The organism is Ignavibacteria bacterium (genome assembly GCA_025612375.1).
Classification (GTDB): domain Bacteria; phylum Bacteroidota; class Ignavibacteria; order Ignavibacteriales; family SURF-24; genus JAAXKN01.
The window spans coordinates 1-47,167 of record JAAXKN010000034.1 but is presented as its reverse complement, the minus strand read 5'-3'; the positions used below and the strand labels follow the sequence as shown (position 1 = coordinate 47,167).

The 47,167-nt window shown below is 44.0% G+C and carries 48 protein-coding genes; 36 read left to right on the top strand and 12 right to left on the bottom strand.

Annotated elements, in window-relative coordinates; genetic code table 11:
* Positions 1–95: 95 nt before the first annotated feature.
* The 3 genes from HF312_16840 to HF312_16830 are packed head-to-tail and all read left to right on the top strand — an operon-like array spanning position 96 to position 3,087.
* Positions 96–776, top strand: a complete 681-nt coding sequence (locus tag HF312_16840) for a uracil-DNA glycosylase (protein MCU7521884.1) — start codon at positions 96–98, stop codon at positions 774–776.
* Between the two features lie 8 nt (positions 777–784).
* Positions 785–2,233: a replicative DNA helicase gene (dnaB, locus tag HF312_16835; GenBank protein ID MCU7521883.1), complete on the top strand. Its 1,449-nt coding sequence runs from the start codon at positions 785–787 to the stop codon at positions 2,231–2,233.
* Complete coding sequence (locus tag HF312_16830) at positions 2,230–3,087, top strand: DUF1460 domain-containing protein (protein MCU7521882.1); 858 nt, start codon at positions 2,230–2,232, stop codon at positions 3,085–3,087. The genes dnaB and HF312_16830 overlap by 4 nt, the downstream gene beginning before the upstream one ends.
* 72 nt (positions 3,088–3,159) lie before the next feature.
* Here HF312_16830 and nfo read toward each other — a convergent pair whose 3' ends face one another.
* Complete coding sequence (nfo, locus tag HF312_16825) at positions 3,160–4,020, bottom strand: deoxyribonuclease IV (protein ID MCU7521881.1); 861 nt, start codon at positions 4,018–4,020, stop codon at positions 3,160–3,162.
* A gap of 86 nt (positions 4,021–4,106) precedes the next feature.
* Here nfo and HF312_16820 point away from each other — a divergent pair, with 86 nt between their 5' ends.
* The 4 genes from HF312_16820 (at position 4,107) to HF312_16805 (ending at position 7,858) form a co-directional block, all read left to right on the top strand.
* Positions 4,107–5,294, top strand: coding sequence for an anhydro-N-acetylmuramic acid kinase (locus HF312_16820; protein ID MCU7521880.1), 1,188 nt, complete (start codon positions 4,107–4,109; stop codon positions 5,292–5,294).
* The gene (locus HF312_16815) at positions 5,282–6,166 is read left to right on the top strand and encodes an NAD(P)-dependent oxidoreductase (GenBank protein MCU7521879.1); all 885 of its coding nucleotides are present in this window, start codon (positions 5,282–5,284) and stop codon (positions 6,164–6,166) included. The genes HF312_16820 and HF312_16815 overlap by 13 nt, the downstream gene beginning before the upstream one ends.
* 297 nt (positions 6,167–6,463) lie before the next feature.
* Positions 6,464–7,060 (top strand): superoxide dismutase, encoded by a 597-nt coding sequence (locus tag HF312_16810; protein ID MCU7521878.1) that lies wholly within the window; start codon positions 6,464–6,466, stop codon positions 7,058–7,060.
* A gap of 132 nt (positions 7,061–7,192) precedes the next feature.
* A complete protein-coding gene (locus tag HF312_16805) occupies positions 7,193–7,858 on the top strand; it encodes a PorT family protein (GenBank protein ID MCU7521877.1) in 666 nt (221 codons plus the stop codon).
* A 40-nt stretch (positions 7,859–7,898) separates the two neighbouring features.
* Here the strand turns inward: HF312_16805 and gatB are convergent, their stop codons facing one another.
* The 4 genes from gatB to HF312_16785 form a co-directional block, all read right to left on the bottom strand.
* Positions 7,899–9,341 (bottom strand): Asp-tRNA(Asn)/Glu-tRNA(Gln) amidotransferase subunit GatB, encoded by a 1,443-nt coding sequence (gene gatB, locus HF312_16800; protein ID MCU7521876.1) that lies wholly within the window; start codon positions 9,339–9,341, stop codon positions 7,899–7,901.
* Between the two features lie 163 nt (positions 9,342–9,504).
* Positions 9,505–10,194 (bottom strand): SGNH/GDSL hydrolase family protein, encoded by a 690-nt coding sequence (locus HF312_16795; protein MCU7521875.1) that lies wholly within the window; start codon positions 10,192–10,194, stop codon positions 9,505–9,507.
* A gap of 123 nt (positions 10,195–10,317) precedes the next feature.
* On the bottom strand, positions 10,318–11,739 hold the full coding sequence (gltA, locus tag HF312_16790) for an NADPH-dependent glutamate synthase (GenBank protein MCU7521874.1): 1,422 nt from the start codon (positions 11,737–11,739) through the stop codon (positions 10,318–10,320).
* Positions 11,740–11,759: 20 nt separating this feature from the next.
* Positions 11,760–12,668, bottom strand: coding sequence for a sulfide/dihydroorotate dehydrogenase-like FAD/NAD-binding protein (locus HF312_16785; GenBank protein MCU7521873.1), 909 nt, complete (start codon positions 12,666–12,668; stop codon positions 11,760–11,762).
* Positions 12,669–12,897: 229 nt separating this feature from the next.
* Here HF312_16785 and bshB1 point away from each other — a divergent pair, with 229 nt between their 5' ends.
* The 29 genes from bshB1 to lptB all read left to right on the top strand — a co-directional run bounded on the left by bshB1 (position 12,898) and on the right by lptB (position 38,399).
* Complete coding sequence (gene bshB1 / locus HF312_16780; GenBank protein MCU7521872.1) at positions 12,898–13,650, top strand: bacillithiol biosynthesis deacetylase BshB1; 753 nt, start codon at positions 12,898–12,900, stop codon at positions 13,648–13,650.
* A 213-nt stretch (positions 13,651–13,863) separates the two neighbouring features.
* Entirely contained in the window at positions 13,864–14,730 is an 867-nt protein-coding gene (locus HF312_16775; GenBank protein ID MCU7521871.1) for an NAD(P)-dependent oxidoreductase, read from the top strand.
* Positions 14,731–14,805: 75 nt separating this feature from the next.
* A complete protein-coding gene (locus HF312_16770; GenBank protein MCU7521870.1) occupies positions 14,806–15,192 on the top strand; it encodes a DUF302 domain-containing protein in 387 nt (128 codons plus the stop codon).
* A gap of 160 nt (positions 15,193–15,352) precedes the next feature.
* A complete protein-coding gene (locus tag HF312_16765; protein MCU7521869.1) occupies positions 15,353–16,525 on the top strand; it encodes a class I SAM-dependent rRNA methyltransferase in 1,173 nt (390 codons plus the stop codon).
* Between the two features lie 25 nt (positions 16,526–16,550).
* Positions 16,551–16,958: a hypothetical protein gene (locus HF312_16760; GenBank protein ID MCU7521868.1), complete on the top strand. Its 408-nt coding sequence runs from the start codon at positions 16,551–16,553 to the stop codon at positions 16,956–16,958.
* A gap of 54 nt (positions 16,959–17,012) precedes the next feature.
* On the top strand, positions 17,013–18,023 hold the full coding sequence (locus HF312_16755) for an AAA domain-containing protein (GenBank protein MCU7521867.1): 1,011 nt from the start codon (positions 17,013–17,015) through the stop codon (positions 18,021–18,023).
* Positions 18,024–18,067: 44 nt separating this feature from the next.
* Complete coding sequence (locus tag HF312_16750; protein MCU7521866.1) at positions 18,068–18,943, top strand: DUF58 domain-containing protein; 876 nt, start codon at positions 18,068–18,070, stop codon at positions 18,941–18,943.
* Entirely contained in the window at positions 18,937–19,890 is a 954-nt protein-coding gene (locus HF312_16745; protein ID MCU7521865.1) for a protein BatD, read from the top strand. The genes HF312_16750 and HF312_16745 overlap by 7 nt, the downstream gene beginning before the upstream one ends.
* The gene (locus HF312_16740; GenBank protein MCU7521864.1) at positions 19,880–20,875 is read left to right on the top strand and encodes a VWA domain-containing protein; all 996 of its coding nucleotides are present in this window, start codon (positions 19,880–19,882) and stop codon (positions 20,873–20,875) included. Before HF312_16745 ends, HF312_16740 begins: the two co-directional genes overlap by 11 nt.
* Before the next feature lie 22 nt (positions 20,876–20,897).
* Positions 20,898–21,938, top strand: coding sequence for a VWA domain-containing protein (locus HF312_16735; GenBank protein MCU7521863.1), 1,041 nt, complete (start codon positions 20,898–20,900; stop codon positions 21,936–21,938).
* Between the two features lie 9 nt (positions 21,939–21,947).
* Positions 21,948–22,778 carry a tetratricopeptide repeat protein gene (locus HF312_16730; GenBank protein ID MCU7521862.1) on the top strand — a complete coding sequence of 277 codons (831 nt, stop codon included), beginning with the start codon at positions 21,948–21,950 and terminating at the stop codon, positions 22,776–22,778.
* Between the two features lie 28 nt (positions 22,779–22,806).
* Positions 22,807–24,636: a protein BatD gene (locus HF312_16725; GenBank protein MCU7521861.1), complete on the top strand. Its 1,830-nt coding sequence runs from the start codon at positions 22,807–22,809 to the stop codon at positions 24,634–24,636.
* Between the two features lie 39 nt (positions 24,637–24,675).
* On the top strand, positions 24,676–25,422 hold the full coding sequence (locus tag HF312_16720) for a hypothetical protein (GenBank protein MCU7521860.1): 747 nt from the start codon (positions 24,676–24,678) through the stop codon (positions 25,420–25,422).
* 109 nt (positions 25,423–25,531) lie between these two features.
* Entirely contained in the window at positions 25,532–25,867 is a 336-nt protein-coding gene (locus HF312_16715; protein MCU7521859.1) for a YHS domain-containing protein, read from the top strand.
* 111 nt (positions 25,868–25,978) lie between these two features.
* Positions 25,979–27,085 carry a M48 family metallopeptidase gene (locus HF312_16710; GenBank protein MCU7521858.1) on the top strand — a complete coding sequence of 369 codons (1,107 nt, stop codon included), beginning with the start codon at positions 25,979–25,981 and terminating at the stop codon, positions 27,083–27,085.
* A 74-nt stretch (positions 27,086–27,159) separates the two neighbouring features.
* Entirely contained in the window at positions 27,160–27,453 is a 294-nt protein-coding gene (gene gatC, locus HF312_16705; protein ID MCU7521857.1) for an Asp-tRNA(Asn)/Glu-tRNA(Gln) amidotransferase subunit GatC, read from the top strand.
* Positions 27,454–27,474: 21 nt separating this feature from the next.
* Complete coding sequence (gene kdsB / locus HF312_16700) at positions 27,475–28,236, top strand: 3-deoxy-manno-octulosonate cytidylyltransferase (protein ID MCU7521856.1); 762 nt, start codon at positions 27,475–27,477, stop codon at positions 28,234–28,236.
* Positions 28,237–28,248: 12 nt separating this feature from the next.
* Positions 28,249–29,208, top strand: coding sequence for a pyridoxal-phosphate dependent enzyme (locus HF312_16695; protein MCU7521855.1), 960 nt, complete (start codon positions 28,249–28,251; stop codon positions 29,206–29,208).
* 100 nt (positions 29,209–29,308) lie between these two features.
* Positions 29,309–29,719, top strand: coding sequence for an HIT family protein (locus HF312_16690; protein MCU7521854.1), 411 nt, complete (start codon positions 29,309–29,311; stop codon positions 29,717–29,719).
* Between the two features lie 12 nt (positions 29,720–29,731).
* A complete protein-coding gene (locus HF312_16685) occupies positions 29,732–30,139 on the top strand; it encodes a cobalamin B12-binding domain-containing protein (GenBank protein MCU7521853.1) in 408 nt (135 codons plus the stop codon).
* Between the two features lie 258 nt (positions 30,140–30,397).
* On the top strand, positions 30,398–31,519 hold the full coding sequence (locus HF312_16680) for a DUF1624 domain-containing protein (GenBank protein ID MCU7521852.1): 1,122 nt from the start codon (positions 30,398–30,400) through the stop codon (positions 31,517–31,519).
* Between the two features lie 12 nt (positions 31,520–31,531).
* The gene (ruvB, locus tag HF312_16675; GenBank protein ID MCU7521851.1) at positions 31,532–32,563 is read left to right on the top strand and encodes a Holliday junction branch migration DNA helicase RuvB; all 1,032 of its coding nucleotides are present in this window, start codon (positions 31,532–31,534) and stop codon (positions 32,561–32,563) included.
* 77 nt (positions 32,564–32,640) lie between these two features.
* Positions 32,641–33,462: a 3-deoxy-8-phosphooctulonate synthase gene (gene kdsA / locus HF312_16670; GenBank protein MCU7521850.1), complete on the top strand. Its 822-nt coding sequence runs from the start codon at positions 32,641–32,643 to the stop codon at positions 33,460–33,462.
* On the top strand, positions 33,449–33,943 hold the full coding sequence (locus HF312_16665) for an HAD hydrolase family protein (GenBank protein MCU7521849.1): 495 nt from the start codon (positions 33,449–33,451) through the stop codon (positions 33,941–33,943). Before kdsA ends, HF312_16665 begins: the two co-directional genes overlap by 14 nt.
* Positions 33,930–34,697: a hypothetical protein gene (locus HF312_16660; GenBank protein MCU7521848.1), complete on the top strand. Its 768-nt coding sequence runs from the start codon at positions 33,930–33,932 to the stop codon at positions 34,695–34,697. Before HF312_16665 ends, HF312_16660 begins: the two co-directional genes overlap by 14 nt.
* A gap of 73 nt (positions 34,698–34,770) precedes the next feature.
* Positions 34,771–35,676: a KpsF/GutQ family sugar-phosphate isomerase gene (locus HF312_16655; GenBank protein ID MCU7521847.1), complete on the top strand. Its 906-nt coding sequence runs from the start codon at positions 34,771–34,773 to the stop codon at positions 35,674–35,676.
* On the top strand, positions 35,673–36,269 hold the full coding sequence (gene lptC, locus HF312_16650) for an LPS export ABC transporter periplasmic protein LptC (protein ID MCU7521846.1): 597 nt from the start codon (positions 35,673–35,675) through the stop codon (positions 36,267–36,269). The genes HF312_16655 and lptC overlap by 4 nt, the downstream gene beginning before the upstream one ends.
* The gene (locus HF312_16645) at positions 36,266–37,621 is read left to right on the top strand and encodes an LPS export ABC transporter periplasmic protein LptC (GenBank protein MCU7521845.1); all 1,356 of its coding nucleotides are present in this window, start codon (positions 36,266–36,268) and stop codon (positions 37,619–37,621) included. Before lptC ends, HF312_16645 begins: the two co-directional genes overlap by 4 nt.
* Before the next feature lie 37 nt (positions 37,622–37,658).
* On the top strand, positions 37,659–38,399 hold the full coding sequence (gene lptB, locus HF312_16640; GenBank protein ID MCU7521844.1) for an LPS export ABC transporter ATP-binding protein: 741 nt from the start codon (positions 37,659–37,661) through the stop codon (positions 38,397–38,399).
* Between the two features lie 65 nt (positions 38,400–38,464).
* On the opposite strand, the gene HF312_16635 is transcribed toward lptB, so the two are convergent.
* From HF312_16635 to HF312_16605, 7 genes are all read right to left on the bottom strand, one after another.
* On the bottom strand, positions 38,465–40,042 hold the full coding sequence (locus HF312_16635) for an acetaldehyde dehydrogenase (acetylating) (protein MCU7521843.1): 1,578 nt from the start codon (positions 40,040–40,042) through the stop codon (positions 38,465–38,467).
* Between the two features lie 235 nt (positions 40,043–40,277).
* Complete coding sequence (locus HF312_16630; GenBank protein ID MCU7521842.1) at positions 40,278–40,532, bottom strand: hypothetical protein; 255 nt, start codon at positions 40,530–40,532, stop codon at positions 40,278–40,280.
* Positions 40,533–40,671: 139 nt separating this feature from the next.
* Complete coding sequence (locus HF312_16625; GenBank protein MCU7521841.1) at positions 40,672–41,421, bottom strand: response regulator; 750 nt, start codon at positions 41,419–41,421, stop codon at positions 40,672–40,674.
* Between the two features lie 5 nt (positions 41,422–41,426).
* Positions 41,427–42,479 carry a histidine kinase gene (locus tag HF312_16620; protein MCU7521840.1) on the bottom strand — a complete coding sequence of 351 codons (1,053 nt, stop codon included), beginning with the start codon at positions 42,477–42,479 and terminating at the stop codon, positions 41,427–41,429.
* A gap of 2 nt (positions 42,480–42,481) precedes the next feature.
* A complete protein-coding gene (locus HF312_16615) occupies positions 42,482–43,240 on the bottom strand; it encodes a cell wall-active antibiotics response protein (protein ID MCU7521839.1) in 759 nt (252 codons plus the stop codon).
* 118 nt (positions 43,241–43,358) lie between these two features.
* A complete protein-coding gene (locus HF312_16610; protein ID MCU7521838.1) occupies positions 43,359–45,449 on the bottom strand; it encodes a PAS domain S-box protein in 2,091 nt (696 codons plus the stop codon).
* Positions 45,450–45,703: 254 nt separating this feature from the next.
* Positions 45,704–47,062, bottom strand: a complete 1,359-nt coding sequence (locus HF312_16605; GenBank protein MCU7521837.1) for a DNA recombination protein RmuC — start codon at positions 47,060–47,062, stop codon at positions 45,704–45,706.
* Between the last annotated feature and the right edge of the window lie 105 nt (positions 47,063–47,167).

Here is a 47,167-nt window from a genome sequence, read left to right as displayed (position 1 = left end):
TTCAGAAATAAGCGAACTTTAGTAAATTGGTTGAACAAAGCATTCAGAAATTAATCGAAGCCTTAAAGGATCAGGAAGCTATCTTCGGCCCGCTTATGTTTGAAAACAGGCGGTTTGAGAAGATTGACCTGGATCTGTTGGCCGATGTAGCACGATACCAGAACGAGCGGGAGGATAACATGGAAAATGAACTGAGCAAAGAGGGATTCATTCATGCTAAGAATTTAGCTGAACTGCAGGCGTTTATGGAAGAGTGCCATAAATGTCCCCTGGAGAAGACCCGGAACAACCTCGTATTTGGTTCAGGCAATCCGAAGGCGAAGGTTATGGTAGTCGGCGAGGCTCCGGGAGCTGAAGAGGACCTGCAGGGAAAGCCCTTTGTCGGGCGTGCCGGCAAGCTCTTAACAGACATACTTGCCGCAATAAAGTTTTCAAGAGAAGAAGTTTATATAACAAACATTCTTAAATGCCGCCCCCCGGGAAACCGGAATCCTCTTCCAAGTGAAATGGAGGTCTGTATTCCTTACCTTCACAGGCAGATTGAAATGATTAGGCCGAAACTGATACTGTGCCTGGGGCTTATATCTGCTTCAGGACTGCTTAATCTGAAGCTTTCCCTGGGGAAGATGAGGGGGAACGTTTATGAACTCGGCAAAGCAAAAGTAATGGTAACCTACCATCCTGCAGCACTCCTGAGAAATCCTCAGTGGAAAAGAGCTGCCTGGGAGGATGTACAGCAATTCAGAAAATTATATGACGATATGATGGCGGGGTAAAATAGTAAATGAGTAAGTTTAAGAAAGAAGCTCCAAAAGAAGAGGTTAATCTCAGTATGCTTCAGAGCGCATCGGTAAAGCCCCCTCAGGCTCCGGAGGTGGAAATGGCGGTACTGGGTGCAATGATGATAGAAAAAGAGGCCGTTCCAAAAGGAATTGAGCTCCTTACGCCTGAGGCTTTTTACATTAAGCAGCACAGGCTGATCTTTGAGGCCATGCAGTCGCTCTTTGAGGCAAATGAGCCTATTGATACCGTAACGCTCTACGAAGAGCTGAAGAAGAAGGGGCAGGTTGAGGATGTCGGCGGGGCAGTTTATTTAAGCAGGCTTTCACAGAATATCTCTTCGGCAGCAAATATAGAATACCACGCCAAGATCGTGCTCGAAAAGCACATCTTAAGGGGCCTGATTTCGGCCTCCATGGAAATTGCCCAGAGTGCCTATGAAGGCGCCGAGGACGCTTTTGACCTTCTGGACCGTGCCGAACGCCAGATATTTGAAATTACAGAAGCGCACATGAAAAAGTCTTATTCGCAGATGAATAAGGCCGTTATTCAGGCTATGGAGTATATTGAGCTTATACATTCGAAAAAACATCAGCAGTTTGCAGTGCCGACAGGCTTTTATCAGATGGACGATATGCTTGGAGGCTTCCAGAAGTCGGATCTTATTATCATTGCAGCCCGCCCTTCCATGGGTAAAACGGCTTTTGCGCTTTCACTTGCGCGCAATGCTGCGGTTGACCATAAGGTACCTGTTGCCATCTTCAGCCTTGAAATGGCCACAATACAGATGGTAATCCGTATGATATGCTCGGAGGCAAGGCTTAATGCCCACCTTGTAAGAACAGGAAAACTACCTAACGAGGAAGGCCCGAAGCTCAGCCGGAACATACACAAGCTCAGCGAGGCCCCGATATTTATTGACGACTCACCAAGCCAGACAATCCTTGAGATAAGAGCCAAGTGCAGAAGGCTTAAAGCCGAGAAAAACCTGGGTCTTATTATGATCGATTACCTTCAGCTTATGAATGCATCCACAAAGATGGAAAGCCGTGAAAGGGAAATTTCACATATATCGCGCTCCCTGAAGGCATTGGCCAAGGAGCTGAATATACCTGTAATTGCTCTTGCACAGCTCAACCGTGCCGTTGAGTCCAGAACCGATAAAAGGCCTATGCTTTCGGATCTTCGTGAATCGGGTTCTATTGAACAGGATGCAGACGTTGTAATGTTCATTCACCGCCCGGAATACTACGGCATGAAGCAGGATGCCGACGGAAACAGCCTCGAGGGTGTTGCCGAAATCATAATAGGAAAACAGAGAAACGGCCCTACCGGGGACGTGCGCCTGAAGTTCTTTAAGGATTACGCCCGGTTTGAAAATCTTGAACTGGTCAGACATATTGAAGAAGCAAATCAAACAACAACTATTACTGAGGAAGATTACCCGATATGATAAGAGCATTTACATTTTTAATGGTTACACTGGTACTGACGACAATGTCATTTGCACAGACAATCTATACACCAAAGGACAAGGAAATCTGCAGTGAGAAATTTACTCTTGCAGTTGAAAAAAACTTAAATAAAAAGCCGGTTAACGACGTTATTGCAGAAATTGGCAAGAGCTTTCTGGGGCTCAACTATGAAGCCCATACACTTGAAACCGAAGGAAAAGAGCAGCTCGTAGTTCATCTTACCGGGCTTGACTGCACAACTTTTCTTGAAAATGCGCTCGTATTTTCAAGGTGCATTAAAAGTGGCAAGACTTCATTTGAAGACTATCAGGCGGAGCTTACAAAAGTAAGATACCGCGAAGGCAAGCTCCAGGGCTACCCTTCAAGGCTTCACTACTTCTCCGACTGGATCTTTGACAACAATTCAAAAGGCGTTGTTAAGGACGTGACAAAGGAAATAGGCGGAAAGCCGTACGCCAAGAAAGTTAACTTTATGACGAAGAACCGCAAGGAATACGCGCAGATAAGCCGGAATGAGGAAGATTTTAACGCCATTAAAAACATAGAATCCAAAATCAACTCAAGGCAGTATTACTATATTCCTAAGGAAGAAATTAAAAGTGTTGAAGGCAAGATTAAGAACGGATACCTTATTGCAATTACAAGCGGGCTGGACGGCATGGATATAGCTCACGTCGGAATTGCAGTTAAGGCAGACGACGGCAGGATTCATTTCATGCACGCTCCGATTGTCGGAAGCAAGGTTCAGATTACGGATAAACCACTTGCAGACTACCTGATGAAGAACAAAAAGCAGACAGGCATAATGGTCTTAGAGCCTCTGGAACCATAAAATAAAATTATTTTTTTAAGCGAAGCCCGGTTTTAATGATTAAAGCCGGGCTTTTTCATTATTGTCTTCTACTTACTTGCAGAGGCTGAGGAGAGTGGCTATATTTTTCAGGTCTTCAAGCTGCTCTTTTGAATCCTTGGGGGTTTCAAGGATTTTAGGCACGTTCTCAAGACGTTTGTCGTTCATTATGTTGCTGAAGCCTTCTAGCCCGATGAAACCTTCCCCTATATGAGCATGGCGGTCGACACGGCTTCCAAGTTCTTTCTTTGAGTCATTCATGTGTATGCAGTTTAAGAGGTCAAGGCCGATGATTGCATCAAACTCATTCATGGTCTTTTCATATGCTTCTTCACTTCTCAGGTCGTATCCGGCGGCAAAAATATGCGCCGTATCGATGCAGACGCTCATCCTTTCTTTATCCTCAACGCCGTCTATGATTTCTCTTATCTCTTCAAAACGGCTCCCAAGTGTCGTCCCTTGTCCTGCGGTAAGTTCAAGCATGCTTTTTACATTAAAATCCTTAGTCCTTTGGTGTGCGATGTTCAGGGATTCAATTATTGTTTTTATGCCGTCTTTAACTCCACGGCCCGTATGAGCCCCCGGGTGGAAGTTGAGATACGGAATTCCCAGTGCTTCACAGCGCTGAAGCTCATCTGCAAAAGCATCAATTGACTTATTTAACAGCTCCTCATTATTTGCCGAAAGGTTAATGAGGTACGAATCATGAGCAACGACGGGGGATATTTTTGTTTTACTTAGTTTATTTTTATAATTTTCAATTGTTTGTTCATTGATTCGTCCGTCGGCCCAGCGGTTGCCGTTTTTGGTGAAGATCTGCATTGTCTGGAAATTGAGTTTTCCGGCCAGGTCAACGGCTTTATCTACTCCGCCGGCAATTGATGTATGTGCGCCAAGAATATGATTGATTTTCATGTGATAATTTTAACTTTTAATAATTAACAACAATTCTGTCTTTAACGTTCACCTTTATTAAGAGAAAACGGAAAAATAAAAGGAATATGCAAAACTTAATTCAACTATCCAAAAAAGAAAAAAAATACGTTGTCGGACTCATGTCAGGCACCTCGCTTGACGGTGTGGATGCCGTTCTTCTGGAAGTTACGGGTAATGGCACCACAACAAAGCTAAGGCAGATAGATTTTCTTGCCTACCCCTTTCCCGAGGGCTTGAAGGACCTGGTGCTTAAGAATTCCGCAAAGGAGACGAGCAATGTCGAGGACATTTGCCGCCTGAACTTTCTTATTCCGATGATATATGCCGATGCAATTAAGGCCCTGTGCAATAAAAACAGTTTTCCTTTAGAAAATCTGGATCTTATCGGAAGCCACGGGCAGACTATACATCACCTTCCGGAAAAACATGAAATGTTCGGCTATGAGGTGCGATCCACACTCCAGATAGCTGACCCGGCAGTAATTGCAAAGTTGACCGGAGTTATTACAGTAGGGGACTTCCGCACGGGCGACGTAGCCTTTGACGGGCAGGGGGCGCCCCTTGTACCATACTTCGATTACCTGCTCATGTATTCCGATGAACATAACCGCGCGCTGCTGAATGTTGGTGGGATATCGAACTTTACCATCCTTAAGAGAGGAGCTAAACCGGTTGAAATAAGGGCTTTTGATACAGGCCCGGGAAACATGATGATTGACATTCTTTCCAGGCGCTTTTTAGGAAAGGAGTATGACGAGGACGGAAAGACGGCCTTAAAGGGAAAAGTAAATGCCGGGCTTTTAGAGGCGCTTAAAAAGAAGGATACATATATTGAAAAGGCTCCTCCAAAGTCCACCGGGCGCGAGCTTTATGGCGAGGCTTTCTTGAAGGATCTTTTGGAAAAGTATACGGATGTTCCGCCTGAGGACTGGATCTCGACAATTACAAACTTTACCGCTTATGCCATTTACCGGAATTATGAGAAGTTCATACGCGGGAAAATAGAGATAGACGAGCTCATTATATCGGGAGGCGGAGCAAGGAACCTTGCCCTGGTGAAATTCCTGAAGGACTATTTTACAGAGAAGGTCAGGGTAATGAACATTGAAGAGCTGGGGATCTCCTCTGATGCCAAGGAGGCGATCTGTTTTGCCGTTCTGGCAAATGAAACCATTTCGGGAAATCCGTCAAACCTCCCGAGCGTAACAGGCGCCAGGAAAGAAACTGTGCTGGGGAAGATATGTCTGCCTTAAAAGTACTCATTACAGGAGGAAGCGGGCTTTTAGGCCAGTACCTGAATATTGAGCTCAGCCGGAGGGCTGAAATACTTACTCTTTACAATGAGAACAAGGGTAACTGCAAGGATTTTAATTCCGCCGGAATTGACATACTGGATGGTAAATGCCTGGAGGAGGTATTTCAGGTATTTCGCCCCGGTGTGGTAATACATACGGCGGCTGTTTCCAATTCGGAAAAAGCCGGCAGGATGCCTGAAGACAAGGTCGTGGCAATTAATGTGGGTTCAACAGGAATTATTGCCCTGCTTTGTGAAAAGTACAAGGCGAAAATGGTCTATACTTCCACGGACCTGGTTTATGACGGAGCACTCGGAATGATGCTTAAGGAAGATGCCTCGCTTAACCCGGCAACTCTTTATGCCGAAACCAAGCTCCTGGGCGAAGAGGCTGTAAAAAGCGCAACGGGCAATTACATTATACTCAGGACCTCACTTCTTTTCGGCTTGGGCCTATATCACTCAAGGTGCCACTTTCACACAATGTATGAAAGCCTGAAAGAGGGAAAACCGGTCAGGCTTTTCTACGACCAGTTCCGCAGCCCCCTTTCATTAAGCGATGCCGCAGAAGTTATTTCTTCGCTTATTGAGAAGGATATAAAAGGAGAAGTGATAAATTTCGGAGGCAAGGAAAGAATCTCGCGCTACGGCCTTGGGAGCATGCTTTGTGATGCTGCGGGCCTGGATAAATCGCTCCTTAGGGCAGTGTCGATGTTTGAAATTCCGGGCCTCAACGGGGTAAAAGACGTGTCCATGGACACCTCCAAACTCCGCTCTTTCGGCATTGGGCAGAAAACCCTCAGGCAGTCCATTCTGGAAGTCGTTAAATAAGATAAAAAGAAAATCCGCCCTTCATAAATTATTTTGTTGCGAAATTTAAAAAATCTTTTACTTTAAACATGAATTTAGTATTTAAGAAAATACTCTGTTTAGGTTGAAAGATTAAATACTCTATTTATTTCTTTTCAGCCTCCTTTATAAAGTCAAACCGTATTTTATTTTTGTTTTAATATACATTCTGAACAATAATTCAGCCCTCTCTCGCTGCGCTTTTCGAAGGGGAGACCGCTTCTCTTCCAGGGCGAAAAATAAAGTGCAGAAGAGCTGAAACAAAAAAGGAGGAAAAAAATGGCTCTTACATTACCTGATTTACCATATGCTAAAAACGCACTTGAACCGCACATCAGTGCAAAAACACTCGAATTCCATCACGACAAGCACCACAATGCTTATGTTCAAAACGCCAATAAAATGCTGGAAGGAACGGATCTGGCAAATGCCGACGTGGAAACAATTGTTAAGAAAACTTACGGCGACCAATCCAAAACCGGATTATTTAACAATGCAGCCCAGGTGTGGAATCATACATTCCTGTGGAATTCAATGAAGCCGAACGGGGGAGGGATGCCCACAGGCGAGATTGCCGGTATGATTGAAAAGGATTTCGGCAACTACCAGAAGTTTGTTGAAGAGTTCAAAAATGCGGGTGCAACACAGTTCGGTTCGGGCTGGGCCTGGCTGGTCTTAAAAGGCGGGAAGCTTCAGATTACAAAGACCCCGAATGCCGATACACCGATTGCTCGCGGGGAAAAACCGCTTCTGACAGTTGACGTATGGGAGCATGCCTACTATCTGGATTACCAGAACAGGAGGCCTGATTACCTGACTACGTTTATTGAGCACCTCATAAACTGGGATTTTGTAAATGAGAATCTTAAAAAATAATTTTAAGAATTTTGACTTGTGATAATTGAAATTAAAACTTTTTGTTTTTATTTTGGGACGCATGGGGACAGGATTTCCCCCCCAATATGCGTCCCATTTGTTTTTAAAAATATAATCAGAAAGGGAGTTACTATGAAAAAAGTGTTGACCGTTCTTGCTTTATCGGTTTTACTGATATCGCTATCTTCAAACAGCAGTCAGGCACAGTTCAGGTTAAGAGTAGGACCGCAGGTAGGTCTGAACTTTAACATTCAATCAGGATCCGACGTTACGGAAACCACAAACGGTTTTGGCGCCCTTATCGGCGCTCAAGTAGACATGAATTTTACCCCGGTCATAGGCTTAATGGCCAACATGCAGTTCTATGACAACAGGTATGCTTCATATTCGGTAGATGGTACAGCAGGTGCAACCCCGTATACTGAAACCGTTGGCTTTAGCATGGCCTATTTTATGATCGAGCCGTTATTTAAGGTAACTGTACCTAACAGCAACTTTTTCTTCTTTATAGGTCCTTCTTTGGGTTTCCCTGTTCAGTCTTCCTGGGAAGATAAACTTTCTTCATCTGGTAATAGCGTAACATTCCAGTCGGACGGAGCTACAAAACATACGGGAACAATCAGGAACACAAATGCACGTTTTGAAATGAAGTTAGGGTCAGGTGTTGATATTAACCTGGGTGGTGTTATCTTGGCTCCGCAGTTTTCTTTCGGATATGGTCTTTCAAATATTGAAGAGAACGATGAAGCAAAAATTCTTACCTTTCAGCTCCTTTCAACTGTAAAGTTCCCACTATAATTTGAGATATTGAAAAAAAACCGCCATAAGGCGGTTTTTTTTATTTAAGAGCGTTAAGTTTTTCCCGCAGAATATCGTTTACAGCCTTTGGGTTGGCTTTACCCTTTGTTTCCTTCATAATCTGGCCTACAAAAAATCCTATTACCTTCTCTTTACCCGAAAGGAACTCTTTTACGTCTTTGGGATTGCTTTCAATTACCCTGTCTATTACGCCTTCCAGTTCCGAGGTGTCGGTTATCTGAACAAGGTTTCTTTCCTTTATAATTGTCCCGGGCTCTTTGTCCTCACCAAGCATTATCTGGAAAACATCCTTTGCTATTTTTCCGCTTACGGTGTTGTCGTTAATGAGGTTTATCAGTCTTCCCAGGTTTTCCGGATGTATCGGGAAATTCTCTACGGGGGTCTTTGTCTCGTTTAGTATTTTAAGTACGTCACCCATAATCCAGTTGCTGGCAGCTTTATAATCCTTTGTAACGGAAATAGTTTTCTCGTAGTAGTCAGCCAGTTCACGCGAAGCAGTCAGAACCCCGGCATCATAGGAAGGGAGGCTGTAATCTGAGATAAACCTCATATTTCTTTCTTTAGGGAGCTCGGGCAGTCTTCTTTTAATTTCCTCAAACCACTCCTGGCTTATTGCAACAGGCATCAGGTCCGGCTCGGGGAAGTAGCGGTAGTCGTGTGCCTCTTCTTTACTGCGCATCGGGAGGGCTACGTTGGCATCGGCATCCCAGAGGAGGGTTTCCTGTATAATCCTGCCGCCGTCCTCAATAATTTCTATCTGCCGGTCTATTTCATAGATGAGAGCCTTTTCCACATTCCTGAAGGAGTTCATATTTTTGACTTCGGTTTTTGTCCCCAGTCTTGTTTCCCCTTTCAGCCTGACTGACACGTTGGCGTCGCACCTGAGTGAGCCTTCTTCCATATTGCCGTCGCATATGCCAAGGTACTGCACCGTCTGGCGTATCTGTGAGAGGTACTGATAGGCCTCCTCAGGAGTGTGCATATCGGGTTCGCTTACAATTTCAATTAAAGGCACCCCGCAGCGGTTGACATCAACCAGTGTCTCATATGCCTGGTCGTGTATCGATTTGCCGGCATCTTCCTCCATATGAATGCGCGTGAGTCCGATATTTCTTTTTGTACCGTCTTTAAGCTCAATTTCAACGAAGCCATCCTCACAAATAGGAGCTTCAAACTGCGAGATCTGGTATCCTTTGGGAAGATCGGGATAGAAATAATTTTTCCTTGCAAAAACTGAATTCATATTGATTCTGCAGTTAGTGGCAAGTCCCATCAGGACGGCAAATTCCACCACTTTCTTATTAAGTACAGGCAGAACGCCCGGGTGCCCAAGGCATATCGGGCATACGTTTGTGTTAGGCGGATTTCCGAATTTTGTGGAGCATCCGCAGAAAATTTTTGTATCTGTCAGGAGCTGGGCATGGACCTCAAGTCCGATGACGGCTTCGTATTCTTGCTTCATAAGCTTACTATATGGCTAATAATAAAAAAGGCAATATAAAGAATTCTGAAAAAAGTTTATAGCCCTTTTAAGGGCCTGAAGGAAATATTATGGCAGTTTTTAAGAGGCTTTAAGTCCGGGAGCCGCAGTAGACTTATGTGCGGCTCCTTAAAAAATATCAGCTTTACTCCTCAAGGGCCTTCAGCATCAGTCCGGCCAAGAATTTGTTGCCCGTTGCATTTAAGTGTACGGCATCGCGCGTAAGAATGCCTTCGTGGAGCTGCTTCGGGTTGTTCTCACGTTCATACTGCAGGAACGCCTCTCTCAGGTCCAGAAGCTGGCTGTTAGTTCCCTTTGCCACCCTGCGGCTGATGTCAGCATACTCGTTCAGCATTGGATCCAGTTTATTGAGGCTGTCGGATCTTTCTCCAACTACGCTGGGGGTACATAGAATTACGCGTGCGCCGTTTGCAGTGCATTTCCCTATGATTAACTTTAATCCCTCTTCGAACTTATCTTTGGGTGTGCCGCCGATGCCGAGCGCATAGTGCCAGACGTCGTTAATTCCTATATAAATTACTACTGTAGTGGGGCCCTCAGAAAGAACGTCTTTATCGAGCCTTGAAACAAGATCCGGCACCTTGTTGCCGCTTATGCCGGCGCCTATTACTTCAATGCCGTAGCCCGGATATTTTGAGGCTATTGTATCGCGCACCAAAGTTACATACCCTCCGGGATCGTTTCCCAGCTGTGTAATTGAATCGCCGAAGAAAACTATTTTTTCTCCCTTCTTAAGAGACATCATATAAGAAGCAGAAATGGTAGAAAACAGGACTGCAGAAAATAAAATGGTAAGTAGAGTGGTCTTTGTCATTTTGTTTGCCTGATTAGTTTTAGTCATCAATATTTATTGAAAATATCTTATGTGCTGATGGAAAAGTAAAAAAAAAGCGGGCAATTGTCTACTGCCCGCTTTAATAAATTAAGATATGAGCTTTCAGCTTTCGGTGTTTGTGAGGTATTCGTTAATGGCTGCCGCGGCTTTTCTTCCTGCACCCATTGCAAGAATGACCGTAGCGCCGCCTGAAACGATATCGCCTCCTGCAAAGACGCCTTTCTTGGAAGTTTTCATTGTTGCTTCATCAACCACAATGTTTCCTCTTTTATTGAACTCGAGGTCCGGTGTCGTCTTCTGTATGATCGGGTTGGAACCGTTGCCTATAGCAATGATAGCCATATCGATGTCCATTATGTGTTCTGAACCTTCTACAGGAACAGGCCTTCTTCTTCCAGACTGGTCCGGCTCACCTAACTCCATCTTCTGAAGTTTCACGTGTTTGAGCCAGCCGTTTTCGCCGATAAACTCAACCGGGTTTTCAAGGAACATGAACCCGATGCCTTCTTCCTGTGCGTGGTGAACTTCCTCTTTTCTTGCGGGCAGTTCCACGTCACTTCTTCTGTAGATGATATGAGCACTTTTTGCTCCAAGCCTCTTAGCCGTTCTTACGGCATCCATGGCGGTATTGCCGCCGCCGAAGACTGCAACGTTTTTATCCTTACAGTTAAAGACGGGGGTATCGTATTCAGGGAAGCGGTAAGCTTTCATCAGGTTGACTCTTGTTAAGAACTCATTTGATGAATAGACCCCGTTAAGGTTTTCGCCCGGTATATTAAGGAAGTAGGGAAGTCCGGCTCCTACGGCAATAAAAATTGCGTCGTAGCCGTTTTCCAGGAGCTCATCGATTGTATCTGTAAAGCCTACAACAGCGTTTGTCTGGAAATCGACGCCAAGCTTTTTGAGTGACTCCACTTCGGCCTTAACAATTTCCTTTGGAAGCCTGAACTGAGGGATACCATAGACAAGCACGCCGCCAAGTTCATGCAGGGCTTCAAAAACCGTTACATCGTGCCCCATCTGTATTAGGTCGCCCGCGCAGCTGAGGCCTGCGGGGCCGCTCCCGATGATGCCGATTTTCTTGCCTGTCTTGGGTTTTATCTGGGGAGGACGTATGCCAACGTGCTCGCGTTCATAGTCGGCAACAAATCTCTCAAGGCGTCCTATTCCAACCGGCTCGTTTTTCTTTCCTACTATGCATTTGGATTCGCACTGTTCTTCCTGCGGGCAAACGCGGCCGCAGACTGCCGGAAGGGCGTTATCTTCCTTGATCTTTGCCGCTGCGCCAAGATAGTCTCCCTGGGCAACAAGAGCAATAAAGTCGCGTATCTGCACGCCGACAGGGCAGCCCTGAATGCACGTGGGTTTCGGGCACTGTATGCACCTCAAAGCTTCCATTCTAGCCAATTCTTCGGTAAAACCTAAATTGACTTCCTCAAAATTCGTGACCCTTTGTTCTCCTGACTGTTCAGGCATCTTCTGACGTGGAATTTTCATTCTGTCTTTTTTCGAAATTTCTTCCATTTATCTACTCCGCTCGCTTTTTATACTTTTAGGTTTTCACCGGATGTTCTGGCAAAAAACATCTTGTCGTAATTACATTCATGGTCCTTTTTTTCCTTTGCCTGCTCACTCTGTGCCAGTATTTCAAGGGCCGTTTTTTCATCACCCAGATAAGACTTATTCCTCTGCATAAGAAGATCAAAATCGACCTTGTGGGCGTCGAATTCGGGGCCGTCGACGCAGACAAAGACAGTCTTGTTGTCTACCGTAGCCCTGCAGCCGCCGCACATTCCTGTGCCGTCAACCATAATGGGGTTGAGGCTGACCATGGTCTTAATTCCATAGGGCCTGGTGGTTTCGGCAATAGCCCTCATCATAGGTATCGGGCCAATAGCGAGCACAAAATCTATTTTTCTGCCTGAATCGATCAGCTCTTTTAATTTCTGTGTTACAAAACCGTGATAGCCGTAGCTTCCGTCATCGGTTGTTGGATAGACCTCATCGCAGACTTTGCGCATCTCGTCTTCGAGAATTACAAATTCTCTCGAACGGCCGCCAATAATCGAGATCGTATGATTTCCTGCCTGTTTTAAGGCAACAGCGGTCGGATAGGCAATTGCTGTGCCGACGCCTCCGCCAATACTGACAGCAGTGCCAAAGTTTTCTATATGTGAAGGTTTGCCCAGCGGGCCGACAACATCCTGAATGCTGCCGCCGGAATTGAATGTGTTTAATTCCTTTGTGGTTTTTCCGATTCCCTGGACAATTATTGTAATCGTTCCTTCTGAGGGGTCTGAATCGGCAATAGTAAGAGGAACTCTTTCACCGCCTTCTTTGATCCTGATAATAACAAATTGTCCGGCTTTCCTCTTCTGGGCGATCTTAGGTGCTTCTATTACGAATTTCTTAATATTCGGGGCAAGAAATTCAGCTGATCTGATCTTATACATAGGCGCTCAAAAATTGTTTAGTTGTTTTAAAAATTGTTCCAAATATAGCTAAAATAAATGAAATGAATAGAGAAGAAATTTAGCTATTATGGAAAAAGGATAAAAGGTTTGGTATAAACTTACGAAAAATTATTACGGCTATAAATATTTTTAATAATCTATTGATGACTTAATTAAATATTTTTCTTATGTTGTTCTAACCAAAAACAACCATGAAAAACCCATGCATATGAACTTAGATGTACTCGTCTTTGCTGCTCATCCGGACGACGCCGAGCTCTCGATGGGCGGCACAATTGCCAAATTTACCAAAAGTGACTTGAAAGTGGGCGTAATAGACTTCACTAAGGGTGAATTGGGCACTCGCGGGTCTGCCGAAACAAGGCAGAAAGAGGCTTTTCAGTCGGCAATCAGTCTAAAACTTGCAATCCGTGAGAACCTGCATATACCTGACGGAGGTGTTGAGGTCTCAAAGGAAAATATTACAAAAGTTGTTATGTGCCTGCGCAAGTACAGGCCGAAGATCATTTTTGCCCCTTATTTCAACGACCGCCATCCTGACCATATCGATACAAGCGCTGTTGTCAAAAGGGCAATGTTCAGCTCCGGCCTTGAAAAGATCAAGACTTTCGACAAGGAGAAAAAACAGGATGCCTACAGGCCCGGTAAGCTGTATTACTATATGCAGACATACGCCTTTACACCGTCATTTATCGTAGACGTCAGCGACACCTTCGAAGATAAAATGAACGCTGTAAAAGCCTATGCCACACAGTTCTTTAATCCTAAAAGCGTTGAGCCTGAAACATTTATAAGCCAGCCTAATTTTATGAAGTTCGTTGAATCCAGGGCTAAGCTCTACGGCTTTAAGATCGGCAAGGACTATGGTGAACCGTTCTACTGTGAAGAGGATATTGAAATGGACATGGTGCACCTGGTAAAAGCCAGTAACTCCTCTGTGAACCATTCTACAGGGAAATAATTTTGAGAAGAGTAAAGTTTTGCAACTGAGTTTGAAAGCCCCCGGATTATCTTCTGAGGGGCTTTTTTATTTGTGGATACACCTCTCCCGGCATGGAAAGAACCTCAAAAGTGCACAGTACAACAAAGCATTCGTTGAATAATTGCCAAAAGATAATTATGATATTACATACAAACTAATTCCGAACAATTGCAAAGAAAAGGAGTTCAGGAGATGCAGATCTCATTTATTGGGACCGGACTGATGGGAAGCCCGATGGCAGAAAGGCTGCTTAAGGCCGGGTATGAGCTTTATATTTTTAACAGGACGCTGGAGAAAACAGTGCCTCTGAAGCAGAAAGGGGCAAGGGTCGCTTTAACGGCACACGAGGCCAGGCACCTGGGGGAAGCGGTCTTTCTTATGCTCAGCGATGCCGCTGCAGTTAATGAAATGCTGTTTTCATCTGATGAAGAGGAAAAGTTCTCGGGGCAGACCATAATTCAGATGAGCACAATTTCCCCTTCGGAAAGCAGGGCCATTGCCGAAAAAGTCGCTGCCGCAGGAGGTGACTACATTGAGGCTCCGGTCCTGGGCAGCATTCCGCAGGCAGCCGAAGGCAAACTGGTTATAATGGTTGGAGGAGAAAAAGAGCTTTATGACAAATGGCGCCCGGTTTTAGAAGCCCTCGGGCCTGCACCGCTTTATGTCGGGGAAACAGGAAAGGCTGCAGCCATGAAGCTTGCGCTCAACCAGATGATTGCATCACTAACCTCTGCCTTTTCCTTAAGCCTTGGTATAATTATGAATGAAGGGATTGACGTAGAGCAGTTCATGAACGTCCTTAGGAACAGTGCCCTTTATGCCAAAACTTTTGACGTAAAGCTTAACAATATGCTGAAGAATGATTTCTCAAACGTGAATTTCCCGGCAAAGCATCTTCTTAAAGACGTGAGACTTGCTGCCGATGAGGCCAGGAGCCTGGGACTTGAAACAGTTGTTTTGGATGCCGTGCAGGAAATCTTGAACAAGACTATAAACGCAGGCTTTGCAGATATGGATTATTCGGTCCTCTTTAATGCTGTAAGTAACAGGAGAGCCTGATAAGCCTTAAAAACGTCTGGAACCTGCATGGATTTCCTGCATCAAACATTAAACAAACAAGATGGAGGAAAACAAATGGAATACTATAATACCAGGGTTGTAAATCTCTCCTTCGACGAAGCTATCAGCAAGGTTACTGAGGAGCTGAAAAAAGAGGGATTCGGGGTTCTGACAGAAATTGACGTAAAAGAGACTCTGAAGAAAAAGCTGGACGTGGACTTCAGGAAATACAAGATACTCGGGGCCTGCAACCCGCCTTTTGCCTATAAAGCCCTGCAGGCAGAGGATAAAATTGGAACAATGCTGCCGTGCAATATTATTGTGCAGGAAACCCGTGAGGGAAAAACAGAGGTATCGTCCATAAATCCGAGAGTTTCAATGCAGACTGTAAAGAATGAGGAGCTTGAGTCGGTTGCCTCAGAAATTGCCGATAAGCTCAAAAGAGTACTGGAAAACGTATAGACTGAATCTGCAAATTTTTCATTCATGCGGGCAAGCCGAGGCTTGCCCGCAGCCTCTTTTTGAAATAGATATCCTCTGGTATAAATATCCCGTCTTTTACTTTTTGTCTTAATTCTTAACGCGATTTATGTTAAATTTCCATGTTAAAACAGAGGATTAAATGTTGGCACAGGTATACCTTCGGAAAAACGAGGAACACCGCATAAAGCATGGGCACCTTTGGGTATTCAGCAATGAAGTTGCAAAACTCGAGGGCGAGGCACAAAATGGTGACGTGGTGGAACTTTACGATTATAAAAATAACTTCCTGGGAACAGGGTTTTACAATAAAAACTCTCTTATTGCCTTAAGGCTTTTAAGCCGGGGGAAAATAGAGGACCTTCACGGCTTTTTTAAGGAAAGGCTTCTGAGGGCGTATGACTTAAGAAAAAGCCTTTATCCAAGGCGCGAATCCTTCAGGCTCATGTTCAGCGAAAGTGATTTTATGCCGGGGCTTATTATCGATAAATACAACAACACTTTTGTCATGCAGGTTTATTCTTTCGGCATGCAGAAGAATATTGATAAGATTGTAAGCGTCCTGAAAACTGAGCTTAAGGCAGAGAACGTTTTCAGCAAAAATGAGGCTTATTTCAGGCGCCTTGAAGGCCTGACAGAAGAGGATACGGTTTACCTTGGAAGCAGCAGGTCTGAAGTAATCAGCGACGGGGAGGTAAGCTACAGGATCGATTTTGAAGGGGGGCACAAGACCGGGTTTTACTTTGACCAGGCCGATAACAGAAAGTTTATTGAAAGGATCACGGAAGGCAGGACTGTAATTGACGCCTTCTGCAACTCCGGGGGCTTCGGGCTTCATGCCTCAAGAGCCGGGGCAGGGGCTGTTACTTTTCTTGACAGTTCGCAGGCCGAGGTTGAAAACGCAAGGGGGAACTTCCAGCTTAATAATATAACCTGTAAGGCGGATTTCATTACAGGAGATGTTTTTGACGTCTTTACGGCTATGCTGAATGAAAAAAAGAAGTTTGACGTTGTAATGATTGATCCCCCGGCCTTTGCAAAGAATAAAAAAAGCCTTCCCATGGCGCAGAAAGGCTATGAAAAGCTTAACCGCATGGCTCTCGGGCTGGTTGAGGAAGGGGGATTTTTAGTCACCTCATCGTGCTCATATCACCTCAGCCGGGATAGTTTTATTCAGATCATTAACAGCGCAGCCCAGAAAGCAGGGCGCCAGGTGCAGCTCATACATTTCAACGGTGCATCACTTGACCACCCGAGGCTGCCTGCAATGGAGGAAACTTCTTACCTGAAGTTTGCCGTGCTTAAGGTAATATAGAAAAATATTCGTATTGGAGGAAAAGATGAAAAAGGCAGCTTTGTTTTTGATGTGTGCTATTATTTTCAGCTCCTGCTACGATGTTACAGGTCCCGATGAAGAAAAACTGCTCTATGGGAGCTGGGTCCTGGTAAGAATATCCGGGGGATTTAGCGGGACTACTACAGACGTCAGCCCCGAAGAGGGGAGTAAAGTGGTCTTTACGGAGGCTGGAAGCGTACACTACTATTCAAAAGGCGCTCTTGAAAGGAGTACTACTTTTGTAGTTAAAAAAGGCAAAAGCATATATTCCACTGAGGAGAAAAGTATAATTCATTTTGCAGACAGGCCGGAACTCCCGATGGTTATAATGAAGGCGGATAAGGATACTTTGATTCTGGCCGATAATGCATATGACGGCTTTTCATTCACTTACATGAAAGAAAAATATTAAAGCCGGAAACCTATTCAGCCTTAATAATGTAAAAAATGTAATTTTAATATAAATATTGAGAAAAAACAGAGGAAAACTTTGGAAATAACAGAGCTTAATGAGAAAATAAAAAATGAAAGCGCTTTTGTTGACCTGCTTTTCAGCGAAATAGGCAAGGTGATAGTGGGGCAGAAACCGATGGTTGAACGCCTTGTTGTAGGGCTTCTTGCAAACGGGCACATACTCTTAGAAGGTGTCCCGGGCCTTGCAAAAACACTCGCCATAAAGTCCCTGGCCTCAGCAATGAAGGCAAAATTTCAGAGAATTCAGTTTACCCCGGATCTGCTTCCTGCAGATCTTATAGGTACAATGATCTATAACCAGAAAGACGGCAACTTTTTTATAAAAAAAGGCCCTATTTTTTCAAACTTCATCCTGGCCGATGAAATTAACCGTGCCCCTGCCAAGGTACAGAGCGCACTTCTGGAAGCCATGCAGGAGCGCCAGGTTACAATAAGTGAAGAAACATTTAAGCTGGATGATCCTTTCCTGGTACTTGCAACACAGAACCCGATTGAGCAGGAAGGAACTTACCCGCTTCCTGAGGCACAGGTGGACAGGTTTATGCTTAAAGTTAAAATCACCTATCCTTCACGCGAGGAAGAACTTAAGATCATGAAGCAGAATGTGGAAAACCAGCAGGATGGCAAAATTAAACCTGTTATTACCCCGCAGGACATATTAAGGGCAAGAGGCCTCATTCAGGAAATTTATGTTGATGAGAAGATTGACCGCTACATTCTGGACATTGTTTTTGCTACACGTAATCCTAAAGAATACGGCCTTGAGGGCCTGGCAGATCTTATCAGCTACGGAGCCTCCCCGAGAGCTACAATTAATCTTGCCCTGGGCGCAAGAGCTATGGCTTTCATCAGAAGACGCGGCTATGTTATTCCTGAAGACGTAAGGGCAATTTGCATGGATGTACTGCGCCACCGCATCGCCGTAACGTATGAGGCAGAGGCAGAGGAAATTACAACTGAACACGTTATTCAGGAGATCCTGAATAAAATTGAAGTGCCATGATAAGTAAATGGTTGTATTAAGCTGTTACATCAAGAAAAAAGGTTATGCTGACAAAAGAATTATTAAAACAGGTACGCCAGATTGAAATAAAGACCAGGGGAGTTGTTAACCAGGTCTTCTCGGGAGAATACCATTCGGTCTTCAAGGGGCGCGGAATGGAATTCTCTGAAGTCCGGGAGTACCAGTATGGTGACGACGTAAGAAATCTCGACTGGAACGTTACAGCCCGCTTCGGGCATCCTTTTATAAAGGTTTTTGAGGAGGAGCGTGAGCTTACCGTAATGCTTCTGGTTGACTTAAGCGGAAGTCTCTTGTTCGGAAGCGTGGAGAAAACAAAACAGCAAATTGCTGCCGAGCTGAGTGCAATACTTGCCTTTTCGGCCATGAAGAATAATGATAAAGTGGGACTCATACTTTTCAGCGACAGGATTGAAAGGTTTGTGCCCCCGAGAAAAGGGCGCAAGCACGTCCTCAGGATCATCCGCGAGCTCCTGTCCTTTGAGCCTGAAGGACGGGAAACGGACTTAAAGAAGGCTCTGGAATTTATGAACAGTACAATCAAGAAAAGAAGCATTGCTTTCCTGATCTCGGACTTCTTTGATTCGGGATATGAAAAGATCCTTAGAATCGTGGGACGCAGGCACGACCTGGTTGGAATTGTACTGAGTGATGAAAGAGAAAAGACACTTCCCGGAATAGGCCTCGTGAAGTTCAGGGATGCTGAAACCGGCGAGGAAAGATTTGTTGATACAAGTTCAAAAGATCTGCAGAAGTGGTTCAGTCTGTCAAGACGTAAGGCAATGGAGGAAAGAAAGTCGCTCTTCCTTAAAAACCGCCTGGATGCAATTGAAGTCCAGACAGATAAATCCTATATGAAACCTTTGGTTGAATTTTTCAGATTGCGCGAGAGAAGATGGTAAGAAATAAAATAACAATTGCGGCCCTGCTGCTTATACTTCTTGGCACATGCATGCATGCACAGGATGTAACCGTAAGGGCAGGTGTGGACAGGCAGTCGTATGAAGTTGGGGACTATATAAATTATTCGATAAGCGTTAATTCGGCAAAAGACGTTAAAGTTTTCCCTCCTGTACTAAAAGACAGCCTGAAGGGTGCCGAGCTTATTGAGACTCTTCAGCCTGCATCGGAAGAAAAAGACGGCAGGCTTGTTACAACATTTAAGTATACAATCTCAAAGTATGATTCGGGCGAAGCTAAAATTCCCCCAATAAATGTTTATTACTCTGCGAAGGGTTCTCAGAAGAAATCCCTTCTTACCAATGAGGTCTCCTTTGTTGTAAAAACCCTTAAAGTTCAGGGTGAAGACATAAAGGACATTAAAGATCCTGTTAAGATCCCTCTTGACTGGAAGATGATTCTCCTCTGGAGCCTGGTTGCTCTTATTGTAATAGCAGGAGCAGTTTACCTTTATCTTAATTACAGGAAAAAAAGACGCCAGAAAGCGGGCCTTATTCCTGTAGTTATTAAGGAGCCTCACGAAGAAGCACTGGATCTTCTTGATGAACTGGAGAAAAAACAACTCTGGCAGTCGGGACACATAAAAGAATACCACACGGAGATTACAAATATTATAAGAACATACTTTGAAAAAAGATTCCGCGTTCCGGCCCTTGAAATAACAACAAACGAGCTGGTAAATAATTTGTCAAAGGTTAAGGAAACTGAAAACATAAGGGTGATCACTTCGGATTTCTTAAACAATGCCGATCTGGTAAAATTTGCAAAGTATGTACCGATGGAATCAATTAATGGGGAGATGATGGCTCAGGCCCGCAGGATAGTTAAAGATACAGTGCCTGTGAAGAATCCTGTTGCACAAAATCAGGAGGCTTCAGATGTTTCATAATGTCAGCTTTGCCTATCCGGGCATTCTCTACCTCCTGGCGGTTATTCCTCTTATGATGTTCTGGTACTTTAAGAACGGGAAGAAGAATACCACTTCAGTCACGTATTCATCACTCAGGGTCTTCAGGGGATACAAGCCGACGCTTAAAGAAAGGTTCAGGCACCTGCCCGCATTCTTAAGAATGGGCGCCCTGGCTTTGTTCATAGTGGCCCTGGCAAGGCCTCAGACCTTTGCCTCAGGGGAAAACGTTTATACCGAAGGAATTGACATTGCAATGCTCCTTGACATCTCGGGCAGTATGCTTGCCGAAGACTTCCATCCTAACAGAATTGAAGCTGCAAAGAAGGTTATTGACGACTTTATAAAGGGAAGAACTTCTGACAAGATCGGCCTTGTTATATTTTCATACGAGAGCTTTACGCAGTGCCCCCTGACAATTGACTACCCCGTCTTAAGAGGGCTCTTAAAAGACGTGAAAAGCGGGATGATACAGGACGGGACGGCAATAGGAACGGCAATTGCAAACGGAGTTAACCGCCTTAAGGACAGCAAGGGTAAAAGCAAGGTTATCATTCTCCTTACCGACGGCGTGAACAATGCGGGTGAAATAGACCCGATAACAGCAGCGCAGATTGCCAAGACCTACGGCATCAGGATTTATGCTATAGGCGTTGGTACAATCGGAGAAGCTCCGTACCCGTTTCAGACCCCTTTCGGCATTAGGTACCAGAATATGCCGGTTGAAATTGACGAGACTACTTTAAGAAAAGTGGCGGAAATTACGGACGGAAAATATTTCCGTGCAACCAACAACAGAAAGCTCGAAGACATCTATCAGTCGATAGATAAAATGGAGAAGACAAAAGTTGAAGTCACCTCCTACCGCAATGCAAGTGAACTGTTCTACGGCTGGCTTGGAGGGGGACTTATTTTACTCCTGTTTGAAATCGGGCTTTCCAGGACGGTTTTTAGAAAGATACCTTAATTTAAGATTTTTGAGATAACACATGTTTCGTTTTGCACATACAGAATATTTATATGTACTTTACATCGTACCCTTTATAGCTCTGTTCTTCTATCTGGTTTTCAAAAACCAGAAGAGACTACTCCAGAAGTTTTCAGATGCAAAGCTCCTTAAGGTGCTTGTTCCTGAAAGGAGTGTGCTGAAATACTTTTTAAAAAGCGGGATGATTGTACTGGTACTTATTTTACTAATACTTGCTCTGGCAAATCCTCAGGTGGGAACGCGGTATGAAGACGTAAAGCAGACAGGAATAGACGTCTTTATCCTGCTTGACGTTTCCCTCAGCATGAAAGCCGAGGACATAAAGCCCAACCGCCTTGAGATGGCTAAGCATTCAATTGCATCTTTAATTGACAGGCTGAGGGGAGACAGGATAGGACTTGTGGTGTTCTCCGGAGATGCATACATACAGTTTCCGCTTACCACAGATTACGCGGCGGCTAAGCTGCTCCTGAGTGCCGTAAGTACAAGCACTGTGCCTCAGCCCGGTACTGCAATAGGCTCAGCCATAACGCTGGCTTCGAAGTCATTTAAGGGTGACGCCAGAACGCAGAAGGCAATGGTTGTCATTACTGACGGCGAGGACCATGAAGGCGACGTTATGGATGCCGTAAAGGATGCTGAAGACAAGAATATTCAAATCTATACAATTGGACTCGGCTCTCCTTCCGGTGTGCCGATTCCGCAGTACAATGCCCAGGGCGTTCAGTCAGGCTACAAGCTCGACCGCGATGGCAACATTGTTGTCACAAAGCTCGATGAACCTATACTTCAGCAGATTGCCCGGGAAGGCAAGGGCCGCTACTACCGCGGAAGTTCCGGCGGAAATGAGCTGGATATGATCTACGGGGACCTTTCAAAGCTGGAGAAAACAGAATTCGGAACCACGAGAGTTACAGATTATGAGGACCGCTACTACTATCTTTTGGCCGCAGCTGTAGTGCTCCTGATAGCAGAATTCTTTGTTTCGGAAAAGAAAAATGTTCTTTTGTCGAAACTGAACAGAAAACTAGGAATAGAATAGTTGCACAGTATGAAAAAGAAAATATATACGGGATCAAAAAAAATTGCAGGCCTTTTGGCCGTTATGGTTATTGTCTTTATTTCTTCGGAAGCTAATGCGCAAAGCCTCCGCGGTGTTGTAAATAGCGGGGTGGACCTCTACAGGCAGAAGAAGTATGCCGACTCCGAGGCAAACTTTAAGAAGGGAACGGAAAAGGCTCCCGATAATTTCAACAGTTACTTTAACCTCGGGGATGCGCAGTATAAGCAGGAGCGGTATGATGAGGCGGTTAAGTCTTATCAGCAGGCACTTAAAAAAACACAGGATAAGCTTCAGCAGGCGGGCATTTATCACAATATCGGAAATTCACTCATTAAGTCGCAGAAAATAGAGGAAAGCATAGGCGCCTACAAGAAGGCTCTGAAGCTGAATCCTAAAGATGCACAGACAAAGTATAATCTTTCTTATGCCCTTAACCTCCTTAAGCAGAATCAGAATAATCAGAACAAGAACAATAAAGACAATAAGCAGAATAAGGACAACAAACAGAACCAGAATAAAGATCAGAATAAACAGGACCAGAACAAGGATCAGAAGGATAAGAATAAACAGGATCAGAATAAAAGCGATCAGAACAAGCAGGATCAGAATAAAAACAACCAGAACAACAACGACCAGAATAAACAGGACCAGAACAAGCAGAATAAAAACCAGGGCAATCAGCAGCAGCAGGATAAAAATAAAATGTCGAAGGATGAGGCTGATAGAATATTGAACGCCTTAAAGAATAACGAACTGGACCTGCAGAAGAAACTTCGCAAACACGAAGGGCGCCCGGTTAAAACCGATAAGGATTGGTAAAACAAATTTGAATATAAACAACTTTACTATGCGTAAAACAAAAACATTTTTTTCTTTACTTTTTAGCGTAATACTTCTGAGTACTAATCTTCATGCGCAGTCGTTTACGGCATCCGTAAACAGTACGACTGTACCGCAGAACGAGCCTTTTCAGGTGGTATTTCAGTTTGGCGGGGACAATATTAATGCCCTGAGGAGTTTCAGGGCTCCGGACTTTAAGAACTTTGAAGTGCTCTCGGGCCCGAACCAGTCGACCAGCATGCAGATTATAAACGGTGCCGTTTCAGCATCTTTAACTTATTCCTTTTATCTTCAGGCACCTAACCAGGGAAGGTTTACAATCGGTTCGGCATCGATCGATTTTAAGGGGAAAACACTTAGGACGCAGCCGATTACAATTACTGTAACCAAAGGGCAGGCGTCTCAAAACGGCGCACGGGGCCAGCAGCATAACCAGTCGGCCTCCTCACAAAGCATTGGCGATAACGTTTTTATAAGGGCGGTTGCCGATAAGCAGAAGGTGCTTAAAGGTGAGCAGATTACAATTACCTATAAGCTCTATACAAGAATGGATATTTCGTCGCCCCAGATATCTAAGCTCCCGACCTACCAGGGCTTCTGGGCTGAGGAACTGGACGGCAACAGGACTATAAATTTTACAACGGAAGTATATAACGGCAAGCAGTATCACGTTGGCGTACTGAAAAAAGCAGCCCTGTTTCCCACGCAGACAGGACAGCTTTCCGTAACGCCCTTTGAACTGAAGATTCCCGTCATTGTACCGAAACAGAGAAGACGCGGCGACATATTTGATGAGTTCTTTAACGACCCGTTTTTCAATCAGGGGCAGACGGTTGAATATACTGCAAAGTCAAATGTGCTTAAAATTGACGTTCTTCCCTTGCCGGGGCAGAACGTACCAAATTCATTTAACGGAGCCGTTGGTGAGTTCAGCTTCAAGGCTGAAGTTGATAAAAATACGGTAAAGGCAAATGAACCTGTTTCACTTAAGCTTACAGTGTCAGGCACAGGAAATATAAGTCTGCTGGAATTAAAAGAGCCGCAGCTTCCTTCGGGCTTTGAAAAATACGACCCAAAGGTTAACGACCAGGTCAACAGATCCGGCAGCTACGTCAACGGGCAGAAGACCATTGAATACCTCCTGGTACCAAGAGCAGAAGGGCAGAAGGAAATTCCGCCATTTGAGTTTTCGTACTTTAATCCCAGGACAAAAAGGTATGTTACCGTGACCTCCCCGGCTTTTTCGATTAACGTTCAAAAAGGCGACGGCACCTATGCAAATACGCAGGGCTTTAATAAAGAGGACGTAAAGCTCTTAGGCGAGGATATCAGGTACATCAAGACCGGTACAGAAAGCCTGTCGAGAAATGGCGGCTATATGGTTTCCTCTTTCTGGTTCTGGGCTGCCGCAATTCTGCCGGCTTTACTGCTTGCAGGCGTTATATCGTGGAAAAGGAAAAATGACAGGCTTGAAGGAAACGTACAGCTCATGAAGTACACCAGGGCCGAGAAGATGGCGCGCAACAGGCTTAAGACCGCCCGCAAATCGATGGAAATGAACAACCAGCAGGAGTTTTATTCGGATATTTCCCTGGCTCTCTTCGGCTACCTGGAAGACAAGCTGCACATTCCGAAGGCCTCTTTCACGCTGGAGAGTGCGCTTGAAAGGCTTAAAGACAGCCGTGTTCCTGAAGACCTTATAGGCGAAGTAAAACAGGCAGTTGAGAAATGCGAGTTTGTCCGCTTTGCCCCTATGAACGACGGAGCAAGCGCAATGAAAGAAATGTACGACCAGGCCGTGAACATCATAGTGGACCTGGAGAAGAATAAAGTCTGAAAAACAAAATTAAACTAAAGTTTATTATATATGAAATATTTGTCGATAATTTTACTGGTCCTCTTCAGCATGAAGTTTACATATGCCTCCGAAGAGGAAAACCTGATGCAAAAAGCCAACAGCTTCTACCAGCAGGGGAGCTATGACAAGGCAATTGAAATTTACCAGAAAATAGTAAGTGACGGCTACTCCGGTAAAGAGCTTTACTACAACCTGGGGAATTCATACTTTAAGGTGGGTATGATAGGCTACGCCATCTTAAATTATGAGAAAGCGCAGAAGATCTCACCAAATGACGAGGATGTGGCATATAACCTGAAGATAGCAAATGCAAGAACAGTTGATAAGATTGAAGCAATGCCCAAGATATTCCTTGTAAGGTGGTGGGAAGAGCTCCTGAACCTGTTTTCCGTAAACGGATGGACGCTGTTTTCTTACTTTGTCTACCTGACATTCCTTGCAATTATAGGCTGGTACTTCTTTGCCAGAAGGCAGGCCCTTCAGAAGTGGATCCTCATCTCCGGCCTGGCATTTGCCGCTGTGTTTTTGCTGTCCATTGTTATCCTGATATCCAGGTACAATTACGATAACGGCAAGGAGTATGCAGTTGTAACCCAGTCTTCAGTAACCGTTAAACTTTCTCCGGATGAGCATAGCGGCGACGCATTCATTGTCCACGAGGGAATAAAGGTGAGCCTCGAGGATAAAGTTGACAGCTGGGTGAAGGTGAAACTTGCCGACGGGAAGGTGGGCTGGCTCTCGGAAGGGGAGATGAAGAAAATTTAATTATTGTTTTCCGGAACTTTTTACCGGATAAATGCTTATTATAATAAAACCTGGTCCCGGTAACTTAAGAAGCGATATATTAAACAAAAACAAAGAAAGGTATAATACAATGAAAAACCTGTTAGTACTGACACTATTTATAATGCTGTCTTTCAGTCTCGGCGTAAATGCGCAGCAGAAGGATAAGAAGCAGGTAAGCAAGAGCAAGGTGACTACCACGGTTTCGTCTAAAGAAGATAAAGTTCAGGATGTGAAAGAGGGAAAGCCGTTTAATAAAGTCTGCCCGGTTTCAGGTGAGGATCTGGAAAAAGACGAAATGGTGCTCGTTGCCTACAACGGCAAAACTTACGGCCTGTGCTGCGATAAATGCACAGCCAAATTCAAGAAAGATCCGGCAAAATATGCGGCCAGATTAAATGAGGACGGAACAAAATATAAGAAATAAAAAGTTTTTTAAGGACCAGGAGACAAAAGCAGCCCATAGGCTGCTTTTTTTTTCACCTAAAAGGGCGATTATTCAGATTGCCTTGAAATTTTGTTATAGGTATTTTTAAGTATGGATTCAAAAAGATATAATAATATTAAACTTGGAGTAAGCATAACGAAGGGAATCTTGTCTTTCCTTATCGTATTCTTATTCTTAAAATCGGGCTTAAGCCTCAGGCTGGAAGACTACCTCGCAGGCTTCATTTCAAACAGTTACCTGCTTTTTATTGCATTTATAATAACCTTAAGTATTGCGGGCTCAATTCTTTCTTTCCCTGTAAACTACTACACGGAATTTTATCTGGAGCATAAATATAACCTGTCAAACCAGACATTCCGCGCCTGGATGTGGGAGAGTGCCAAGGGCGCAATGGTTTCAGGCGTTATCGGAATTCCGCTTTTATTTATTTTTTACTACGTCCTTAACCGCTTCGGAAACCTCTGGTGGCTGCCGTTTGCAATCATACTGTTTCTGGTTTCTGTTGTCCTGGCCAGGATAGTGCCTGTTCTAATAATGCCCTTATTCTATAAGATTACCCCTCTTGAAGATGAGGATCTTAAATCGCGCCTTGAAAGGCTTGCCAGGGATGCGGGCCTTAAGCTTAAGAGTGTTTTTAAGTTTGATATGAGCAAGAATACAAGAAAGGCTAACGCGGCATTTACGGGTATGGGAAAATCCAAAAGAATACTCCTGGGGGATAACCTCCTTGATGGATACTCTTCAGATGAGATTGAAACCGTAATTGCCCACGAGCTGGGGCATTACAAGTATAAACATATCATTATTAATATTGTTGTAGGCACTGTTTTCAGCTTCCTTACTCTCTACCTGCTGGCTCTTTTATACAGAATCTCGCTTCCATACTTTGGATACAGTTCCATTACGCAGGTCTCGGCTATCCCGATACTCCTTTTGTGGGGAATGGTGCTGGGAGTAGTTGAAACTCCGATAACAAGCTCCCTGTCCAGAAAGCATGAATACCAGGCCGACCGCTACGCCATTGAGTCTACGGCAAAGGCCGAAGCCTTCATTAGAACCCTTGAAAAGCTCAACGAGCAGAACCTGGGCGACAAGGAGCCCCATCCCGTTGTGGAGTGGTTCTTCTACAGCCATCCCTCAATAAAGAAAAGGATTGCCGCGGTAAGAAAACTTTCGCAGTCTGAAGCTCTGGAGTAATGAAAGATACTCCGGTAACTTATTTATTTGAAAAAGATTATTTATATTAGAATTTAATTTATCAGGTCTTAAATATGTCCGTTACAAGAAAAGATGTTGAATACATAGCCGCCCTGGCCAAGCTGAAATTCAGTGAAACCGAGCTGGATAGCTTTACCGGTGAGCTGAATCAGATACTTGGTTATATGGAAAAATTAAACGAGCTTGATACCACGGATGTGGAGCCGCTCTCATATCCCGTTGAAGTTTCTGAAGTGCTGCGTGAGGACAAGCGTACGCCTTCGGTTCCGAGAGAAGAAGCCCTGAAGAATGCCCCCGACGCTACAGAGGAATTCTTCAAGGTCCCCAAAGTAATTAATGTTGAATAAAAACTTTAGGCCAAAAAATAAATGAATCTAGGAATAATTCCGGCCCGGTTCGCCTCGACCAGGCTTATGGGCAAGCCTCTTGCCGATATCGGAGGCAAACCGATGATACAGCACACATATGAAAGCAGCCAGAAATCAAAAATGCTGCATGAGGTGATAATTGCAACAGATGACGAAAAAGTTGCCCAGGTGGCAAGGGACTTTGGAGCAAGGGTAATAGTAACTCCAAAGGACATTGCAACCGGCTCTGACAGGATTGCATATGTTGCACAGAACATGCCGCATGCAGATATTATAGTCAATATTCAGGGGGATGAGCCTTTTATTCAGGGAAGAATGATAGATGAGGCAATTGAACCCCTGTTCTTCGACAGCAGCGTAAATGTCTCTACCCTGGCGAAAAAGATTACAACAGTTGAGGAGCTTGAAAACCCTTCGATACCGAAAGTGGTCTTCGATTACCACAACTTTGCTCTTTACTTCTCGCGTTCGCCGATCCCCTTTGTAAGGGATGCCAGGAGCCATCTTGAAAGTCTCAGGGTGGCCGACATCTATAAGCACATTGGGCTTTACGTTTACAGAAGGGAAGCCCTTCTTAAATTTACGAGCCTGCCGCCCACGGATCTGGAAAGGATTGAAAAACTTGAGCAGCTCAGAATGCTGGAAAACGGCTTTAAGATCAAGATTGTCGTAACCGAACTTGAAAGCCTCTCGGTTGACACGCCAGAGGACCTTGAACTGGCAAGAAGATATTACAGTAAAATGTTCAGAATTAATCACTAAAAGTTAATTGCCATGAAATACCCAAAACGCATACAGCTTGCAAACGTCCCTACACCTCTGCAGAAAATGAGTTTTAACGGGGCAGACTTCCTCATGAAAAGGGATGACTTTACGGGTCTTGAACTTTCAGGGAATAAGGTAAGAAAGCTTGAATTTATTCTTTTCCAGGCTAAAAAAGAGGGCGCTACAAAAATTTTCACCTGCGGCGGTGAGCAGTCAAACCATTCAAGAGCAACCGTTGCAGCTGCAAAGGCACAGGGCTTTGATGTAAAGCTATTCCTCTGGGGGAAAAAATCTAACAAAGCTGAAGGCAACCTCTTTCTGGACAGGTTTTTAGGAGCAGATATACGTTACCTGGACAAAAATGAGTATTTACGGGTTAACTCCGTTATGGAAGAAGAATACTCTCTGGCCCGGGCAAAAGGGGAGAAGGTTTTTGTCGTTCCTGAGGGCGGTTCTTCACCTCTTGGCATCTGGGGCTACATCAACTTTATTGAGGAGTTGAAATTCCAGACCAGCTTAAACCGGTTAAAAGGCATTATTACAGCCTGCGGCTCCGGAGGAACAAGCGCCGGACTATTGGTTGGGGCGGCTCTGAATAAGCTGAAACTTAAGGTTTATGCCGTAAATGTACTCTATTCGGCCGGGGAAATGAGAGAAAGAATCCTTGCTTTAGCCGAAGAATGTATCAGGATATACAAGCTGCCGTGCAAAATAGATGAAACTAACCTTGAAATACTTGACGGTTATTCCGCTGAGGGCTATAAGAATATCACGGAAGAAAAGCTGGAAGTGATCAGGTCTTTTGCGCACAGCAGCGGCATAATTCTGGACCCGGCCTATACAGGAAAGGCTTTTTATGCCTTTAATGAAAATTTTCTGAAAGGAAAAGTAAAGACCGACGTCCTTTTTGTGCATACGGGTGGGCTTTTCGGGGTGTTTTCAAAGAAAGAAAAATATCTGGCCTTTTAAGAGTGTATTCAGGGAAAAAATAAGATGCCAGGCTCCATAAATAAAGTGGCGCTTTTGGTGGAAAAATTAGTAATTTTGTCATAAGAAAATAGCGGGTCATATGAACTGTATCTTCTGTGATATCATTGCCGGCAGGTCACCGGCCGAGATAATTTATGAAGATGACAAGGTAGTCTCGTTTCTGGATATAAAGCCGATACATTTCGGGCATATACTGGTTGTGCCAAGAGGCCATTATGTGGATTTTCTGGATATTCCGGAAGACAGCCTCCACTCACTTATTCATGCAACCAGGAAGGTTACTGATGCAATTGTGAAGGGCTTAAAACCCGACGGCTACAACATTTTTACGAATAATGGTGCAGCAGCAGGGCAGTCGGTCTTTCATTTCCACGTGCACATAACCCCCCGCTATTTTAACGATGAGATCAAATTCATGCTGAATCTAAAAAACTATAAAGAAACTGAAATGAAGAAATTTGCCGACAGAATAAGGCAGGAAATTCAGTAAAAGGAGACTTAAATGGATAAAAAAATCAGAGTTCTTGTTGCTAAAGCTGGTCTCGACGGACATGACAGAGGTGCAAAGGTAATTGCTGCAGCATTAAGAGATGCAGGTATGGAAGTAATTTATACCGGTTTAAGACAGACTCCGGAAATGATAGTTGAAGCTGCAATACAGGAAGACGTGGATGTTATTGGAATAAGCATTCTTTCAGGCGCACACATGACAATTTTCCCGAGGATTATGTCCCTCATGAAGGAAAAAGGACTCAATGACGTGCTTCTTACAGGAGGGGGAATTATTCCTGAAGGAGACCTCAAGGAACTGAGAAACATCGGTGTCGGAGAACTTTTTACCCCTGGAACCCCAACCTCCCAGGTAATTGAGTTCATTACAAACTATTGCAATACCCACCCCAGAGATTAAGATCATTCTGCTTCAGGAGAACCGTGAAAAAGTAAGCTTTTTTGCTTTTTCACGGCCTCTTGCTTCCCACGATTCCTGAGCCGGGAACAATAATTATGTTTCAATTTTTCATTAAAATCGCTATCCTTTAAGCATATACCAAAAAGAACTACTTATCCTAAATAACTGTTTAATTATTGGGATACTTTACGTATTTTTACATCCAGAATTATAGATTTTATGTTTTTGTGACTTTTGGAGATACTTTTAGAGATAATAATGTTGAAAGACAAGAAAAAAAACAGAATCATATTTATTGATCTTATGCGGGCTTTTGCCGTACTAATGATGGTTCAGGGGCACACAGTAGATACACTTCTTGCAGACAGCTACAGAACATTTGACTCACCTTTATTTAGTTTCTGGTTCTTCATGAGGGGCCTGACGGCTCCGATTTTCCTTTTTTCTTCGGGAACTGTTTTTACTTACCTGTTCCGCATGAATAAAATCCCTTTCAGTGAAAATCCCAGGGCAAAAAAGGGGCTGAAAAGATTTTTGCTGCTTGTGGGGCTGGCTTATTTTTTAAGATATCCAACGCCTTATATATTCGACTTCTACAATGTCAGTGCATCTCAGTGGCAGACATTTTTCCAGGTCGATGTACTGCATTTAATCGGCTTCGGCATACTGTTCTTAATCGGATTGCTTTACCTGGCAGAGAAATTTAACTTAAGGGACGTACTGGTCTTTTCAACGGCGGCTTTTGTTGCATTTTCACTTTATCCCCTCTTTTCGAAAATTGACTGGATTAAGTTTCTGCCGCTTCCAATTGCAGGATACCTTTACCAGGGGACAGGCTCGCTTTTTCCGCTCATTCCATGGATTGGATTCATCTTTGCCGGTGCCGTCCTCGGAAGCTATCTTGCACACAACAGCGAGGTTTTCACTACAAAAAGGTTCAGCCTGAACCTTTTATACATGGCATTTCTTTTTATTGCAATTTCTTTGATAGGAAATACTCTGGAACTGGCAATCTACAAGCAGAGTAATTTCTGGACAACGAGTCCCAACCTGATATTTTTCAGGCTTGGCATCGTTTTACTCTTAAACAGCGGGATGTCTTACCTGGCAATTATGGTAAAGAAGGTTCCGCCTATAATTTTTCACATCGGGAGAAATACACTTCCGATTTATGTGGTTCACCTCATTATATTATATGGAAGCGCCTGGACGATGGGCCTCTGGAGCATTTTTGCAAAGAGTTTTAGCGTATGGAGCACGATCGGCGCTGCAATTTTAATGATATCGCTCATGATCAGCATGGTACAGGGATTTCAGTTCGTAAAGGTCAGAATTAAGAAAAGAGAAGTTGATTCAGGCAGTATTCAGGTACAAAAATAAAAAGTTAATTTAATGAGAAAATCAGAAAACACTGATGCAAATCCAAACGATGAGGAAAGGCTCTTTGAACAGAGCCTCCGCCCTAGCCGTTTTGATGAATTCATGGGGCAGAAAAAGATCACAGATAATCTGAAGGTCTTTATTGCCGCTGCCCTCAAAAGGGACGAAGGACTCGACCACGTTCTTCTTACAGGACCTCCGGGGCTGGGTAAAACTACACTTGCCCACATTATTGCTCACGAGATGGGCTCCAGAATTAAAATTACTTCGGGACCGGTTCTTGAAAAACCCGGCGACCTGGCCGGCCTGCTTACTAACCTCGAGGAAAAATCCGTCCTTTTTATTGATGAAATCCACCGCCTGAGCCCTGTAGTTGAAGAATACCTCTATTCGGCAATGGAAGACTATACGCTGGACATTATGATAGACAGCGGTCCAAATGCACGCTCTGTGCAGATCCGCCTGCCCAAGTATACGCTTGTCGGGGCTACAACAAGAGCAGGACTATTAACGGCACCGCTGCGCGACCGCTTTGGAATAAAGGCGCGCCTGGATTATTACGACTCGGAGCTCCTAAGCAGAATCGTAAAAAGATCCTCAGGGCTTCTTGGCCTGAAGATCGAGGAGGAAGCGGCCTATGAACTTGCTAAACGTTCGCGCGGTACACCGAGAATTGCAAACAGGCTTTTAAGACGTACACGCGACTTTGCGGACTATGAGGATAAAAAAATAATCGACCTGGCTGTGGTTAAAAAGGCCCTTGACGCGCTTGACGTGGATGAATACGGCCTAGATGAAATGGATAAGGATATTATTCTTGCCATTATTGAAAAGTTCAAGGGAGGACCAGTGGGCCTGAGCACGCTGGCTGTTGCCGTAAATGAGGATCCGGGGACGATAGAGGAAGTCTATGAGCCGTTCTTAATTCAGCAGGGATTCATTCAGCGCACGCCAAGAGGCCGCGAGGCAACGGACCTGGCTTATATACGTTTCGGAATAAAAAGAACAAACCGGAATGAAAGCAGCAATCTCTTCGGAGAGTAAAAGCTGCGTAAAAAAACTAAAAGGAATTATTTAAGCGGTAAGATTCAGAGCTTAATATTAAACTTATACGGGAATAAATGGTAGAAATATCAAATATCAGGATCGGCGGCGGCAATCCCCTTGTTTTAATTGCAGGCCCCTGCGTTATTGAAGGCGAGGAAATAACACTTAAGACCGCCGAAGAGATTAAGAAGATTACCTCGGAGCTGGGAATCCCTTTCATATTCAAGTCCAGCTACAGGAAAGCCAACAGAACAAGCCTGGATTCTTTTACCGGCCTTAATGAGGACATGGCACTTAAGATACTTCAGAAGGCGAAAGACTCTCTAAGCGTGCCCATCCTGACAGATATTCATACCGAAAGCGAGGCTGAGAGAATTTCATGTGTTGCGGACGTTCTCCAGATACCGGCATTCCTCTGCCGGCAGACGGACCTCCTGATTGCAGCCGGGAAAACCGGCAGGGCAGTCAACATTAAAAAAGGGCAGTTTCTGGCTCCTGAAGATATGAAGCATGCGGCAGAAAAGGTGGCTTCAACAGGAAATAAAAATGTAATGCTTACTGAAAGGGGAACAACCTTCGGCTATCACAATCTTGTTGTTGACATGCGGTCACTGGTTATAATGAGAGAGCTTGGCTACCCCGTTGTAATGGATGCTACTCATGCAGTACAGATTCCTTCACAGGGGGGAATTTCAGGCGGACAGCCTAAGTTTATTCCGCCGATTGCCAGGGCGGCCGTAGCCGTTGGCATTGACGCCCTTTTTATGGAAGTTCATCCTGATCCCGCTCATGCCCTCAGTGACGCAGCAAGTCAGTTCCCTCTTTCAAAGCTCAGGGATTTACTCTCGGGAATTCAAAAACTTGATGAAGCTGTGAAGTCCAATGGTTCTTTATAACCTGCTGAGTAAATTAAAATTCCTGCTTTTTGACCTTCATGGCGTTGTCCTTCCGCCGGAAGACACAACCGGGACGGAGAAGGCCCTCTCGGATTTGAAGAAGGATCTCCTGAAGGCTGAAAACTTAGGCCTTATGTGCGGAATTATTTCGGCTACTGAAGACTTAGGCCTCATTCAAAGGGTTAAGGAGCTTGGCCTTAAGGAAGTGTTTTCGCACTCAATAGATAAAGTCTCACAGGCTGAAATACTGTTAAAGAAGTATAATCTCGGCTATGATAACATCGGCTTTGTCGGTGATGACATACTGGACATCCCCCTTTTGATGAAAACGGGCTTCAGCGCCGCGCCGCACAGCGCAAGGCGTGAAGTAAAAAGAATTGTCAGTTACGTTACAAAGGATTCTGAAGAAAAGACGGTACTTTCGGATGTTTTGGATTTGATATCTAAGGCAAGAGAACAACAGGCAAATGAATCCAAATGATTTACCCGGTAATGGCGAGAGCTTTCCAAGAAGACTTTCTTCAAGGGAGAAAGAGTGGCTTTTTTCTGTCCTGCCTTCAGACCGCCTGGGATATAATATCTACCGTGAGAAAATTGAAGACTTGTTTGTTATAGGGCGCGGGCGTTTCGGCGATACTGATTTTGTGCTGGGTAAAAAGGAAGAGTCTGTTGATGAAACAATGCCTCCCGTTCCGGTCTTTGCCATAGGAAGCCTCATCTATAAAGAAACTGAGGTTTACGTTGTAATTCATGAAGAGTTTGAAGGACAGATAGAGTTTGATATTTCAAGAACCGGCGGAAAGATTCTGCCCCCGCAGCTAAGTGAAATAAAAAGGTGGAGCTATTCTTCCTGGAGGCCGGGCCAGAATGCCCCGGGAGACAATTCAAAGGTGAGGGAAGTGCATCTTGTTCCGGGCAGTGTGGTCCTGGCAATTGCCAGTGAGCATAAGAGAATCTGGGTTTATGAAGCTGGGACTGGAATTAACCACCTGATCCCGGTAACGAACTTTTTTAATGAGGTTATCAGGGTTAAACATATACGTGATCCCAGGCTGGCACTGAATTCAAAGCTGGTCTTTGATCCATCGTTTGAACTTTCAGACCAGGACCTTGGCTCGGCTTTTCTCATTTACAATAAGTATTGGAAGAAAATCAGTCTGGATTATTCTATATTTGTAAGTACAGAAAAAAAAGATAAGGAAAAGTCCTTATTTAAAATATTTAAAAGAGGTTAGATTGTCTATCGAAACAATTATACAGAAAGCAAAAGAAGTAGTCTGCAAGGAAGCTGAAGCTGTTGCAGGTTTAATGGAAAGAATTGACGGTGATTTCGCCCGTGCGGTTGAAATTATTTATAAATCCAAAGGACGAGTTATCCTTACGGGGATGGGAAAGTCGGGGCTTATTGCCCGCAAGATAGTGGCTACGATGAATTCTACCGGCACGCCAGCCATATATCTGCATCCGACGGATGCCCTGCATGGGGATCTTGGTATGGTTAGACAGGAAGACGTTGTAATCCTGATATCCAAAAGCGGCAACACAGAAGAAATTATAAATCTCATTCCGCTCTTAAAAAGGCTGAATGTGGTAATGATAGCCATGGTTGGAAATAAGAATTCCAGGGTGGCCAGGGAATGCAAATTTGTGCTCGACGTTGGCGTTAAGGAAGAAGCCTGCCCGTATGACCTGGCTCCAACGGCATCCAGCACGGCAACACTCGTAATGGGGGATGCACTTTCGATGGCACTGCTGGAATTAAGGGGCTTTACGAAAGAGGATTTTGCACTCCTGCATCCGGGAGGAAGCCTAGGTAAAAGACTCTCTCTCAGGATCTCGGAGCTGATGATAAAAGGAGAGGATATTCCGGTCGTAAACTGTATGGCATCACTGAAGGATACAATACTTGAAATTACCTCAAAGCGCCTTGGAATGACTACAGTTGTTGATGAAAACGGCGTTCTCTCTGGGATCATTACTGACGGCGACTTAAGAAGACTCCTGGAGAAAACAATTAGTTTCAATTCACTAAAGGCTGAAGATATTATGACCAGGAACCCTAAAACTATAAAAGAGGATTATCTGGCATCCTTTGCCCTGCAGTACATGGAAAACTTTAAGATAACCTCACTCATCGTAATAGATGAGGCAAGCCGTCCAATGGGAATAGTACATCTCCACGACCTTGTAAAACTGGGCCTTCAGGCAAGATGAAAATTCTGCGGAAAAAGAATGTTAAATGCAATTATCACTTAATTGTGGGAATTGCATTTTTGTTTATGGCTTCTGCCATTTCATTTGTGGGCTGTTCTGAGGATAAGATCAAGCCTCCCGTTCTTGCCGGAACAAAGGAGGGTGAAATACCATCGCAGGAGAGCTGGAATTTCAAAATGATGTTTACGGACGAAGGCCACCTGAAGGCAATTCTGACTTCTTCACACGCAAAGGTTTTTGATAGCAGGAAAGAAACACTTTTAGACACTGTGAGAATTGACTTCTACAGCGAGAACGGACAGAAAGCATCCACATTAACCTCTCTTAAAGGCAAAGTTGACGGCATTACAAATAACATGTATGCCATCGACAGCGTTGTGGCTAAAAACGACATCGGAACAGTTTTGAAGACGCAGGAGCTCATGTGGAGAAGCAAGGACAGGAAAATTGTCTCGGATAAGTTCGTTACAATTACTTCTCCAACTGAAAAAATACAGGGCTACGGTGTGGTTGCTGACCAGAACCTGAGCAACTATGTCATCTATAAGCCTACATTTGTCACAACTCCTGAAGGCGCCGGAGCTATGCCGTGAAAACAGTAATTGCAGCATTTATCATATTTTTTAGTTCTTTTGTGGCCTCAGGACAGGGGCGTACCGGAGGACTCATTACTGTTACCGGCGACAGCCTTGCAGGCAAACTCATCGGCGGGGAGAGCATCAGAGAGGTAATAGGCCACGTTGTACTCAGGCAGGGGAACATAGTAATTACATGCCAGAAAGCCACACAGTACCTGGCAAGGAATAATGCCATACTGGAAGGCAATGTTGTAGTCAGGCAGGATACGCTTACAATTGAAGCCCAAAGAGGATATTATTACGGCAACGACAGAATAGCTGAATGCAAAACCGGAGTAAAATTAAATGACGGAAAAGTTATTCTGACTGCGGTAAACGGAAACTATTACTTTAATGAGCAAAGAGCTTATTTTTCCGATAAAGTAAAGCTTTATGACACGGTTTCCACAATGACGTGCAGCGTCCTGAACTATTATAAAAATGAAAACCGTGCCGTTGCAACCGGCAGCGTTACGATAAATGACTCCACTAATACGATCGAAGCTGACAGCATGACACACCTGAGGGCGACAAGGACAACCTTTGCGGACGGGAACGTCCAGGTATCAAACTCCAGGAATAATGTTGTTGTCTACGGAAACCATCTTGAGAACTACGCGCTGAAAAAATACACGCTGATAAATGAGAAGCCTCTTTTAATGCAGGTCGATACCACGGCAGACGGAAAGAAGGATACGCTTATTATCTCCTCGCGCACGATGGAATCCTATAACGACACCTCGAGGACCTTTGTTGCAACAGACTCAGTAAGAATTCTAAGGGGCAGTTTTGCGTCAGCCAATAATTATTCGATATATTACAGAAATGCGGAAAAGATAATTACATATAAGCGCCCAAAGGATACAAATGTGCCCGTTCTCTGGTACGAAGACACACAGCTCTCAGGTGACTCGGTGAATATTTTTACCGAAAACAACCGCATGAGGAGAATTGAGGTTTATAATAATTGTTTTATACTTTCGCATAATGAAGGCTATGATACCAGATACGACCAGATTTCAGGCGACCAGATGACAATCTACTTTGACTCTACAGGCATTCAGCATACAGACGTTAACGGTAATGTCCTGAGCATTTATTACATGTATGAAAAAGATGAGGCGAACGGGCTTACAAAGTCGAGCGCGCAGAAGGCAAAAATATTTTTCAATAAAAAAGCCGTAAGTGAGGTGAAATTATATACTTCACCCGTAAGTGAGTATTATCCTGAAAACCTGGTTCAGAATAATGAACTTTCTTTCACTTTGCCCGCGTTTTTCATTAAAACGGGCAGGCCCGAAAAAAAGTCGCTCCTTCAGGCACTATAATTACAGCTCCGGAAAATTCAATAAAGAAGAAATTAAAATGGAACATTCTTTAACATTAAGAAGCGAAGACCTGGTAAAAATATATAAAAAGCGGACAGTCGTGAAAAAAGTATCCGTTCAGGTTACACAGGGCGAAATTGTCGGCCTTCTGGGACCTAACGGAGCAGGGAAGACCACGACATTTTACATGATAGTTGGTATGATAAAGCCCGAAAGCGGCAAGGTGTTTCTGGATTCTGAGAATATAACACAAATGCCGATGTATAAAAGGGCGAGGCTTGGAATAGGGTACCTGCCCCAGGAAGCTTCAATATTCCGCCGCCTCAGCGTCGAGGAAAACCTGATGGCAGTGCTCCAGGTGATGGACTTGTCCTCTAAGGAAAGAAAAGAACGCTGCAATCAGCTTCTTGAGGACTTAAATATCACTCATATCCGTAAGAGCCTTGGCTTTCAGCTCAGCGGAGGGGAAAGAAGAAGAACTGAAATTGCACGAGCCCTTGCAACAAATCCAAAATTTATCCTTTTGGATGAGCCTTTTGCGGGAGTTGATCCTATTGCAGTTGAAGACATCATGAATATTGTTGCCAACCTTAAAAACCGGGGTATAGGTATACTGATTACAGACCATAACGTTCACGAGACACTGAGCATTGTGGATAAAGCTTACATCCTTATTAGCGGCAACATTTTCAAATACGGAACGGCAGAAGTCCTGGCTGAGGATGCCGACGTAAGAAAGCTTTATTTGGGAGAAAAGTTCAAACTGGACAGATATTAAGGGATATAAAAAAAGCATGCTGCAGATGCAGCATGCTTAAAACTTTCAAAACATTTCTAAAAATTTTACTTCTTAAACTCACGGATTATCTTATCAATAGTATCTTTTGTCATGCCGCTGCCGTAAACGGCGCCTTCAGTTTTCTTTTCCGAAAAATCCGGCTTTTTTGTCTCAGCCGTAAAGGTGAGTCCGGGGTTGCCGGCGCGTGCCCGCAGGCGTTCCTCTATCTGCTGCATGAAGCTTTGAGAACTTCCGGCAGCGGAGCCGTATGAAGAAACGCTGTTACCCTGATTGATGGGGTTTACCTCAAAGGCCAGGGTTTTAATATTCATCAGATGTTTGGCCGTAACGTTCTCGGATACTATTGAGCCTCCCCAAGTTCCGGGGCCAAGTGTAAGCGAAGGAGCAAGTCCTGTAGTATATCCCACAGCGCCAAGAGAGTTAACTGTATTGACCAAAATCCTGAAGGCCGGTTTTTCAAGAGCAAACTTCATGATTATGTCGTTGTCGCCTGAGTGTATAGACATTGAATGGCCGACGCCGCCGAAATTGAGTATATCAATACATTTATGGCAGCCTTCCAGCCAGCCGTCAACTGTGTAAAGGGCAAGTATCGGGGAAAGCTTTTCCATCGAAAGGGGTTCGTCTTTTCCGACTTTTGTAATTTCAGCTACAAGAACTCTCGTGGTCTCAGGGACAGAAAATCCTGCGTACTTGGCAATCCACGGTGCCGGCATTCCAACGATATCAGGGTTTATTCTTCCTTCTTTTGCTATTGCGCGCGAGAGCATTGTTTTTTCTTCGCCTGAAACAAAGTAGCCGCCCTGGGCTTTTACTTCTTCAATTACTTTGTCGTAAAGAGGCCTGTCAACAATCATTGCCTGTTCTGAAGAGCAGAGTGTGCCGTTGTCAAACGTAGTTCCAAAAATTATATCAGCAACTGCTTTCTTGTAATTTGCAGTGCGCTCAATAAAGGCCGGAACGTTTCCCGGGCCAACCCCGTATGCGGGTTTCCCGGCGCTGTAGGCGGCTTTAACCATCGGTGTGCTTCCGGTGGCAAGGATTACGGCAACGTTTTTATCTTTCATTAAAGCTTCAGTGCCTTCAACCGTGGGGACGGTCATGCACTGCATAAGCCCTTTGGGTGCGCCTGCTTTTTCGGCTGCATCGGAAAGTACTCTTAAAGCCTCCCGGGTGCAGTTTGCAGTTCTTGGGTGAGGGCTGCAGACAATTGCATTACGGCATTTTAAGGAAATAAGCGACTTAAACATTGCTGTTGAAGTGGGGTTTGTTGAAGGCACAAGGGCAGCAACAACTCCCATAGGTTCGGCAATTTTTACGAGTTTGCCGTTCATCTCGCTTGAAATAACGCCTACGGTCTTAAGATCCTTAATGTATTCGTAAACGGCTTTCGTTCCGAATTCGTTTTTGATTTTCTTGTCAGTCCACTTGCCGAAGCCGCTTTCCTCGCAGGCCATTTTAGCCAGGCGTTCTGCTTCTTTGAAGCCGGCCTCAGCCATTGCCTTGATTATCTTGTCTACCTGTTCCTGGCTATAATGCTTGAATTCCAGCTGTGCTTCTTTAGCCTTCCTGGCTAAATCCCTGGCTTCCTGAATTGACTGAAGATCTTTGTCTAGATTCATATGGTTACCCTAAAATCTTATTCCGGATCCTAATGAATTAATTCAAATTTATTGTCCAAAATAAAAAATATTCTTTTTTAATCAAATTAAATTATGGAGTGAAAAAAGAGGAGAAAATTTAACATGCCTGAGGTGATTAGCCGGGCTTTCCGAGAAGGCCGCAGCCAATCACCTCAAGAACAGGGGGAGTTTAATGGCTGAATGATTGATAACTGAATCTTTAATTGCTGAATGTCTAATAGCTGAATGAACTGCTGTCTTCAATGGTTTCCTCATAGGCTTTCCTGTCCTCAAGCTTGTCGTCGTAAGTCCTGCTGTCGCCCTGAAGCCTGTAGACTTCTTCTTTTGGAATAATGTAGTAATCGCCCACTTTTTCAACGTCGTGTATAATGTGAAGCCAGACATAAAGGTTTATCTGGCCTATGCTTTTGCCCAGGATAAGTGCTGCTTCCTCAACGCTTAAATATTTTTCGCTTTTCTTTATGAACATAATCACCTCTGATTGATAACCATTGGACAATTAATTTTAGAGGAAAAGCTTCAAAAATAGGGCCACCGTGAAATTTATGCCGAAACCCGGGACTAAAACCTATTAATGTAAATCTTACAGGTAAGATTTACTGAAGGATTTACTGGAAAATTTCCTTCAGTCTCGAGTACCCGCTCTTGCTTACCGGGAGGAATTTACCGCCTGAGGTCTGAACGCGGTAGGTCTCTTTTTCAAAGAGCTCTATCTGTTTTATTTCAGACAGGCGCACGAGGAAGGAGCGGTGTATCCTTATGAACTCCTCGGGATTAAGGTGGTCTTCAAAGAATTTCATCGTTTTCTGCTTCAGGAACCGGCCTTCAGCAGTATTAATCATTACATAGTCATCCTGGGCCTCAATAAAAGAAATTTTATCTGCCGGAATGATGTGTATCCTGGGGCCGTTTTTGACGACTACTCTTTCCAGGAATTCTTTCTTTTTATCCATCTGTTCAAAAACGTTTCCCAGGGTTTCCTCGTTTCTCTTTTTATCGGCAAGGAAGAAAGAAGCTTTGCTTATCGCCTCGGAAAACCTTTCTTCTGAAAAAGGCTTCAGCAGGTAGTCTGCCGCATTTGCCTCGAAGGCTTTCAGCGCGTACTGGTCGTAGGCAGTTGTAAAAATTACCACAGGGAGCTCTTCTAAAAGTTCAAGCATCTCAAATCCGTTGATTTTCGGCATCTGGACGTCAAGAAAAATGAGGTCGGGCTTAAATTCATTTATTGCCTTAATTCCCTGGAACCCGTTATCGCATTCAGCGGCAATTTCAATTTCCGGGAAATTTTTCAGATACGCCTTTACGATTTCTCTGGCAAGGGGTTCGTCATCAATTATGACTGTATTTATTTTACTCATGGTTTTTAAGATTCTCCCAAAGGAATAAATATATTTACCTTAAAAATGCCATCCCTGTTATCTACAACGAGTAAATTATCCTGATGGTAAACTAAGGAGAGCCTGTTTAGTATATTCTTCAATCCTATTTTTTCCCCTGACGGGGATACGGCCTCCTGGTCGTAGTTGTTTTCAACCGAGATTTTCAGATAATTATTCTCTTTTTGGCAGCTTAACTTAATTATAACCTTCTCAAGGCTTTCATATACGCCGTATTTTATCGCATTCTCTAAAAGAGGCTGAAGAATCATTGGCGGGATCATTACTCCGCTTGAGGAGGAAGCGAGCTCTTCAACATACTCAAATTTACTTCCAAACCTCACTTTTTCAATATCGAGATAAAGCCTTACATTTTTAATCTCTTCTGAAAGATTATGGAACTGTTTTTCACTTTCCGAGAGCGTCATTCTCATATACTCGGAAAGCTTTATTGTCATTTCCCTCGCCTTTGATGGATCCGTCAGCGTAAGTGAGCTTATGGAATTAAGGCTGTTAAACAGGAAGTGGGGATTGATCTGATACTTTAAGGATTTCAGCTCGGCTTCCCGGGCATAGCTTTTGAGCTCTGACTCCTTTATTAGCTTTTCATTGTAGCTGTTGTAAAAAATGTAAAGGTAATAAAATGAGGCAATTATAACATATAACATAACACCTATAAGAATTCTCCATCCTGCAGTCCGCATAAGGAAGCTGTCAAGTTCCCTTCCGGGATTTAATACTACTAGCAAAATAAGGGCAGACAACCCAAGCCATAAAACCGAAGTGGAAAGAGCTGCCAGTACGTGCTGAAGGGCGAAGCGGGAACTGCTGCGGTTTTCTATGGAAAGAAACTTAACAGGGTACCACAATCCCAGGCCCAGGCCCATGTAGACTATGTTAAAGACAATGCTGTCTGAAATTGAATCCTTAAGGCTCAGGCTTGCTGAATTGTAAAGAAATAATATATGGATAACGCCAACCGTTATCCATATAAACAGGTAAAAGAGAAAGTTTCTTAGTATGAGAAGCGGATTACTCATAATTATGCGGTTTTAATTTCCCCGCCGCCAAAGAGCAGGAGCCCTCTTATGACCAGCTTTCTGTCGTCTGAATATGTAATGCTGGGATCTTTTCTTCTTTCGTCTGAAAAGCCGCCTAAAATCGGGGTCGCCTCAACGACCACCTTCCAGTCCCTGGGAATAAAAAGCGTGGTTCCGCCGAAGATTGCCGTTACTTCAAGAATGTTATTTCCGGGAGCCAGTTTACAGTTATAAAGGTCTATTTCCGAGCCCCCGAAGATTGAAGTTATTCTGCCGCCCTGAAAATTTTCTGAAGTAACAGATTTTTTTATGCCGCTGAAGACAGCTGTTTCATCGAGGAAGTCTTCGCTTGCTGAGTTAGCTCCTCTGTCAAATCTCTGCTTGAAGTGTTCATTTACATGGTCTGCAATCTTCTCGGCAGCATGGTCCCTGAATCTTCTGTGCGGGCGGCCGACGCCAAGCAAAATGTATACGCCGAGTATTATCAGCAGTACAGGCCATATGGTCCAGATGTCGTAATCATAATGGTGTGATGCCCAGAATAGAACTCCGAGAATGGTCAGTATGGAGCCTCCCCTGAAATTCCCGTTTGCCATTAAAATAATGCCTATTAAAATCAGGATTCCCTGCGGGAAGTAAGTGAATTCCCTTAAAGGGAACATCAGCATGTCCAGGTTGGCTAAAAGCAAAAGGACGCCTATAACAATAATTACAGCGCCAAGAAAAAGTGTTCTTCCGGATCTTCTTCTAATCTCACTCATTGTAATTCCTCTTTGATTATTTTATCTACTACAAAAATAACATCAAAGAAACATTTCCAAAGACATAATCGGTGAAAAAAAGAAATTTACCGGTAAACTGAAAAAAGGCGCAAGTGACTTAGAATTTCTTAAAAGATACCGTAAAGGTAGAGCCTACTCCTTTTTCTGACTGCACATAAATTTCGGCCTCATTTAGTTCTGCATATTTTTTCACAAGTGCCAGGCCAAGGCCGTTTCCGTCAAAGCGCCTTGTATAGCCCGTTTCCTCCTGCGAAAAAGGGGAAAAAAGGTGAGGAATGTACTCTTTCAGAATCCCGATACCGGTATCCTTAACGTCCACGCAAACGCTGCCGTTGCGGTTATAAAGATTTACATCAATTTTTCCCGAGGGGGTGAACTTGATGGCATTGCCGATAATGTTTTCAAATATCTGGTCTACCGTATATTTGTCGCCAATTATGCTGCTTTTTGCGGCATTATTGTTAAAAGAAAGCTCAAGCCCCTTGCGCTCGGCAATAACTGAAAATTCCTGCTGAAGCCCCAGGATTTCTTCGGACAGGTCGAGTTCTGCATATTTGCACTCAATGTTGCCTGTCTGCACCTGCGACATATTAAGTATGAGGTCGATTGTACGGATAAGCCTTTTACCCCCATTATCAACTGTTTCAAAGAACAGCGGCAGGTCCTCAAAATTTCTACTCTCAACATCTTCTTTAATAAGCGAAATATAGCTTAGAATTGTATTAAGGGGAGTTCTGATCTCATGCGACATCTGTGTAAGGAAGTCAGTCTTCAGCCTGTCTGAACGCTCGGCAAGCTGCTTTGCCTTAATGAGCTCATCTTCATAGGAGTTCTGCAGCATTGCAGCCCCAATCATATCGCCGGCTGTCTTCAGGGCTTCAGTCTCAGCAAACGACCAATCCCTTATTTCCAGACAGTCGTCAAATCCAATGAAACCCCACCAGTTTTTCCCGACGAAAATTGGAACGATTACCAGAGATTTGATATCCTGTGCTTCGATTAAGGGCTTTCCTTCCGGGGCCATAGTTTCCAGATTGCTGATAGAAACTTCATTCCTGCGTAAAGCACTGACTTCAGAATCAGTAAATACATTACTGTAAGGCAGTTCCTGAAGTATGGGGTTATCAATCTGGGGGGGAATCCCCTCGGCTGTCCACTCATAAAGCTGCTGCATTAAAAGCAAGCCTTCCTCATCAGTTTTATTCCTGAATATGTATACGCGGCTTACCTGTGCTGCCTCACCAAGTCTTTTGAGCACCTGGTCAATGTTTTCATCCCATCTGGAAGATTTCAGGAACATCTCAGCCTGAAAGCTTATTGCCTTCAAAATTTCATCCTGGCGCTGAAGCATTATTTCTGAAAGCTTTCTTTTCGTAATATCCTGCAGTACTCCAACAGAGCCGATGAGTTCACCTGACTTTTCGCGCCATGCAAAGGAATGATCACTGACCCAGATAAGTTCGCCGTTTTTCCGGCAGATCAGGTAATCTGCCTGATATTCTTTAAAACCTGAGTCAGTTCTTAGCTTTTTTACCTCTTCTGCATTCGACTGGCTGTGAAATTCCCTCTTTTTAATGATCCCAGCAAGGCCGATCTGGTTTATCTCTTCAAATGTGTAGCCCGTCAGGTTGCTTATAGCGGGGCTCAGATAATCGTAGGTTAAAGTAGCGTATCTTAAGCGGTAGAGGACATCCTTTGTGGTTTCTGCCAGGACGCGCAGATTGTCTTCCGTTTCAGTAAGAGAACGCTCAATGGATTTCCTTTCTTCAATCTCATTTTTCAAAAGCTGATTTGTCACAAGAAGTTCATTTGTCCTTTGAACCACCCTTTCTTCCAGCTCAATGTGTGCACGCTTAAGTTCAGATTCAGCAAGTCGCCTGTGCCTGATTCCGTACTCAAGGTCTTTCCTCTGTTTTATAAAGCTGGTTAAAAAGTTTGCAAACTCCCCGAATTCGGATTTTTCTTCTAAAAGAGGCAGAATTAAAGACAGATTTTCATTCTGAAAGCTTTTATAGAGATTATTGACCGGGACGGCAACCCACTTCCACAAAAGTACTGAAACAACTGAAAAGACCAGTGCCTCAAGAGCAATCAGCAGGTATAAATCCAAAAATGATATAACTGCAAGCGCATTTAAGAAAAAAATCAAAGCTAAGATAACAGAGATCTTGGTACGGATTTTTATCATGAAAGAAATTCCAAAGCTATCGTAAAAAAGCTATCTTTTTAAATGATTTAACTAATTAACCTCAGGAATCAACATGGAATCCTGCCTGCTCAATAGGATCAAATACAAGCTGAGTCTCACATACATCCCCTTTTTTTGTCGATTTTAAAGAGGGTGTTCCGAATCATTACATATTATCGCTTAACCGGGCAATAAATTAAGCGGTTATATCCGTTAAAACGTATTTAACCGCGAATATATGGAAATTTTCCTAATTAATCCTCAGTGTTTTCAATTAATAACTCAAGGCCCTCACTGGCCGGAAGAGCCTGTACGTCCTTTAATTTCCTCTCAATTCTCCTTGATGCCACTGAGGCATTTTCAATTGTGTTGCTTGCCTCCTGCAGCTTTTTCCGGGTTTTGTCCAGAATGGTGCCGAAATTACTGAATTCAGTTTTAACCATCCCGAGCAGGTTCCAGACCTCGCTGGAACGCTTCTCAATTGCGAGTGTTCTGAATCCCATCTGAAGGCTGTTTAATATTGCCGTCAGTGTCGTAGGCCCTGCAACTATTACGCGGAATTCATTCTGAATCTTCTCTGTCAGGCCGGGACGCCTTAATATTTCTGCATAAAGGCCCTCTACGGGCAGAAAAAGTATTGCAAAGTCTGTTGTGTTCGGGGGATCGAGGTACTTTTCCTTTATGTCCCGGGCTTCAGATTTTATCCTGTTCTCCAGGGCTTTGGCGCTTTCTTCAACAAAAGCCGTTTCTGCTGAATCCTGTGCCTCACAGAGCCTCTGGTAGTCTTCAAGAGGGAATTTGGCATCTATAGGAAGCCATAGTGCTTCTTCCGGAGAGTTGCCGCGCCCGGGCATTTTTACGGCATACTCCACGATGCAGGAGCTGTTCTTTTTTGTGGCAACATTTTTCGAATACTGCTCCGGCGAAAGTATCTGTTCAATAAGGCTGCCAAGCTGTACTTCCCCCCAGGTGCCCCGGGTTTTGATATTTGAAAGTACACGCTTCAGGTCGCCAACCCCGTTTGCCAGGCTCTGCATTTCACCAAGCCCGCGGTGCACCATTTCAAGGCGTTCACTTACCAGACGGAAAGAATCGCCCAGCCTTTTTTCCAAGGTGGACTGCAGTTTCTCATCCACAGTTAGACGCATTTCTTCCAGCTTTTGTGAATTGCTGGTCTGAAGTTCCCCAAGCTTTTCCTGCACTTTTTCTTTTAGCTCTTCGAATTTCTTTTCGTTTGTCTGCGTCAGTGCCGCAATCTTTTCGTCAACTGTTTTCGAAAGGGAAACTAAGTTTCCACTGAAAATGTCGAGCTGCGACTTCTGGAGTTTTGATAAGTCTACCATCCGCTTAAGAAGGGAGTCTTCCAGGAGCCTGAAAATGTTGTTTAATTCCGTTCTAAGCTGAACTGACTGATTATTTGCCTCAGAACGGCTGGAAGAAAATTCGGCCCTGATTTCCTTTTCTGTCCTGCTGAAGCCTTCAGAGAGCATCCCCCTGAGTTCATCTGGCAGCTTGCTTGAAGTCTCATGCGCGCTGTTTTTCCATATCCTAACGGTAAGGAGCAGAATTACCGTCAGCATAAACAGTATTATAAAAAGCAGCAGTTCCTGCATATATTTACTCCTTGAGGCCGGTTCTGTAATTATTAATTTATTTCATACGTAACTTAGGCAAAAATAATATTTGTATTTATTTTCATAAAGAAAAAATTTACAATA

Excerpts from the sequence above, each read along its gene's own strand:
- HF312_16775 (MCU7521871.1), top strand. The coding sequence starts at position 13,864 with ATGCAGATCTCATTTATTGGGACCGGACTGATGGGAAGCCCGATGGCA.
- HF312_16805 (MCU7521877.1), top strand. The coding sequence starts at position 7,193 with ATGAAAAAAGTGTTGACCGTTCTTGCTTTATCGGTTTTACTGATATCG.
- nfo (MCU7521881.1), bottom strand. The coding sequence starts at position 4,020 with ATGAAAATCAATCATATTCTTGGCGCACATACATCAATTGCCGGCGGA.
- gltA (MCU7521874.1), bottom strand. The coding sequence starts at position 11,739 with ATGGAAGAAATTTCGAAAAAAGACAGAATGAAAATTCCACGTCAGAAG.
- HF312_16635 (MCU7521843.1), bottom strand. The coding sequence starts at position 40,042 with ATGAATCTAGACAAAGATCTTCAGTCAATTCAGGAAGCCAGGGATTTA.
- HF312_16765 (MCU7521869.1), top strand. The coding sequence starts at position 15,353 with ATGTTGGCACAGGTATACCTTCGGAAAAACGAGGAACACCGCATAAAG.
- HF312_16620 (MCU7521840.1), bottom strand. The coding sequence starts at position 42,479 with ATGAGTAATCCGCTTCTCATACTAAGAAACTTTCTCTTTTACCTGTTT.
- HF312_16715 (MCU7521859.1), top strand. The coding sequence starts at position 25,532 with ATGAAAAACCTGTTAGTACTGACACTATTTATAATGCTGTCTTTCAGT.
- kdsA (MCU7521850.1), top strand. The coding sequence starts at position 32,641 with ATGGTAGAAATATCAAATATCAGGATCGGCGGCGGCAATCCCCTTGTT.
- HF312_16740 (MCU7521864.1), top strand. The coding sequence starts at position 19,880 with ATGTTTCATAATGTCAGCTTTGCCTATCCGGGCATTCTCTACCTCCTG.
- bshB1 (MCU7521872.1), top strand. The coding sequence starts at position 12,898 with ATGAACTTAGATGTACTCGTCTTTGCTGCTCATCCGGACGACGCCGAG.
- HF312_16725 (MCU7521861.1), top strand. The coding sequence starts at position 22,807 with ATGCGTAAAACAAAAACATTTTTTTCTTTACTTTTTAGCGTAATACTT.
- HF312_16735 (MCU7521863.1), top strand. The coding sequence starts at position 20,898 with ATGTTTCGTTTTGCACATACAGAATATTTATATGTACTTTACATCGTA.
- HF312_16795 (MCU7521875.1), bottom strand. The coding sequence starts at position 10,194 with ATGACAAAGACCACTCTACTTACCATTTTATTTTCTGCAGTCCTGTTT.
- HF312_16610 (MCU7521838.1), bottom strand. The coding sequence starts at position 45,449 with ATGATAAAAATCCGTACCAAGATCTCTGTTATCTTAGCTTTGATTTTT.
- HF312_16710 (MCU7521858.1), top strand. The coding sequence starts at position 25,979 with ATGGATTCAAAAAGATATAATAATATTAAACTTGGAGTAAGCATAACG.
- HF312_16685 (MCU7521853.1), top strand. The coding sequence starts at position 29,732 with ATGGATAAAAAAATCAGAGTTCTTGTTGCTAAAGCTGGTCTCGACGGA.
- lptB (MCU7521844.1), top strand. The coding sequence starts at position 37,659 with ATGGAACATTCTTTAACATTAAGAAGCGAAGACCTGGTAAAAATATAT.
- HF312_16730 (MCU7521862.1), top strand. The coding sequence starts at position 21,948 with ATGAAAAAGAAAATATATACGGGATCAAAAAAAATTGCAGGCCTTTTG.
- HF312_16840 (MCU7521884.1), top strand. The coding sequence starts at position 96 with ATGTTTGAAAACAGGCGGTTTGAGAAGATTGACCTGGATCTGTTGGCC.
- HF312_16815 (MCU7521879.1), top strand. The coding sequence starts at position 5,282 with ATGTCTGCCTTAAAAGTACTCATTACAGGAGGAAGCGGGCTTTTAGGC.
- gatC (MCU7521857.1), top strand. The coding sequence starts at position 27,160 with ATGTCCGTTACAAGAAAAGATGTTGAATACATAGCCGCCCTGGCCAAG.
- HF312_16770 (MCU7521870.1), top strand. The coding sequence starts at position 14,806 with ATGGAATACTATAATACCAGGGTTGTAAATCTCTCCTTCGACGAAGCT.
- HF312_16605 (MCU7521837.1), bottom strand. The coding sequence starts at position 47,062 with ATGCAGGAACTGCTGCTTTTTATAATACTGTTTATGCTGACGGTAATT.
- HF312_16680 (MCU7521852.1), top strand. The coding sequence starts at position 30,398 with ATGTTGAAAGACAAGAAAAAAAACAGAATCATATTTATTGATCTTATG.
- dnaB (MCU7521883.1), top strand. The coding sequence starts at position 785 with ATGAGTAAGTTTAAGAAAGAAGCTCCAAAAGAAGAGGTTAATCTCAGT.
- HF312_16695 (MCU7521855.1), top strand. The coding sequence starts at position 28,249 with ATGAAATACCCAAAACGCATACAGCTTGCAAACGTCCCTACACCTCTG.
- HF312_16665 (MCU7521849.1), top strand. The coding sequence starts at position 33,449 with ATGGTTCTTTATAACCTGCTGAGTAAATTAAAATTCCTGCTTTTTGAC.
- HF312_16625 (MCU7521841.1), bottom strand. The coding sequence starts at position 41,421 with ATGAGTAAAATAAATACAGTCATAATTGATGACGAACCCCTTGCCAGA.
- HF312_16750 (MCU7521866.1), top strand. The coding sequence starts at position 18,068 with ATGCTGACAAAAGAATTATTAAAACAGGTACGCCAGATTGAAATAAAG.
- ruvB (MCU7521851.1), top strand. The coding sequence starts at position 31,532 with ATGAGAAAATCAGAAAACACTGATGCAAATCCAAACGATGAGGAAAGG.
- HF312_16830 (MCU7521882.1), top strand. The coding sequence starts at position 2,230 with ATGATAAGAGCATTTACATTTTTAATGGTTACACTGGTACTGACGACA.
- HF312_16660 (MCU7521848.1), top strand. The coding sequence starts at position 33,930 with ATGAATCCAAATGATTTACCCGGTAATGGCGAGAGCTTTCCAAGAAGA.
- HF312_16690 (MCU7521854.1), top strand. The coding sequence starts at position 29,309 with ATGAACTGTATCTTCTGTGATATCATTGCCGGCAGGTCACCGGCCGAG.
- HF312_16785 (MCU7521873.1), bottom strand. The coding sequence starts at position 12,668 with ATGTATAAGATCAGATCAGCTGAATTTCTTGCCCCGAATATTAAGAAA.
- lptC (MCU7521846.1), top strand. The coding sequence starts at position 35,673 with ATGAAAATTCTGCGGAAAAAGAATGTTAAATGCAATTATCACTTAATT.
- kdsB (MCU7521856.1), top strand. The coding sequence starts at position 27,475 with ATGAATCTAGGAATAATTCCGGCCCGGTTCGCCTCGACCAGGCTTATG.
- HF312_16810 (MCU7521878.1), top strand. The coding sequence starts at position 6,464 with ATGGCTCTTACATTACCTGATTTACCATATGCTAAAAACGCACTTGAA.
- gatB (MCU7521876.1), bottom strand. The coding sequence starts at position 9,341 with ATGAAGCAAGAATACGAAGCCGTCATCGGACTTGAGGTCCATGCCCAG.
- HF312_16820 (MCU7521880.1), top strand. The coding sequence starts at position 4,107 with ATGCAAAACTTAATTCAACTATCCAAAAAAGAAAAAAAATACGTTGTC.
- HF312_16760 (MCU7521868.1), top strand. The coding sequence starts at position 16,551 with ATGAAAAAGGCAGCTTTGTTTTTGATGTGTGCTATTATTTTCAGCTCC.
- HF312_16615 (MCU7521839.1), bottom strand. The coding sequence starts at position 43,240 with ATGAGTGAGATTAGAAGAAGATCCGGAAGAACACTTTTTCTTGGCGCT.
- HF312_16630 (MCU7521842.1), bottom strand. The coding sequence starts at position 40,532 with ATGTTCATAAAGAAAAGCGAAAAATATTTAAGCGTTGAGGAAGCAGCA.
- HF312_16745 (MCU7521865.1), top strand. The coding sequence starts at position 18,937 with ATGGTAAGAAATAAAATAACAATTGCGGCCCTGCTGCTTATACTTCTT.
- HF312_16655 (MCU7521847.1), top strand. The coding sequence starts at position 34,771 with ATGGAAAGAATTGACGGTGATTTCGCCCGTGCGGTTGAAATTATTTAT.